44 protein-coding genes and 2 pseudogenes (1 of these 46 only partly in view) are annotated in these 57,671 nt (G+C 37.8%); 31 read left to right on the top strand and 15 right to left on the bottom strand.

All coding sequences use genetic code 11. The annotated features are described in order from the left end of the window. The 6 genes from C7J90_RS03600 to C7J90_RS03625 form a co-directional block, all read left to right on the top strand. Nucleotides 1-686, top strand: the 3' portion of a protein-coding gene (locus C7J90_RS03600; RefSeq protein WP_158701895.1) for an ABC transporter substrate-binding protein. Its footprint begins 241 nt before the window's first position; only the last 686 of its 927 coding nucleotides appear in the window; its start codon lies off the left edge, out of view; it ends in the stop codon at nucleotides 684-686. Nucleotides 687-883: 197 nt separating this feature from the next. Continuing rightward, nucleotides 884-2,248: a YjiH family protein gene (locus tag C7J90_RS03605; protein ID WP_103208698.1), complete on the top strand. Its 1,365-nt coding sequence runs from the start codon at nucleotides 884-886 to the stop codon at nucleotides 2,246-2,248. Nucleotides 2,249-2,499: 251 nt separating this feature from the next. Beyond that, nucleotides 2,500-3,405 carry an arginase gene (rocF, locus tag C7J90_RS03610; protein ID WP_103208696.1) on the top strand — a complete coding sequence of 302 codons (906 nt, stop codon included), beginning with the start codon at nucleotides 2,500-2,502 and terminating at the stop codon, nucleotides 3,403-3,405. A 259-nt stretch (nucleotides 3,406-3,664) separates the two neighbouring features. Next, nucleotides 3,665-5,485, top strand: coding sequence for a cation:proton antiporter (locus tag C7J90_RS03615; RefSeq protein WP_103208694.1), 1,821 nt, complete (start codon nucleotides 3,665-3,667; stop codon nucleotides 5,483-5,485). A 64-nt stretch (nucleotides 5,486-5,549) separates the two neighbouring features. After that, nucleotides 5,550-5,735, top strand: a complete 186-nt coding sequence (locus tag C7J90_RS03620; protein ID WP_103208693.1) for a hypothetical protein — start codon at nucleotides 5,550-5,552, stop codon at nucleotides 5,733-5,735. A 124-nt stretch (nucleotides 5,736-5,859) separates the two neighbouring features. Next, complete coding sequence (locus C7J90_RS03625; RefSeq protein ID WP_158701896.1) at nucleotides 5,860-7,011, top strand: NAD(P)/FAD-dependent oxidoreductase; 1,152 nt, start codon at nucleotides 5,860-5,862, stop codon at nucleotides 7,009-7,011. 368 nt (nucleotides 7,012-7,379) lie between these two features. On the opposite strand, the gene C7J90_RS03630 is transcribed toward C7J90_RS03625, so the two are convergent. Next, complete coding sequence (locus C7J90_RS03630; RefSeq protein WP_103208689.1) at nucleotides 7,380-8,555, bottom strand: cation:proton antiporter; 1,176 nt, start codon at nucleotides 8,553-8,555, stop codon at nucleotides 7,380-7,382. Between the two features lie 2 nt (nucleotides 8,556-8,557). Further along, nucleotides 8,558-9,046, bottom strand: coding sequence for a cation:proton antiporter regulatory subunit (locus tag C7J90_RS03635; protein ID WP_103208688.1), 489 nt, complete (start codon nucleotides 9,044-9,046; stop codon nucleotides 8,558-8,560). A gap of 283 nt (nucleotides 9,047-9,329) precedes the next feature. Here C7J90_RS03635 and C7J90_RS12110 point away from each other — a divergent pair, with 283 nt between their 5' ends. The 3 genes from C7J90_RS12110 to mbcS all read left to right on the top strand — a co-directional run bounded on the left by C7J90_RS12110 (nucleotide 9,330) and on the right by mbcS (nucleotide 21,111). Then, on the top strand, nucleotides 9,330-17,582 hold the full coding sequence (locus C7J90_RS12110; protein WP_158701897.1) for a YPDG domain-containing protein: 8,253 nt from the start codon (nucleotides 9,330-9,332) through the stop codon (nucleotides 17,580-17,582). A gap of 77 nt (nucleotides 17,583-17,659) precedes the next feature. Continuing rightward, nucleotides 17,660-19,279, top strand: coding sequence for a poly(glycerol-phosphate) alpha-glucosyltransferase (locus tag C7J90_RS03645; RefSeq protein WP_103208818.1), 1,620 nt, complete (start codon nucleotides 17,660-17,662; stop codon nucleotides 19,277-19,279). 251 nt (nucleotides 19,280-19,530) lie between these two features. Further along, a complete protein-coding gene (gene mbcS, locus C7J90_RS03650) occupies nucleotides 19,531-21,111 on the top strand; it encodes an acyl-CoA synthetase MbcS (RefSeq protein ID WP_103208817.1) in 1,581 nt (526 codons plus the stop codon). Nucleotides 21,112-21,381: 270 nt separating this feature from the next. On the opposite strand, the gene cstB is transcribed toward mbcS, so the two are convergent. Both cstB and C7J90_RS03660 read right to left on the bottom strand, forming a co-directional pair. Next, nucleotides 21,382-22,701, bottom strand: coding sequence for a persulfide dioxygenase-sulfurtransferase CstB (gene cstB / locus C7J90_RS03655; RefSeq protein ID WP_103208815.1), 1,320 nt, complete (start codon nucleotides 22,699-22,701; stop codon nucleotides 21,382-21,384). A 35-nt stretch (nucleotides 22,702-22,736) separates the two neighbouring features. Further along, a complete protein-coding gene (locus C7J90_RS03660) occupies nucleotides 22,737-23,807 on the bottom strand; it encodes a DsrE/DsrF/DrsH-like family protein (RefSeq protein WP_103208813.1) in 1,071 nt (356 codons plus the stop codon). A gap of 156 nt (nucleotides 23,808-23,963) precedes the next feature. Here C7J90_RS03660 and C7J90_RS03665 point away from each other — a divergent pair, with 156 nt between their 5' ends. The 4 genes and pseudogenes from C7J90_RS03665 (at nucleotide 23,964) to C7J90_RS03680 (ending at nucleotide 26,519) form a co-directional block, all read left to right on the top strand. Beyond that, the gene (locus tag C7J90_RS03665) at nucleotides 23,964-24,605 is read left to right on the top strand and encodes a class I SAM-dependent methyltransferase (protein WP_103208811.1); all 642 of its coding nucleotides are present in this window, start codon (nucleotides 23,964-23,966) and stop codon (nucleotides 24,603-24,605) included. Between the two features lie 63 nt (nucleotides 24,606-24,668). Then, the gene (gene ycaC, locus C7J90_RS03670) at nucleotides 24,669-25,307 is read left to right on the top strand and encodes an isochorismate family cysteine hydrolase YcaC (protein WP_103208810.1); all 639 of its coding nucleotides are present in this window, start codon (nucleotides 24,669-24,671) and stop codon (nucleotides 25,305-25,307) included. A gap of 94 nt (nucleotides 25,308-25,401) precedes the next feature. Continuing rightward, a pseudogene (locus tag C7J90_RS03675) lies at nucleotides 25,402-25,635 on the top strand (protein rep); the annotation flags it as partial. A 326-nt stretch (nucleotides 25,636-25,961) separates the two neighbouring features. Continuing rightward, nucleotides 25,962-26,519: a hypothetical protein gene (locus C7J90_RS03680; RefSeq protein WP_103208808.1), complete on the top strand. Its 558-nt coding sequence runs from the start codon at nucleotides 25,962-25,964 to the stop codon at nucleotides 26,517-26,519. 423 nt (nucleotides 26,520-26,942) lie between these two features. Here the strand turns inward: C7J90_RS03680 and C7J90_RS03685 are convergent. Then, nucleotides 26,943-27,051 (bottom strand): annotated as a pseudogene (locus tag C7J90_RS03685) (IS6 family transposase); the annotation flags it as partial. A gap of 124 nt (nucleotides 27,052-27,175) precedes the next feature. On the opposite strand from C7J90_RS03685, the gene C7J90_RS03690 reads away from it, so the two are divergent. Genes C7J90_RS03690 through arsC form a run of 3 tightly spaced genes read left to right on the top strand, consistent with a single transcriptional unit; the run spans nucleotide 27,176 to nucleotide 29,205 of the window. Next, entirely contained in the window at nucleotides 27,176-27,493 is a 318-nt protein-coding gene (locus C7J90_RS03690; protein ID WP_103208806.1) for an ArsR/SmtB family transcription factor, read from the top strand. Further along, nucleotides 27,493-28,782, top strand: a complete 1,290-nt coding sequence (gene arsB, locus C7J90_RS03695) for an arsenite efflux transporter membrane subunit ArsB (RefSeq protein ID WP_103208804.1) — start codon at nucleotides 27,493-27,495, stop codon at nucleotides 28,780-28,782. Before C7J90_RS03690 ends, arsB begins: the two co-directional genes overlap by 1 nt. 12 nt (nucleotides 28,783-28,794) lie before the next feature. Beyond that, nucleotides 28,795-29,205: an arsenate reductase (thioredoxin) gene (gene arsC / locus C7J90_RS03700; protein WP_103208802.1), complete on the top strand. Its 411-nt coding sequence runs from the start codon at nucleotides 28,795-28,797 to the stop codon at nucleotides 29,203-29,205. A gap of 535 nt (nucleotides 29,206-29,740) precedes the next feature. Here arsC and C7J90_RS03705 read toward each other — a convergent pair. Further along, nucleotides 29,741-30,433 (bottom strand): response regulator transcription factor, encoded by a 693-nt coding sequence (locus C7J90_RS03705; RefSeq protein WP_103207101.1) that lies wholly within the window; start codon nucleotides 30,431-30,433, stop codon nucleotides 29,741-29,743. Then, nucleotides 30,423-33,071, bottom strand: coding sequence for a sensor histidine kinase (locus C7J90_RS03710; protein WP_103207103.1), 2,649 nt, complete (start codon nucleotides 33,069-33,071; stop codon nucleotides 30,423-30,425). Before C7J90_RS03710 ends, C7J90_RS03705 begins: the two co-directional genes overlap by 11 nt. 170 nt (nucleotides 33,072-33,241) lie before the next feature. On the opposite strand from C7J90_RS03710, the gene C7J90_RS12305 reads away from it, so the two are divergent. Genes C7J90_RS12305 through kdpC form a run of 4 tightly spaced genes read left to right on the top strand, consistent with a single transcriptional unit; the run spans nucleotide 33,242 to nucleotide 37,628 of the window. Beyond that, nucleotides 33,242-33,322, top strand: a complete 81-nt coding sequence (locus C7J90_RS12305) for a potassium-transporting ATPase subunit F (RefSeq protein WP_103207104.1) — start codon at nucleotides 33,242-33,244, stop codon at nucleotides 33,320-33,322. Nucleotides 33,323-33,354: 32 nt separating this feature from the next. Further along, entirely contained in the window at nucleotides 33,355-35,031 is a 1,677-nt protein-coding gene (gene kdpA / locus C7J90_RS03720; RefSeq protein WP_103207106.1) for a potassium-transporting ATPase subunit KdpA, read from the top strand. A gap of 16 nt (nucleotides 35,032-35,047) precedes the next feature. After that, nucleotides 35,048-37,072 (top strand): potassium-transporting ATPase subunit KdpB, encoded by a 2,025-nt coding sequence (gene kdpB, locus C7J90_RS03725; RefSeq protein ID WP_103207108.1) that lies wholly within the window; start codon nucleotides 35,048-35,050, stop codon nucleotides 37,070-37,072. Nucleotides 37,073-37,082: 10 nt separating this feature from the next. Then, nucleotides 37,083-37,628 carry a K(+)-transporting ATPase subunit C gene (kdpC, locus tag C7J90_RS03730; RefSeq protein WP_103207110.1) on the top strand — a complete coding sequence of 182 codons (546 nt, stop codon included), beginning with the start codon at nucleotides 37,083-37,085 and terminating at the stop codon, nucleotides 37,626-37,628. 159 nt (nucleotides 37,629-37,787) lie between these two features. Here the strand turns inward: kdpC and C7J90_RS03735 are convergent, their stop codons facing one another. From C7J90_RS03735 to C7J90_RS03760, 6 genes are all read right to left on the bottom strand, one after another. Then, nucleotides 37,788-38,489, bottom strand: coding sequence for a Crp/Fnr family transcriptional regulator (locus C7J90_RS03735; protein ID WP_103207111.1), 702 nt, complete (start codon nucleotides 38,487-38,489; stop codon nucleotides 37,788-37,790). 18 nt (nucleotides 38,490-38,507) lie between these two features. Then, nucleotides 38,508-39,449 (bottom strand): carbamate kinase, encoded by a 942-nt coding sequence (gene arcC, locus C7J90_RS03740; protein ID WP_103207113.1) that lies wholly within the window; start codon nucleotides 39,447-39,449, stop codon nucleotides 38,508-38,510. Nucleotides 39,450-39,465: 16 nt separating this feature from the next. Next, nucleotides 39,466-40,890: an arginine-ornithine antiporter gene (gene arcD, locus C7J90_RS03745; RefSeq protein ID WP_103207115.1), complete on the bottom strand. Its 1,425-nt coding sequence runs from the start codon at nucleotides 40,888-40,890 to the stop codon at nucleotides 39,466-39,468. Between the two features lie 84 nt (nucleotides 40,891-40,974). Continuing rightward, nucleotides 40,975-41,982 (bottom strand): ornithine carbamoyltransferase, encoded by a 1,008-nt coding sequence (gene argF, locus C7J90_RS03750; RefSeq protein WP_103207116.1) that lies wholly within the window; start codon nucleotides 41,980-41,982, stop codon nucleotides 40,975-40,977. Nucleotides 41,983-42,002: 20 nt separating this feature from the next. Further along, on the bottom strand, nucleotides 42,003-43,235 hold the full coding sequence (gene arcA / locus C7J90_RS03755; RefSeq protein WP_103207118.1) for an arginine deiminase: 1,233 nt from the start codon (nucleotides 43,233-43,235) through the stop codon (nucleotides 42,003-42,005). A gap of 241 nt (nucleotides 43,236-43,476) precedes the next feature. Then, entirely contained in the window at nucleotides 43,477-43,941 is a 465-nt protein-coding gene (locus tag C7J90_RS03760) for an arginine repressor (RefSeq protein ID WP_103207119.1), read from the bottom strand. Between the two features lie 458 nt (nucleotides 43,942-44,399). On the opposite strand from C7J90_RS03760, the gene cntK reads away from it, so the two are divergent. Genes cntK through cntE form a run of 9 tightly spaced genes read left to right on the top strand, consistent with a single transcriptional unit; the run spans nucleotide 44,400 to nucleotide 53,516 of the window. After that, nucleotides 44,400-45,209 carry a histidine racemase CntK gene (cntK, locus tag C7J90_RS03765; RefSeq protein ID WP_103207121.1) on the top strand — a complete coding sequence of 270 codons (810 nt, stop codon included), beginning with the start codon at nucleotides 44,400-44,402 and terminating at the stop codon, nucleotides 45,207-45,209. Between the two features lie 9 nt (nucleotides 45,210-45,218). Further along, nucleotides 45,219-46,031 (top strand): staphylopine biosynthesis enzyme CntL, encoded by an 813-nt coding sequence (gene cntL, locus C7J90_RS03770; RefSeq protein ID WP_103207122.1) that lies wholly within the window; start codon nucleotides 45,219-45,221, stop codon nucleotides 46,029-46,031. After that, nucleotides 46,024-47,316, top strand: a complete 1,293-nt coding sequence (gene cntM, locus C7J90_RS03775) for a staphylopine biosynthesis dehydrogenase (RefSeq protein WP_103207124.1) — start codon at nucleotides 46,024-46,026, stop codon at nucleotides 47,314-47,316. Before cntL ends, cntM begins: the two co-directional genes overlap by 8 nt. 39 nt (nucleotides 47,317-47,355) lie before the next feature. Then, nucleotides 47,356-48,951: a staphylopine-dependent metal ABC transporter substrate-binding lipoprotein gene (gene cntA, locus C7J90_RS03780; RefSeq protein ID WP_103207125.1), complete on the top strand. Its 1,596-nt coding sequence runs from the start codon at nucleotides 47,356-47,358 to the stop codon at nucleotides 48,949-48,951. A 12-nt stretch (nucleotides 48,952-48,963) separates the two neighbouring features. After that, entirely contained in the window at nucleotides 48,964-49,896 is a 933-nt protein-coding gene (gene opp1B, locus C7J90_RS03785) for a nickel/cobalt ABC transporter permease (protein ID WP_103207127.1), read from the top strand. Further along, nucleotides 49,896-50,765 carry a staphylopine uptake ABC transporter permease subunit CntC gene (cntC, locus tag C7J90_RS03790; RefSeq protein WP_103207128.1) on the top strand — a complete coding sequence of 290 codons (870 nt, stop codon included), beginning with the start codon at nucleotides 49,896-49,898 and terminating at the stop codon, nucleotides 50,763-50,765. The genes opp1B and cntC overlap by 1 nt, the downstream gene beginning before the upstream one ends. Further along, nucleotides 50,762-51,577 carry a staphylopine uptake ABC transporter ATP-binding protein CntD gene (cntD, locus tag C7J90_RS03795; protein ID WP_103207130.1) on the top strand — a complete coding sequence of 272 codons (816 nt, stop codon included), beginning with the start codon at nucleotides 50,762-50,764 and terminating at the stop codon, nucleotides 51,575-51,577. The genes cntC and cntD overlap by 4 nt, the downstream gene beginning before the upstream one ends. After that, nucleotides 51,570-52,319: an ABC transporter ATP-binding protein gene (locus tag C7J90_RS03800; RefSeq protein ID WP_103207132.1), complete on the top strand. Its 750-nt coding sequence runs from the start codon at nucleotides 51,570-51,572 to the stop codon at nucleotides 52,317-52,319. The genes cntD and C7J90_RS03800 overlap by 8 nt, the downstream gene beginning before the upstream one ends. 12 nt (nucleotides 52,320-52,331) lie before the next feature. Continuing rightward, complete coding sequence (cntE, locus tag C7J90_RS03805) at nucleotides 52,332-53,516, top strand: staphylopine family metallophore export MFS transporter CntE (protein WP_103207134.1); 1,185 nt, start codon at nucleotides 52,332-52,334, stop codon at nucleotides 53,514-53,516. Between the two features lie 414 nt (nucleotides 53,517-53,930). Here the strand turns inward: cntE and C7J90_RS03810 are convergent, their stop codons facing one another. Continuing rightward, nucleotides 53,931-54,425 (bottom strand): isoprenylcysteine carboxyl methyltransferase family protein, encoded by a 495-nt coding sequence (locus C7J90_RS03810; RefSeq protein WP_103210156.1) that lies wholly within the window; start codon nucleotides 54,423-54,425, stop codon nucleotides 53,931-53,933. Between the two features lie 233 nt (nucleotides 54,426-54,658). Between C7J90_RS03810 and C7J90_RS03815 the strand changes: the two genes are divergently transcribed. Continuing rightward, nucleotides 54,659-55,177, top strand: coding sequence for a YfiT family bacillithiol transferase (locus C7J90_RS03815; RefSeq protein ID WP_103210154.1), 519 nt, complete (start codon nucleotides 54,659-54,661; stop codon nucleotides 55,175-55,177). A gap of 39 nt (nucleotides 55,178-55,216) precedes the next feature. Here the strand turns inward: C7J90_RS03815 and C7J90_RS03820 are convergent, their stop codons facing one another. After that, nucleotides 55,217-55,387: a hypothetical protein gene (locus C7J90_RS03820; protein ID WP_158701898.1), complete on the bottom strand. Its 171-nt coding sequence runs from the start codon at nucleotides 55,385-55,387 to the stop codon at nucleotides 55,217-55,219. Between the two features lie 492 nt (nucleotides 55,388-55,879). On the opposite strand from C7J90_RS03820, the gene tcaB reads away from it, so the two are divergent. Then, nucleotides 55,880-57,085, top strand: a complete 1,206-nt coding sequence (tcaB, locus tag C7J90_RS03825) for a putative multidrug effflux MFS transporter TcaB (RefSeq protein WP_103210151.1) — start codon at nucleotides 55,880-55,882, stop codon at nucleotides 57,083-57,085. Nucleotides 57,086-57,671 lie beyond the last annotated feature (586 nt).

Raw genomic sequence — 57,671 nt, forward strand, 5'->3', positions numbered from 1 at the left:
AAAGTGATGTTATTAAAAATGCAACACAAGGTATTGAAACAGTGGGTAATGATGATGTTGAGAAGGTGGCAAGTGCTAAGCCAGATTTAATTATTACGTATAGTTCTGACCCAAACTTCAAAAAGTATACAAAAATCGCACCCACTTTAGCACTTGATGTAGGCGGAGATATGGATTTTAAAGAAGCACTAAAAATTCAAGCGAAAATGGTCGGAAAAGAGGATAAAGCAAATCACATTATTCAAGAATGGGATAAGCAAATCGCCAAAGATAAAGCAGATTTAGGAGATAAGATTAAAGATAAAACAGCTACAATTTTAGAAGCGCAACCTAAATACAATGTCATATCAGGCAGAAATATGAGTCGGGGATCCGAAGTATTATACGATGCATATGGGCTAACCGTTCCGAAGAAAACACAAAGTATCATTGATGCACAAAAAGAGAATAGACAAGTACGCATTGGCAATGAGCGTATTCCAGAAATTGATGCAGATTATCTTGTGTTATTACCTGAAAACGCAGGACGATCAGTTGATGATACCTTTTCACAAAGCGTTTGGCGTAACCTAACTGCCTATCAAAATGGACATGTTTTAGAAATCAATGATGCCTCATTTAGTGACTGGCTCTCTATAGAAGCAGTACGTCAACAAATGAAATCTCAATTAATGCATATGTCATGATACTTAAATCATAGTTAATGATGACTTGCTTGATTAATGCAATCATATGTATTTTCAAAAGGAGTTTTTAAAATCTAGGTTTTGAGCAGACAAGATGATACAAGAGTGCCTCCTAAGCTATAAAAAATAATGTTTCTTTTTTTATAGATTATGGTACTATTTATGAAAGGGCTTACAAAAGAGGGGGAACTTTTTTCATGAAGGATGTTTCGCGTAAAGAGATGGTTATAGGTAGGACAAAGTTTATAGCGATGTCACTGTTAGGTGTTTTTTTATTTTTACTCCCTATACCCGTCAATGGTAAAACCACATTGCCTGTGGCTTGGCTTGCCAATCAAGCTAAGACATTATTAGGTGATGGTATACCTATCTTAATTATGCTGATTATTACAATATCAGGTGTTTTAACATTATTATGTAGTACGGTTTTTCGAAAGCAATTAAATCCAAAGCGTCAATTGTATCGAACGTTTGCTGTTACACCAATATGGATCGCTATTCGATTGCTTGCAGTCGTATTTGCATGGTGTATCTATCTTAAGATAGGTCCTGAGTTTATATATTCAGAAGACACAGGTGATTTAGTGTTTTATGGCTTGTTGACAACTCTAGTGACAGTATTTTTCTTTGCAGGTTTGTTTTTACCATTACTGATTTCATATGGATTGCTAGAGTTTTTCGGTCCTATATTCAGACCTATCATGCGGCCTTTATTCAAGTTGCCAGGGCGTTCGACAGTAATTAACCTTGCCTCATTTTTAGGAGATGGAACAATTGGTGTGATGATTGCGAGTGAGCAATACAATAGTGGTTATTATACGCGCAAAGAAGCAACGATTATTGCGACAATGTTCAGTGTTGTATCTATTACATTCGTCATCGTAATTGCAGAGACAATTGGATTATCGCATCACTTTTATTACTTTTATCTTACTGTGATTGTGTCTTGTTTAGTATGTGCGATTATAATGCCAAGAATATGGCCACTCAGTACGATTTCAGATGCTTTTAAAGATAATAAAATGAATGAGTCACTTAAAGAACAACAACTGGGTGACCGAAATGCGATTGTATATGGTTTTGAACAAGGGACTATTCAAGGGATTAAAGCGCCTGGTATATTCAAGTTTTTTAAAGAAGGGTTCAAAACTGTTGTCGACATGTGGTTTGTAGTATTGCCAGTTGTGATGACGATTGGGACATTAGCTACAATTATTGCAACTTACACACCGGTATTTAGAGTACTTGGTTTGCCATTTGTACCTATTTTTGAATTATTACAAATTCCTGATGCGAAAGCAGCTTCAGAAACGGTACTTATAGGTTTTGCGGATATGTTTTTACCGTCATTACTTATTGAAGGTGTATCAAGTGATTTAACACGTTTTGTTGTGGGTGCTTTAAGTGTGAGTCAGTTGATATATTTGTCTGAAGTAGGCGGTGTGATATTAGGTTCTAAAATACCTGTTAGCTTACCAAAGTTGTTTGCGATTTTCTTAATTCGTACCATTATTGCATTACCTATTATTGCGTTAATGGGTCATCTTTTATTTACATTTTAAAAGGAATAAAAAAATTTTTAGTGTATAAAACGACCCCATTTATTCAAGATTAATCAGATTGTATACTAATGCGCTTATAAATATTCAATTTTCATTATAAAATAAATTTCTAAAAATATTGCATAAGAAGTTGTTGCTTGATTTATTAATTTTATAAAATTATGCTAATAACAAAGAAAGTATGATCAGCATATCGACTGAATTTTTTATTTAAGAGATGATGCTTATTTAAAAGAAGGGGATGTGTTCATATGAGCAAAACAATCGAAATCATTGGCGCACCAACAACGTTTGGTCAAAAAAAATTAGGGGTTAATTTTGGACCAGACGCTATTCGCTATGCAGGTGCGGTTGAGCGTTTAAAACGCATCGGCCATGATGTCATTGATAGCGGTAATATACCAACACCAGAGGTCAACTTAGAGAAATTCTATGCACAACAAGAAGGTCTACAAAATTATGATGAAATCTTAACATTTTCAAATACACTTAAAGATAAGGTGTCTGAAAGTATTTCAAATAATCATTTTCCAGTGATTTTAGGTGGAGATCACTCGCTTGCGATTGGTTCAATATCTGGTGTGAGCGAGCATTACAAAGAGTTAGGTATCATTTGGTATGATGCCCATGGTGATCTGAATTTGCCTGAAGAATCACCATCGGGCAATGTTCATGGGATGCCTTTACGCATGTTAGCAGGTGAGGGTGATGAGCAACTCGTTAATTTAGGTGGATTTAGTCCAAAGGTTAAGCCTGAAAATATTGTGCTGATTGGGATGCGTGATTTAGATTATGGTGAAAGAGCGTATATTAAAAAACATAACCTTAAAACGTATACAATGGCAGATATTGATGAATTGGGCATTGGTCAAGTGATTAATGAAACTATTGCATACTTAAAGGATCGTACAGACGGCATTCATTTATCCTTTGACGTAGATGCATTAGATCCAGTTGAAATACCTGGAACGGGAACAAAAGTACCGGGCGGTTTGACGTATCGTGAAACCAATTATGCACTGGAGTTGCTTCAAAAATCAGGGTTAATTACGTCCTTAGACTTAGTTGAAGTAAACCCTCTATTAGATGAAGGTAATCGTACAGCAGAACAGGCTGTTACTATTTTAGGTTCTTTCTTTGGTGAGACATTATTATAATGTAAGTGAAGACACACTGGGACATCAATCCCAAAATAAATAGCGCTAAGATGCTTTTTAATAGAAATGCGTCTTAGTGCTTCTTTTTTATGGCTGTCTTTTAAATAAGTATGATGATTAAAATACTAATATGTTTCACGTTAAACAAAAGTTGACTCACTGTAAATGCAACCTTCAATGTGTAAGAAGTGTCAGCCTCTACATCTTTTGGTAATATTGCTATAATATATGACGAAATGAGTGAAAGTGAGGAGAAATCATGAATTTAGAATTACCATTAACCTTATCTTTGGTATTATTTCTCACGCTAGGTATTTTGAGTCAGTGGATTGCGAATTTACTGAAGTGGCCTGCAATCGTCGTGATGGCAATTGTTGGGTTACTCGTTGGTCCAATCTTTGGTTTAGTCAATCCTCAAGAGCACTTAGGTCATGATATATTCAGTACGATTGTCTCATTGGCTGTTGCCATTATTTTATTCGAAGGTAGTAGTAATCTAGACTTTAGAGAGCTAAAGGGCGTCTCTAAAGCATTGGTAAAAATATTGTCTATAGGGGCTGCTATTTCCTGGTTTTTGGGTATGCTTGGGTTGCACTATATTTTGTCTTTTCCGTTATCCATTTCAGCCGTACTAGCAGGCTTGTTTTTAATTTCCGGTCCAACTGTGATACAGCCTTTACTTAAGCAGACTAAAGTTAAAAATAATGTCGATACGATTTTAAGATGGGAGAGTATCATTCTTGATCCAATTGGTCCAATGGTCGCATTGGGGCTATATTTTATTATTTTTGTTATTAAGCAAGATTTTGGTTTTCAAGTGATTCTTGTGTTTTTAGTAGAATTGGTAGCTGCAGCACTGATTGGTATCTTAGTGGCATACGTATTCAAGTGGCTTGTTGAACAAAATCGCATCTCTCAAAATTTGATTGCACCGATTCAATTTGTATGCGTGCTACTTATTTTTAGTATTAGTGATTTTATCTTACCAGAATCAGGGTTATTAACTGTAACAGTATTTGGGTTATGTATAGCAATGTTTAAGCGTGGAGACTTTATATATAGTGAGCCGGATCATTTTATTGAGCATACATCAATGATTTTAGTGTCCACTGTCTTTATTTTGATTACGTCATCTTTAACGATGGATGTCTTAAAAGAAACATTCAATTGGTGGCTTATTTTATTTTGCTTTGTCATGATTGTATGTGTTAGACCTATTTCAATCTTTGTTGCAACACTTAACACAGAGATAGCGAGCAATGAGCGACGATTTTTAAGCGCTATTATGCCACGAGGGATTGTCGTGCTAACTGTGGCTGAGTTCTTTTCGACATTGTTAATTGATGCGAATGTCCCAAAAGCAGAGTATATTACATCGGTTACATTTGGCTTTGTCTTCATTACCGTTGTATTTTACGGCTTTAGTTTTAAAACGATCGCAAAACGCTTTAAGGTTTCGAGTAATGAGCCCTCTGGTGTTTTACTCGTCGGTGAAAGCGCCTTTTCGAATCATCTCGGGACAGTACTGAAACAACATCATATCCCGATTATGGTCTTTTTACAAAAACAGCGAGGTGTAACGCAAACAGAGGCATTAGGATTTGAAACATTTGAAGGTAATTTACTTGCACATCATGAACGTATTTATGCAGATTTGACACGATATGATTATAGTTTATTATTGACGTCGTCTTTGATGGTGAATGCTTATGCATTTACTGAGTTGACGAATGAATTCGGACTTAAAAATGTGTTTATGGTTGATAGCTCTAATCACCAAAAGAATATGAAGCACCGTGTCGGAAAGCAAATTTCAAATCATATCCTTTTTAAAGAAGGCGTTTCATACCAAGAATTGAATCAATATGTTAAAACAAAATGTATTACAGAAATAGATGCATCTGAACAATCCACCATTACAGATGATGATTTATTACTTTATTATATTGATGACAATAAAGAAATAGCGTTTCAAACGGTCAATCATGCATTATTGGGTAAGGAAACAGGTATTTATGGTGTCTTGAAACACTTTCATTCTACAATTTCATCATTAAAAAACGGGAATGAAGATCAATAAAGAATGTGCTAAAAGAATAGTTTAGGCACATATAAGGATATATCGAAAGGTGATAAGCGTTAATATGGAAAATCAAACAAATCATAATGAAGAATTAGAAAGAATTAACAAGGAAATTGAAGCGGAGTTACTGTCAGAAGATAAAAGCGAAACATTAAATGAAAAAAAGCAATTTCTCACAGCTAAATTTATAGTGACATTAATTATTGCGATTATGATGCTAGCAGGAGTAGTCAAGTTATTTTTCTAAATGAAGTTATGACTGTAGGGAGGTGTACACCACATCTCTTTAGAAATATAAAGCTAAAAAATTGTAATTGGAATCTATTCAGTTTAAGTTGATGATAAGAGAGATAGAGATGGAGGGATTTTGTATGACTCAAAAAGTTGTTATTATTGGTGCTTCTATTGCAGGTACCTTTGCCACTTCTGCATTAAGACGTAATGGTTTTGAGGGAGATATTACTTTAATCAGTGCTGAACAATCATTACCCTATGACAAACCACCACTCTCAAAAGAATGGATGCAAGAAAAAGAAAATGAAGCACCACCAAAGCTCAAAAAAGACCAATATTATGAAAACAAAAGAATTAATCTAGAGTTAGGAGTCACGATTAATCAAATTAATCCAAAAGAAAAAACAGTGACTTCAGAAGATGGACGTGTATACCCATATGATAAGCTCGTACTTGCAACAGGAATGTCTCCAAGAAAGCTACCACATTTGAATAGCGATTTAGACGGTGTCTTGTATTTAAGAACTTTTGAAGATGCATTAGCATTAAAGCGACAAGCACAAAAAGCAAAATCAGCAGTCATTGTTGGTGGAGGCTTTGTAGGTTTAGAAATTGCAGCTTCATTAAGAGAATATGGCGTTGATGTCACTGTAGTCCTCCGTGGAGATATACCACTCAAAAAAGTAGTAGGTCAAGAAGTCGGACGTTATATCAAAAAGCTTCATGAGTCCAAAGGTGTTACATTTATCACGCATGATGAGATTGAAGCAGTCAAAGGTGATCAGCAAATAGAACAAGTTGTGACAAAAGAGGGGCGTACGCTTGCGACAGATTTATTGCTAATAGGTATTGGTGCAACATTTAATGATGCGATACGTCATCAAGATCTCAAAACGAACAAAGGTTATATTGTGAATGAATATGGAGAGACGTCATTACCGGATGTTTATGCAGCGGGAGACGCAACGCTATGGCCATTCCGAGGTGAATTAATCCAAGTCGAACATTGGGAAAATGCATTTAATCAAGGAAAATCAATTGCACAGAACATTATGAACCCTAGATCAAATGCATATGATGTCATCCCTTATTTTTGGTCTGATCAATATGATGAAAACTTTGAATATCTAGGTCATGCTAAAACTTGGAAAGATGTGAAAGTTGAAGGTGAGATGGCAACAGGCCAGTTTGCAGCAACCTATTATGACGATCACAATCAACCTATTGCAGTGTTTTGGTCAAATGGTTATAAAAAGCGTGATGACGTCGAAGCTTTATTAAAATCATAAATTTTTCATGAAGCTTGGATACAGTAACGCTTTAAGAGAACGCTACAGCTGCACAAATGTTGGTGAATCATCTTGTGCAGCTATGAGGTTCTACTCGAAGTCAAAGCGCAAACCCAACAACCTTGATGAACGGTGTTTCGCATGCAGAGTTTTCGGCATAACTTCGCAATTCTTCAAAATTTGAGGAACAATTTTTTGAATTACTCGAGTTATGCTCAAACTCAAACCGCATGCTCAACAACCTTGTGATAGACGGTGTTTCGATTGCTGACTTCTCAACAGAACTACACATTTTCACAAAATTTGAGGAACAATTTTGTTCACTGCTAGGTTCTGCTCGAAGTCAAAGCGCAATCTCAACAACCTTGTTAAGGGAGTGGGGTTGTTTTGTTTTTGATTGTTTTTTGTTTAGTTAATTTTTTGGCTATTTGTGGTGCATATTGAAAGAGGGCGACGCCGATGATGGCGGAGATTAAAATGAAAATCCCACTAAATGTCTTGATTTGTGCACTTGCAAAGGCGGCTATAATGATAGAAAATTCCCCGCGCTGTGTGAATGAAAATCCTGCGCGTATGGCGGGCTGAGGCCTCAAACCATATTGCTTGCCCCCGACATAACCAACAATCAGTTTGGCGAAGATGGACCACACAATGAGTACACATAATGTTTCCCACATTGGAATCCCATTAGTCAGTTGAATAGTCATTCCAAAATTAATAAAGAATACAGGCATTAATAAATCTCTTAAGTTTCGAACCGTTTGTTGGAGCGCAGAAGGTTTTTGAGTTTCTGCCAACATGATGCCTGCCAAAAAAGCGCCAAATACTTCAGATAAACCGAGATACAAAGCAAGCCCCGCATAGCTCAGCCCAATACTCACAATAAACAGTATAAAAAAGTCCTCGCTAGTATACTTTTCAATAAATTGGTTCAATCTTTTGAATACAAAATGCCCCAAAAGAATAGCCCCTATTAATAAAGCGATAATTTTAAGTAGTACAATAGAAAGATTGCCTATTGATATTGCATTACTCAAATACATACTTGCAATAATTGCGACCAGAATAGGTGATACGATATCTTCAAAAATGAGTAAACCCAATAAAAAATTAGAATCTTTTGTTGTCATTCGCTTATTTTTTTCTAATAATTTCACGGTGATAGATGAGCTTGTAGCATAAACAATCCCGCCTAATAATAAAGCAGTAGGAAGCGGTTGATGCATAAGTAACAACAAGCCAACAGTCACAAAAAACGAAAGCCCTAAATCTAACAGTCCGGGCTTATAGATACGAATCGCCATTGTTTTAAGTTGACGAATCGGAAACTCCATTCCTAGCATAAAAAACATTAAAACAATGCCCACTTCAGCAGCGAATTCAATAAGAGGTGTTCCATGAATAAATAATCCGAGTGTAATCCCTATAAGTAAAAAAATAATCACATCGGGTACATTGAAATGATTAGCAATATACCCACCGATAAATAGCAAAAGGAGTAACAATCCACTTATTAATAGAATAGGAAAATCAAAGATAGCCATTTTTACATCCTACTTGGCTTGCACACTGCCTCAAATTCAGAAAGTGCATCATTATAACCAATAACGAGCAGCGTATCACCCTCTAGTATTTTTTCGGAACCATTTGGTTTAGGAATCACTTGAGATCCTCTACTTATTCCAACAATATGAACCCCATCAGGAACTCTTTTTTCTGCTTGAGCCACATCAACATCTCTTAAAGGAGATGCTTTCCCCACCTTAATCCAGTCAACTAACATTTCTTTACGTAATAATGAGAACCGTTCAAATTCTTGTTTTTCAATCGTGTCATGATTCATATCCATCAGTTTTAAAGCGACATCCATCGCTTCACTTGAGTTCAATTTGAGATTAGCGATAACATCTTCGTCTTGATCAGTGATATAAATTTCACGTTTTCCGTTGTAGTGCAAGATGATATGAATCATTTCGTCGTTTGAAGTCGTCATTGAATATTTAGTTCCCACTCCAGGTATCATTTGCGATTCCATTAATTAAAAACCTCCTTTAAATAACAAAATAAAACGGCTTTCCGCTATTGATAGTTTCATTATAGAGTCAACCCTATTTATGGTCAATTGAGTCGGATTACGCGAAATAAATGAAATTCACAATTGAATTGACAACACTTATAAAAATACATTTTTATGTTTTAAAATAAAATCGAAGTAAACTGCTTACTATTTTAATAAATTATATTGACTAATACGCAATGAATGGTAATATAAAATTGTCACAAAAATAATGTTTTGTGCTAGACAAAGGAGTGATTTAATGAGTAATAAGAAAAAGCCTAACTCCCGAAGATTAGACTTTTTACCTAATAGATTAAACAAATATTCTATTAGGAAGTTTACTGTCGGGACAGCTTCTATTTTAATTGGAGCTACGTTAATTTTTGGTGCGAATACTGATGACGCCAAAGCTTCAGAGGCTAATGTCGCATCAACGGCTTCAGATTCAGCAACTGGAGACGATGACGTGGAACCATCAGAAGGAGCAGCTAACGAAGTCAATGTTTCTGAACAAGAAGCACTGACTGACAATGTAGAAGCGAATGTTGCTAATGAAGCGTTAGCAACAAGTGAAGATGTAAAACCTAATGTGACAAATGGAGAAGAAAATAAGCAGACAGAAAAAGACGCTGCGAGTCCAGATACAACTGAAGGTCAAGATATCAATTTAGAAGATACTGATAATGTAGAGAAAGAGACAAGTGAAGAAACACAACCTTCTCAAAATATTGACAGAGAAACTGCTACAGAGAAATCAGAAGAAGTAAGTCAACAACAAGAGAAGCAATCAGCGACTAAAGATGTGAAGTCGAGTGAAACACAAACACGTGCAGTAGAAATACAACCTCAAACAACAGCGAAACAAGACAACTCAGCGCAAAATGAAAGTGTAAATCAAGTTAACACACAAGCTCATGCAAATACTAAACAGAAAGTTAAAAATACAGCCGAGACTTTAAGTATTACTGAAGAAGAATTACAACGTGTTATTCAAGAAAAGAAACTTGACGTTACAACATTAACAGAAGAAGAGTTAATGACTGAATATTTAATCTCGCTAGTGAATAATGAAAAGAAATTAGCACAACCAGCGACTTTACGTAGTTATTCTGATAAGAAGCAATCAAGTGTAGCTTTCTTGAATGCCGCAGATAGCACAGACTTAACAGAAATTGTCGGTTTAAATGACATTAATAGCTTTAATGTATATGGCCAAACACAAAATACACAATATGCGACAGCTTTCTTAAATGATAATGGTCGTGGATATAAAGAAGAGCCTGCTTTAAAGTTGACACCAAATCCGTCATTAAAAGGCGTATTAGAACTTAATAAGACAAAGTTTGACTTTACGAAAGACTTTTCATTGAATTTTAAAGTAGCAAACCCTCCGATGGGACGAACGGGAGGTTCAGATGGATTTGCGTTTATTTTTACGCAGAGCTCAGGACAAGAGGTCTATAATAGAGGATCAATATTAAATAATACAGGTGTGCCGAACTCTGGAGGATTTAAAATTGATACGAGCTTAACTCCAAATGGTCCAGATAGAACTGCACTGCCAGGTGGTAATAATAATGAAGGTTATGCATCATTTGTAAAAAGTAATAGTGCAGGTACTTCAGAATTAGTGGGAGCTGCACCTGTATTTTTAGATAGAAAGTTAAATAACTTACCAGATAAACGATTTTTGATACAAAATACAACAACTAGAAATACTGAAGTGTCTGGTCAACGTTTAATTCCTGTATCGATTAATTACGATGCAGCGACACAACAGTTTAGCGCAGAATATCAAAAGAAATTGTATACTGCATCTTTAAGTGATCTAGGCTTAATTAGAGGTCAAAAGTATAACTTTGATATAGCATCTACTGTACCAACTAATCCAGTTGGTGAACGTAATGTTGGAGAAGGTATTATTCAAATTAGTAGTATAGCAGTTGATGGAAATCAAGCAGATGATAATACACCAGGATATAACGGTGGAAGCACGAAGCCAGGAGTGGGCGTCAATATTCCGCAATCAGGAGATACACAGTTACCACCGAATACACGATTTGAAATTCCACAAGGAGGCGTACCAAGTGGATGGACCGTAACAGTTAATCCGAATAATGGAACGGTAACGGCAACGCCACCGGCGAATGCAGAGCCAGGAACAAGCGTAGATATTCCAGTGAAAGTGACATATCCAGATGGATCTGTGGATAATACAACGACAAATGTAAGAGTTGTGCCAAATGACGCGCAAGAAAACACACCAGGATATGAGGATGGAAGCACAAAACCAGGAGTGGGCGTCAATATTCCGCAAACCGGAGATACACAGTTACCACCGAATACACGATTTGAAATTCCACAAGGAGGCGTACCAAGTGGATGGACCGTGACGGTCAATCCGAATAACGGAACGGTAACGGCAACGCCACCGGCGAATGCGCAACCGGGCACAAGCGTAGATATCCCAGTGAAAGTAACGTACCCAGATGGATCTGTGGATAATACAACGACAAATGTAAGAGTTGTGCCAAATGACGCGCAAGAAAATACGCCAGGATATAACGGCGGAAGCACGAAGCCAGGAGTGGGCGTCAATATTCCGCAAACCGGAGATACGCAGTTACCACCGAATACGCGATTTGAAATTCCACAAGGAGGCGTACCAAGTGGATGGACAGTAACGGTTAATCCGAATAACGGAACGGTAACGGCAACGCCACCGGCGGATGCAGAACCGGGCACAAGCGTGGATATTCCAGTGAAAGTAACATATCCAGATGGATCAACAGAAGAGACACCAGTGAAGGTAACGGTAACGCCGAACCAAGCGCAAGAAAATACACCGGGATATGAAGATGGAAATACAACGCCAGGAAACCCAGTGACAGTGCCACAAACAGGTGATGAGGAGTTACCACCAGGTACGAAGTTTGAAGTACCACCAACAAGTGTTCCAGAAGATTGGACAGTAACAGTAGATCCAGATAATGGAGAAGTAACAGTAACGCCACCGGCGGATGCAGAACCAGGAACAAGCGTAGATATTCCAGTGAAAGTAACGTATCCAGATGGATCAACAGAAGAAACGCCAGTGAAGGTGACTGTAACACCAAACCAAGCACAAGAGAACACACCGGGATATGAGGATGGAAGTACAACACCAGGAAACCCAGTGACAGTGCCACAGACAGGTGATACAGAGTTACCACCAGGTACGAAGTTTGAAGTACCACCAGCAGGTATTCCAGAAGGTTGGACAGTAACAGTAGATCCAGATAATGGAGAAGTAACAGTAACGCCACCGGCGGATGCAGAACCAGGAACAAGCGTAGATATTCCAGTGAAAGTAACGTATCCAGATGGATCAACAGAAGAAACGCCAGTGAAGGTGACTGTAACACCGAACCAAGCGCAAGAGAACACACCGGGATATGAGGATGGAAGTACAACACCAGGAAACCCAGTGACAGTACCACAAACGGGAGATACAGAATTACCACCAGGCACGAAGTTTGAAGTACCGCCAACAAGTGTTCCAGAAGATTGGACAGTAACAGTAGATCCAGATAATGGAGAAGTAACAGTAACGCCACCGGCGGATGCAGAACCAGGCACAAGCGTTGATATTCCAATAAAAGTAACATATCCAGATGGATCAACAGAAGAAACGCCAGTGAAGGTGACTGTAACACCAAACCAAGCACAAGAGAACACACCGGGATATGAAGATGGAAATACAACACCGGGTAATCCTGTAACAGTGCCACAGATAGGTGATGAGGAGTTACCACCAGGTACAACATTCGAAGTACCACCAGCAGGCATTCCAGAAGATTGGACAGTGACGGTCGATCCAGATAATGGAACAGTAACAGTGACGCCACCGGCGGATGCAGAACCAGGCACAAGTGTGGATATTCCAATAAAAGTAACATATCCAGATGGATCAACAGAAGAAACGCCAGTGAAGGTGACTGTAACACCAAACCAAGCACAAGAGAACACACCAGGATATGAAGATGGAAATACAACACCAGGAAACCCAGTGACAGTGCCACAAACAGGTGATGAGGAGTTACCACCAGGCACGAAGTTTGAAGTACCATCAGCAGGCATTCCAGAAGACTGGACAGTGACGGTCGATCCAGATAACGGAACAGTGACAGTAACGCCACCTGCGGATGTGGAACCAGGAACAAGCGTAGATATTCCAGTGAAAGTGACATATCCGGATGGATCAACAGAAGAAACACCAGTGAAGGTAACAGTAACACCGAACCAAGCACAAGAGAACACACCGGGATATGAAGATGGAAGTACAACGCCAGGTAATCCTGTAACAGTGCCACAGACAGGTGATGAGGAGTTACCACCAGGTACAACATTCGAAGTACCACCAGCAGGCATTCCAGAAGATTGGACAGTGACGGTCGATCCAGATAACGGAACAGTGACAGTAACGCCACCGGCGGATGCAGAGCCAGGAACAAGCGTAGATATTCCAATAAAAGTAACATATCCAGATGGATCAACAGAAGAAACGCCAGTGAAGGTGACTGTAACACCAAACCAAGCACAAGAGAACACACCGGGATATGAAGATGGAAATACAACACCGGGTAATCCTGTAACAGTGCCACAGATAGGTGATGAGGAGTTACCACCAGGTACAACATTCGAAGTACCACCAGCAGGCATTCCAGAAGATTGGACAGTGACGGTCGATCCAGATAACGGAACAGTGACAGTAACGCCACCTGCGGATGTGGAACCAGGAACAAGCGTAGATATTCCAGTGAAAGTGACATATCCGGATGGATCAACAGAAGAAACACCGGTTAAGGTAACGGTAACGCCGAACCAAGCACAAGAGAACACACCAGGATATGAAGATGGAAATACAACACCAGGCAATCCAGTAACAGTACCACAAACGGGAGATACAGAATTACCACCGGGTACGAAGTTTGAAGTACCGACGGATAAAATTCCAGAAGGCTGGACAGTAACAGTCGATCCAGATAATGGAGAAGTAACAGTAACGCCACCGGCGGATGCAGAGCCAGGGACAAGTGTAGATATTCCAGTGAAAGTAACATATCCAGATGGATCAACAGAAGAAACGCCAGTGAAGGTGACTGTAACACCGAACCAAGCGCAAGAGAATACACCGGGATATGAAGATGGAAGTACAACACCAGGTAATCCTGTAACAGTGCCACAGACAGGTGATGAGGAGTTACCACCAGGTACAACATTCGAAGTACCACCAGCAGGCATTCCAGAAGATTGGACAGTGACGGTCGATCCAGATAACGGAACAGTGACAGTAACGCCACCGGCGGATGCAGAGCCAGGAACAAGCGTAGATATTCCAATAAAAGTAACATATCCAGATGGATCAACAGAAGAAACACCAGTGAAGGTGACTGTAACACCAAACCAAGCCCAAGAGAACACACCGGGATATGAAGATGGAAATACAACACCGGGTAATCCTGTAACAGTGCCACAGACAGGTGATGAGGAGTTACCACCAGGTACAACATTCGAAGTACCACCAGCAGGCATTCCAGAAGATTGGACAGTGACGGTCGATCCAGATAACGGAACAGTGACAGTAACGCCACCGGCGAATGCAGAGCCAGGAACAAGCGTAGATATTCCAATAAAAGTGACATATCCAGATGGATCAACAGAAGAGACACCGGTGAAGGTAACGGTAACACCAAACCAAGCGCAAGAGAACACACCAGGATATGAAGATGGAAGTACAACACCAGGTAATCCTGTAACGGTACCACAAACGGGAGATACAGAATTACCACCAGGTACGAAGTTTGAAGTACCGCCAACAAGTGTTCCAGAAGGCTGGGAAATCGAAGTTAATCCAGATAATGGAGAAGTAACAGTAACGCCACCGGCGGATGCAGAGCCAGGGACAAGTGTAGATATTCCAATCAAAGTAATATATCCAGATGGATCAACAGAAGAAACACCAGTGAAGGTAACGGTAACGCCGAACCAAGCACAAGAGAATACACCGGGATATGAAGATGGAAATACAACACCGGGCAATCCAGTAACAGTACCACAAACGGGAGATACAGAATTACCACCAGGTACGAAGTTTGAAGTGCCACCAACAAGTGTTCCAGAAGATTGGACAGTAACAGTGGATCCAGATAATGGAACAGTAACAGTGACGCCACCGGCGGATGCAGAGCCAGGGACAAGTGTAGATATTCCAGTGAAAGTAACATATCCAGATGGATCAACAGAAGAAACGCCAGTGAAGGTGACTGTAACACCGAACCAAGCACAAGAAAATACACCAGGATATGAAGATGGAAATACAACGCCGGGCAATCCAGTAACAGTACCACAAACGGGAGATACAGAATTACCACCGGGTACAAAGTTTGAAGTACCACCAGCAGGCATTCCAGAAGATTGGACAGTAACAGTCGATCCAGATAACGGAACAGTGACAGTAACGCCACCGGCGAATGCAGAGCCAGGCACAAGTGTGGATATTCCAGTGAAAGTAACATATCCAGATGGATCAACAGAAGAAACGCCAGTGAAGGTGACTGTAACACCGAACCAAGCACAAGAAAATACACCAGGATATGAAGAGGGAAATACAACGCCGGGTAATCCAGTAACAGTACCACAAACGGGAGATACAGAATTACCACCGGGTACGAAGTTTGAAGTACCACCAACAAGTGTTCCAGAAGATTGGACAGTAACAGTCGATCCAAATAACGGAACAGTGACAGTAACGCCACCTGCGGATGTGGAACCAGGAACAAGCGTAGATATTCCAGTGAAAGTGACATATCCGGATGGATCAACAGAAGAAACACCGGTTAAGGTAACGGTAACGCCGAACCAAGCACAAGAGAACACACCAGGATATGAAGATGGAAATACAACACCAGGCAATCCTGTAACAGTACCACAAACGGGAGATACAGAATTACCACCGGGTACGAAGTTTGAAGTACCACCAACAAGTGTTCCAGAAGGTTGGACAGTAACAGTAGATCCAGATAATGGAACAGTGACAGTAACGCCACCGGCGGATGCAGAACCGGGAACAAGCGTAGATATTCCAATCAAAGTGACGTATCCGGATGGGTCAACAGAAGAAACGCCGATAAAAATTACTATAGATATAGATGAAACTGATGCAGACGCCGATGCAGATGCAGATGCGGATGCCGACTCTGATGCGGATGCGGATGCGGACGCCGATGCAGATGCTGACGCCGATGCAGATGCGGACGCAGATGCAGATTCTGATGCAGATGCTGACGCCGATGCAGACGCCGATGCCGATGCCGATGCCGATGCAGATGCGGATGCCGATGCAGATGCGGATGCCGATGCAGATGCCGACGCCGACTCTGATGCGGATGCCGATGCAGATGCCGACGCTGATGCAGATGCGGATGCAGATGCCGACGCAGATGCGGATGCCGATGCGGATGCCGATGCAGATGCAGATGCAGATGCAGATGCCGATGCGGATGCGGACGCAGATGCTGATGCAGATGCCGATTCTGATGCGGATGCCGATTCTGATGCAGATGCCGATGCGGATGCGGATGCAGACGCCGATGCAGACGCAGATTCTGATGCGGATGCTGATGCGGATGCCGATGCGGATGCAGACGCTGATGCAGATGCAGATTCTGACGCCGATGCGGATGCGGACGCCGATGCGGATGCGGACGCCGATGCGGATGCGGATGCGGACGCTGACGCCGATGCAGATGCGGACGCCGATGCAGATTCTGATGCAGATGCGGACGCCGATGCAGACGCCGATGCCGATGCAGATGCCGATGCAGATGCCGATGCAGATGCGGACGCCGATGCAGATGCGGATGCTGACGCGGATGCGGATGCCGACGCCGACTCTGATGCGGATGCCGATGCAGATGCCGACGCAGATGCAGATTCTGATGCAGATGCCGACGCAGATGCGGATGCAGATGCGGATGCCGATGCGGATGCCGATGCAGATGCAGATGCTGATGCAGATGCCGATGCGGATGCGGACGCTGATGCGGATGCAGATGCAGACTCTGACGCCGATGCAGATTCTGATGCAGATGCGGATGCCGACGCAGATGCAGATGCAGATGCGGATGCCGACGCTGATGCGGATGCGGATGCCGACGCGGATGCGGATGCAGATGCGGATGCCGACGCTGATGCCGATGCAGACGCCGACGCGGATGCGGATGCAGACGCTGATGCCGACGCTGATGCGGATGCTGATGCGGACGCTGATGCGGATGCTGATGCAGATGCGGATTCAGACGCTAACGCGGATAAGGGATCTGATAAGGATACGAACGGAAATAAAACTAAAGCGTTACCTGATACAGGAGGAAACGCGGGAGCAAATACAACATTATTCGGAACGTTATTTGCAGGTTTAGGAGCATTAGTATTAGCTAATCGCAAAAAACGTAATAATAAAGAAGAATAATTGATGTAAATATACTACAATGTAAAGGGGAGCCTTTGAGCTCCCCTTTATGTATAATAATTAGTAGTTAAGAGGTGATCATATTGGAAACTACGCTAAATAATTTGGTACACAAAATAGATGAATTACATGATGGATATTCTAAAGTTTTTGTAAGTTTAGGCAATGAAAATAGTAAGGCATACGTAAGGTTAATCAAAAATACGAATCATTTAAAATCCCAACTCATGAAACAAACGCAAAAATATAAGAAGAAAAATGGATTATTTCCAAAATGGATTAAAGTTGATGTGGTGACTGGGGAAGAAACCATGACATTTGATAGGGTAGAAAAGATGCTCATAAATACAAGAAGAAATTATATTGACTTTGGTTTCGTGTTAGATCAACAATGGCAATTGGCTTTTTTACCTGAAGAAATAAACGCAAATGCATTTGTGCGTCCCTCGAAAAAAGATAAAAATAGTAAAGAAATAGCTGAAAATAACATCACACATTATTTAAAAAATTATAGAAAGTTGAATATTAACTTTAAAGTTGAAGATTTTAGAAATGAAGATGTAGTTGTATTTCAAACGAAAGGTTACTTTGTTGAAGGTGACACTATATTAGAATTGCATAGTACTGATGGTATGAAAGGGATTCGAAAGATTGAAGACCTTCATACAGAAATAGATCAACTCATAAGTACAAGCACAACCTTTTTGAAAAATGAAATACAACCTAATGGAGAATACATATATGGGTATTTTCCTCATTTTGATAGAAAAATTAACTACTATAATATATTAAGACATTCTTCGTCTACATATGCTTTGACAGAAGGGCTATCGTACCTAAATCAAGATGTAAGTATTGTCAGAAAACCACTCAATTATATTATTGAGAACTGCTTATTAGAAAAAGAAGATGAGGCTTATATCTTTGATAAAACAAACGGTATCAATGAAATTAAGCTAGGCCAAAATGCAGCCTTTATATTTGCTGTTTGTGAGTATATTAAAATGAATCCGGATGAGAACTATTACCTAAAATATGCACAAAAAGTTGCAAAAGGGATTCTATCCATGATTAATATGAATTCTATGGATTTTATTCATGTATTAAACTATCCTGATTTATCAATAAAAGAACGCTTTAGAGTTATTTATTATGAAGGAGAAACAGCATTAGCCTTATTAAGACTTTACCAAGTAGATGGACATTCTGAATGGTTAGAAACTGTCGAAAAAATATTTGAAAAATTTATTAATGAAGGCTACTGGAAATATCATGATCATTGGCTAGGATACTGTACTAATGAGTTGGTGAAAATTGTACCAAAAGAACAATACTATACATTTGGTATAAAGAATGTAGCGAACTATTTAGATTTCATCTACCAAAGAGAGACAACTTTCCCTACATTTTTAGAATTATTAATGGCTACGTATCATTTAATACAAGACGCCAAACGTAATGGATTTGAAGATTTAGTTCAATCACTTATTGATGAAGAGCAATTGTTAAGCACGATTCATCGGAGAGCTGACTATCAAAGAACGGGTTACTTTTATCCAGAGATTGCAATGTATTTTAAAAATCCCAAACGCATTTTAGGAAGCTTTTTTATTAAACATCACGGCTTTCGTGTACGAATTGATGATATTGAACATTATCTATCAGGTTATATTCAATACCAAAAAGTTTTTAAATAAATAGTATTGTGTAGGTGTGGTTTTATTGCAATATTAATTTGATATGGGAAATATGGACTATTTAACTTCTTTGCTTAATGCATTGATTGGATTTATAGGGGTAACGATTTTTGGAATTACAAATAAGATTAAGCATCAAAAATAATGATATAAGTTAATGGATAATAAAAATAAATCCATTCTATTTTCTTTCAACATAGTCTATGCTTTGATATCATTAGAACAATGTTAGGTGAAAGGAAGTTTAAGTCATGAAAAAGACAGAGCTGTTAGCACCAGAGACATACAATATTATTTCAGAAATCGAAAAGCATACTCAGTCCGCTACGAAAAAGGCTTTAATTTTTAGGAGCGAGTCTGGGGAGGTGACAACACTCACGTATCAATCATTGATTCAACGTGCGAATCAACTCGGCCATGTTTTAAGTCAAAATGGGCTTAAAATGGGGGATAGCGTTTTGGTGATGATGCCACGATCTATTGAGACTTATGAAGTATATATTGCTGCACTCAAACTTGGTATTACGATTATTCCAAGTTCTGAAATGTTACGAACGAAGGATTTACAGTACCGTATTACACATGGTGAAGTGAATGGTGTTATCACGTTACCTCAATATATCAAAGAATTTAAGCGTGTTAAAGAGTATGGTCAATTGACTAAGTTCTTAGTGAAGGGATCAGCCCCAGAATGGATAGCGATTGAAGAGGATAAAAAACAACAAAGTGATCAATTAGATATTGCTGAAACGCCACGTGATCATTTAGCTATTCTTTCCTATACTTCAGGAACGACGGGTAACCCTAAAGCAGTCATGCATTCACATGGGTGGGGTTATGCGCATATGCAAATGGCTCCAAAGCATTGGCTAGGTATTCGTGAAAACGATGTAGTATGGGCTACAGCTGCACCAGGTTGGCAAAAATGGGTGTGGAGTCCATTCTTATCGATTATGGGATCAGGCGCGACGGCTTTTGTATTTAATGGCCGTTTCAATCCTTCATTATATTTGGAACTGCTTCAAGATTTTAAAGTTAATGTATTATGTTGTACACCGACTGAATATCGAATGATGTCTAAATTGAAAAATCTTGACGAGTATGATCTGACACATTTACATAGTGCGGTGTCAGCAGGAGAGCCATTGAATCGTGATGTTGTGGAGAAATTCCAAAGTCATTTTGATTTAATTGTTCGTGACGGCTATGGTCAAACAGAGAGTACTTTACTCATTGGTTTCTTAAAAGAGACAGCGCCACGTATGGGCTCAATGGGAAAAGCGATTCCGGGGAGTGATGTTGCTATTGTAGATGATGATGGTCATGAAGTGCCAGCTCATACAAAAGGGAATATCGCAGTGCCAGTAGACTTACCTGCCTTATTTAAAGGGTATCTTAAAGATCAAGAACGTACAGAGTCAGCGCAAGTCAATGGTTATTTCTTAACAGGAGATTTAGCGCATCAAGATGAAGATGGCTATTTCTGGTTTGAAGGTCGTAATGATGACATTATCATTAGTTCAGGATATACGATTGGACCGTTTGAAGTAGAGGATTCATTGACAAACCATAAAGCGGTTAAAGAATGTGCCGTTGTCGCAAGTCCGCATCCTGACCGTGGTCATATTGTTAAAGCATTTGTCATTTTACAAGAAGGCTATGAAGGTAGTGATGCATTAGTCCGCGAATTACAACAATTCGTGAAGGAAGATGTGGCCCCTTATAAATATCCACGTGCGATTGAGTTTGTAGACGATTTACCCAAAACAAACTCAGGTAAGATTCGTCGTGTTGAATTGAGAGAAGCAGAACAAAAGAAATATCATGAATAATCAAAGCAAGCCACTCTTTATATGGGGTGGCTTGTTTTGATTGTCTACTTTCCAATGGCAACGTTCTAAGTGATAACGACATCTTCCAAAAATCCTTGCAGATTTTAATGAATCTGCCGTTATCATACGAACGTTAAGCGCCATTGTCCAGTTTTCGTTATTGTCTACTTTCCAATGGCAATGCACTAAGGTATAACGCACTTCGCGCAAAAATTCTTAGGGAATTTATTGCTTAAAGCTTGTTATACTACGTGCATTAAGCGCCATTGTTCAGTTTTGGTTGTATCCGTTTTTGATGTTGATGATGTTTGTGTATCCTTTGTGTTCTAGGATGCCGATTGCAATGGAGCTTCTTACGCCTGATTGACAATGAACGTATAGCGGCTCGTCTTTAGCGAATGGGATTTCAGCTTTTAATAGTTGACCATGTGGAATGTGTACGGCTTGCGCATAGTGTCCGGATTGCCATTCTGCATTGTTACGTACATCAAGTATATTTTTTTCTTGTCCAGTGATTTCACCGCTTTCTATTGATGTTGTCATGGTTTCAGTCTTGGGTAATTGGTAACTCGAGACACGATCATAGCCGATAAGTTGTAATGTATGTGTAGCCATTTGAACGGTTTCACGGTCGCCGATGAGTTGGATGTCTTTTTCATAATCAAGATACCAACCAATTTGATTAATAAAGTTTTGATGATACGGAATGTTAATCGTACCTGCTTTGTGTCCTCCGTGAAATGCTTCTTTATCACGTAAATCGAAGGCTAATGTTTCTTCAGTTGTGCTAGGATAAACGACATACGGTTTATATAAGTCAAATCCGTGTTGGTTGATATATTTCATTTGAGCAAAGTGATGTGGTGGTGCGGGCTGGTCTGTTGTGAGCTGTTTGATAAACGTTGCTTCATCAGGTTGATTGAAAGCCCAGTTTGTTTGTTTTTCATAGCCTAATGTACTCATTGGGATGGCACCTAATGATTTACCACAAGGACTTCCTGCACCGTGTCCTGGCCATATTTGAATGTGATCTGGTAGTGATTTTGCCATTTCAATGGATTGATACATTTGTTTTGCACCGATTTTTGTTGAACCGTGTACTTGGACTGCTTTTTCTAATAAGTCGGGACGTCCGATGTCACCTACAAATAAGAAGTCTCCTGAGAAAAGACCCATAGGAATGGTTGCGCCACCTCCTTCGTCAGTGAGTAAAAAACTAATGCTTTCTGGCGTGTGACCTGGTGTGTGTAGGACTTTGAGTTTGATATGTCCAATTGATATTACATCGTCTTGTTTGACGAATTGTGTCGTGTCTGGCATGTTACGATAGCCTAGTGATTCATCGCCTTCTCCTGATACATAGATGGTAGCGTTTAATTTTTGAGCAACGTCACGTATACCTGAAGCGTAATCAGCATGGATATGTGTTTCTGCTGCCGCTGTAATACGGAATCCTTCTTGGTCTGCAACTTCAATATATTGTGTTAAGTCGCGGATAGGATCCATGATGAGCGCTTCTCCTGTTTTCTGGCATCCGATGAGATATGAAGCTTGGGATAAATATTGATTATAAAATGACTTGAAATACATGTGAACTCGCCTTCTTTTTCTATATATTTGAGAGTTTAAATGAATAAATTATGACTTGAATTTTCAGTGTCACCAATGTACGTACCGACACCACCGTATTCGACTTCATCGCGAAGTTCTGCTTTGGTGATACCCATGACGTCCATGCTCATCGTACAAGCAATCAATTTGATGTCTTGCTTAATGGCTTGATTGATTAATGATGGCAATGAGTCTACATTTTTCTTTTTCATGACATAGCGCATCATTAGGTTACCGAGGCCAAACATGTTCATTTTAGAGATGGGCATTTTGACGGGAGTGCTTGGCAACATTAAATCAAACATTTTGGCGATGCCTTTTTTGTTAGTTTGAACTTTATCGTCTTTTTTGATGGCGTTAAGCCCCCAGAATGTAAAGAATATAGTGACATCACGTCCTGCTGCTTTGGCTCCATTTGCAATAATTAAAGCAGCAATGGCTTTATCAAGTTCACCACTAAATAGAACAATAGTTGTGTTGTTCTTTTGGTGTGTCACTGTCATGTCCTTTTTCTTTGAGATATCTTCCTTTTGGATAACGGCTTTAATTTGATGAGTTTCTTCTGTTAAATCTACTAATGTGTGTCCTGTTTGCTTGACCCAACTTTTAATATCACTACAAAAACCAAAATCAGTGACCGTTACTTCAACTTGTTCACCTATATCTAACTTTTGCATTTCTTGACTTAGATTGACAATGGGGCCGGGACATTGTAACCCGCTGTAGTTCAGTTGTTTGATGTTGTTTTTAATAGAGACTGAATGGTGACGTTCGGCTGTCTCATCATTTGAATATTTAGATGCGTATGCGTCGTAACCCCCGTCTAAATGAACAACATCAAAGCCTTGACGACTTAACATTTGACTTGCTTCTAAACTGCGTCTACCACTCTTACAATGAATATAGTAAATGATTGATTTGTCTCCCTCGAAGGAATTAATTTGATCTAAAGGATGTAATATTGCATGTTTGATATGTCCTTCTTCATACTCCTCTTTTGTTCGGACGTCAATGAGCTGTCCTTTCTGTCCTAGTGCTTCTAATGCTTCACGTTTCAGTGTATTGATATGTCGTGTGTGAATCATAATGGCCTCCTTGTTAAAATACCTTTAGGGGTATGTTAACGTATAGTAGAGTTCTTGTCAAATACATACTGGGGTATTTTGTGTTATGCTTTTTTTATCATTGGTCAATGTGTATTTGTAATAAAAATAGAGATAAAGGGTAAAGGAGTGATAGGAGTGAATCATTGGGATGAAAAGTTTGATGCTCATACAAATATGTATGGATTGGAAGCCAATGCGTACATTCAAAATGTATTTAAGCATCCAGTGACAGAGCGACATAAAGTAGTGATGTTAGCTGAAGGAGAAGGACGTAATGCAATTTACTTAGCCAAACTTGGATATGATGTAACGACGTATGATTTTTCGAAAGTGGGTATTCAAAGGCAAAATATGCGTGCCCAAAAAGAAAATGTATCTATTCATGCATACTTTGGAGACGTGACTGACCCTGATATTGTACCCAAAGCGCAATTTGACTACAGTATTAATATTTTCGGTCATGTGCCTTCTGCTGGTAAGCGTGCAATGTTTCAAAATTTAATCGAGTCGTTAGTAGTCGGTGGGCAGGCTTATTTTGAATTTTATGCTAAGGGACAACTTGATTATCAAACGGGTGGTCCTAAAGATGTATCGATGCTATATGATGTTGAAGAGATTGAAAGGATGCTCAAAAGTTTTTCTATTCGTATTCATCGTCTCGAACAAGTAGAGGTTGAGCGATATGAAGGAGATGCACATCATGGGAAGGCATTAGTCATTCAAGGTCATATTGAAAAATCTAAATCGTTTCAAAGCAAATGTTTGGACATTCTATGAAAAAATGTCATAATGTAGATGGTATATAAAATATACTACAATTTTCTTAATGGAGTGATTCATATGTCAACAAATAAAGATTTATACAACCGTCTCAATAAAGACGACGCGGTATTATTATTAGTGGATCATCAAACAGGTTTGATTTCTTCACTTGTACGTGACTATGGTGTAGATGAATTTAAAAACAATGTCATCGCGCTTGCGAAAACAGCGAAATATTTCGATCTACCAGTTATCTTAACGACAAGCTTTGAAGATGGTCCAAACGGTCCGCTTATGCAAGACATTGTCGATTTATTCCCAAATGCAACAAAAATTCCTCGTCCAGGTCAAATTAACGCTTGGGATAACGAAGAATTTGTTGAAGCAATTAAGAAAACAGGTAGAAAACAACTTATCATTGCTGGTGTGGTAACGGACGTATGTGTAGCACATCCTGCACTTTCAGCTGTAAATGAAGGTTATGACGTATTTGCCGTAGCTGATGCGTCAGGTACAGTAAGTAAGCAGGTAGCTGATGCAGCATTGATGCGCATGAATCAAGGTGGCGTTCAATTAACGAACTGGTTTAGTGTTGCCAGTGAATTACAACGTGATTGGCGTAATGATCCAGAAGGTTTTGGTGAGTTATTAACGAGCAACTTACCAGGTTACCAAAATGTGATGGGTAGCTATACTGCAGCACAAAAGAATCAATAATCTTTAAAAAGATGAAGCGGTAGAGCAGGCTGGGACATCAATCCCAAAATAAATAGCGCTAAGGTGATTTTCTATTCAAAATCGTCTTAGCGCTTCTTTTAAGTCATCAGATTATCTAACAGGAGATAAAGAAAAAGATACAGAAATTGTGAGTAATTTGGAGCAAGGTTTGTATCGCAAACGTATGTTAAGTTATGGTGGTTTGTTGAAAAAGAAACATAAAGAATGGAATTTCGATGATGATGAAAAAGGTAATTTAATTCATACAAATGAGGATGCAAAAGCAACTGATGAAGAAGTATAAGCATATTCGATTACGGCCATTTAGAATTTTGAAAAACAAAATTATTACTTGAAGAATTTGTAATGGGGCTGGGACATAGGGTTTCAGCCCCATTACGTTTATATTATAACAGGAGCACACATTTATGCCGAGAAAATTTATTGATAATGAGAAGAACCTTAACTAAACTTGGAGACGAATGTCGACATAGCGTGAGCTATTAAGCCGACCATTCGACAAGTTTTGGGTTTGTTAAGGGTTCAGAGGCTCGTTGTCAATAAAGCATTTGGAATAAAGCAAAAATATGATATGTTGTATATTGGAGTGTTTATTAAGGGATTGTTTAAATTCTGAAATAAGGAGTTTTTACAATGTATAATATTAATACTTCAAAAATTGTAAAAGGTTCTCTTGCATTTGTCATTGCTTCTGGTATTGTATTTAGCCCTATTGGCATTGATAATGATTCTGAAGCTGCTGAAGCTAATTCATCTATAGTTTCTAAAAAAAGTGCTGGAACAATTTCGAAAATTAATGATAGCGTGGCTAGAATTGATTTGAACAATTGGATTACATACAATGTTGATGAAAATGGTATAGCTACGATAAAAGATACTCGTTCTGGAAAAACTGAGCAATTACCTGTAACAGCAAAAGACAAAAATGGTGAAGACGCGACTTTAGTTTATTTTGAAGAGGATGGTAAGTTGGGTGTCCAAGTTGTTAAGCAGCAACAAGAAAGAAGAGCTGATAAATGTATAATCGGAACTGTAGGAGGAGCTATTGGTGGTGCGACAACTGGTGGCTTAGGAGGAGCTGCTGTTGGTACTGTTACACTTCCTGTTGTGGGAACTGTTAGTGGTGGTGTTGTAGGAACCATCGGTGGCGGTATTGGCGGTGCTTCTGGTGGATATGTAGCTGGCTGTTAAAAGGTGGGATAACTATGTATGATAGAAAGATCTTCAACTGGCCAATATTTTTTATTGTGATTTTGAGTTATGTATTTATGTTGTCGTTGTTTTTGTGGGTTTCTAATATAAGTCATTTAAAAGTCTTTTTATTGACTACTCCTTTTCTTTTAATGACTTGTGTTTATATAGTACTATTTATAAAAAATAGATAGTTAGTGCTTACACGTGTTTATGTATTTCATAAGCACGTGTATTTGTGTGTTTTTGAAATGAGTTTCTTCTTGTCTTGATACTATATAGAAATAACTCGATTTTGTTTTTGTCCTTATACTTTTGATATTAAAGAGTTTATAACCTAATTTAAGCGTGAAGGAAATTTTTGACATAAAAAACCTCAGTAGTAAGATTAAATTGTCTAGAAATAATCGAAAATACTGAAGTTTTTTTATGTTTTTCCTTCCAAATTTGATACAAAATAGGTGAATATTCTTGAACCCAATAGCTCAGTAATAATATTCTTATTGAATTGCTTATATCTGAAATAGTTCATAGGGAGTACCCCCATTTTTTAAAATTATACTATAAACTTAACTTGCAATAGACCTTCTTTTTTATCTAATATAGACAACTATCTATATAGATGATAATTTATATTAATAATAGGAGGCGTGAATATGGATTATCAAGTATTAGCAAATACACTCAAAATAGTGGCTGATTCAAATCGATTAGAAATTTTAGATATCCTATCATGTGGCGAGCGTTGTGGTTGTGATTTATTAGAACACTTCTCGTTTTCTCAACCTACACTGAGTCACCATATGAAAGTATTAAAGGCCCATCAATTGGTTACGTGTCAAAAAGTAGGTACAAAAATGATGTATCGGCTTAACGATAACAAAATGCAAGAATTAATTAATCAACTTCAAATGATACACCGTAACAGTCAACCGTGTATATGTGATGCTCTTCCTAAAGGAGTGTGTGAATAGTGGCTGTTTTAGCGATTGTTATTTTTTTAGTGACACTTTTATTTGTCATATGGCAGCCCAAAGGATTAGACATTGGGATTACGGCTTTCATAGGCGCGATTGTAGCATTAGTGGTGGGTGTTGTGAGCCTTTCGGATGTTGTTGAAGTGACAGGTATCGTTTGGAATGCGACTCTGACGTTTATTGCAGTGATACTGATTTCATTAATATTAGACGAGATTGGCTTTTTTGAATGGTCAGCGCGTTATATGGTAAAAGCTTCTAAAGGCAATGGCTTCAAAATGTTTATTTACATCATTTTGTTAGGCGCGATTGTAGCTGCATTTTTTGCAAATGATGGGGCAGCGCTGATATTGACACCGATTGTTTTAGCAATGGTACGTCAGTTATGTTTTAAAGAGCAAGTTATTTTTCCATTTGTGATTGCGAGTGGGTTTATAGCAGATACGACATCTTTACCACTTGTAGTAAGTAACCTTGTTAATATCGTATCGGCTGATTATTTTGATATTAGTTTTATTCAATATGCGAGTCGAATGTTACTACCTAATGTCTTTTCGTTAATAGCTAGTATGCTCGTACTTTGGTGGTACTTTAGAAAGGTGATTCCTCGTTCGTTTGACCAAACAGGTCTACCAAAACCGCAAGATGCAATCAAAGATAAACGTCTATTTAAAATGTCGTGGGTCGTTCTGGCGATATTACTAGTTGGATATTTGATTAGTGAATGGACGAAAATGCCAGTTTCATTTATTGCGGGTAGCGTTGCAATAGTATTTTTAATTTTTGCGAAACAATCATCGGCAGTTCATGTAAAAAAAGTCATTAAAGGCGCACCGTGGAATATTGTCGTGTTTTCAATTGGGATGTATCTCGTAGTATATGGGCTCAAAAATGCAGGCATTACGATGATATTAAGCCGAATTTTATCCGGTATAGCAGAGTATGGTTTGTTCATGAGTGTTATGGGGGGAGGATTTATTGCTGCTTTTTTATCGTCGGTTATGAATAATATGCCGACCGTTTTGATTGATGCCATTGCAATTCAACAGTCGGATGTATCAGGTATCGTGAAAGAGGGCATGATTTATGCCAATGTGATTGGTTCTGACTTAGGTCCAAAGATAACACCAATTGGATCATTAGCGACCCTTTTATGGCTACATGTTTTAACTCAAAAAGCTGTCAAGATTGGATGGGTCACTTATTTTAAGGTAGGTATCGTGATTACGATTCCAGTTCTATTTGTGACCCTTTTCGGTTTGTATTTAACATTAATATTATTTTAGGGGAAGATAGAGATGACTCAAAAAACAATTTATTTTATTTGTACAGGGAATGCATGTCGTAGTCAGATGGCTGAAGGATTTGGTAGAGCCATTCTTGGTGATCGATGGCAAGTTTATTCGGCGGGGATTGAAGCGCACGGTGTAAACCCCAAAGCAGTAGAAGCGATGGAAGAAGTAGGGCTTGATATCTCAAACCATACATCTGATTTAATTGACCCAAAAGTCATCGCACAGGCTGATTTGGTTGTAACACTATGTAGTGATGCTGATCAAAATTGTCCAGTATTACCGGCGCATATTCAAAAAGAACATTGGGGATTTGAGGACCCAGCTGGGAAAGATTGGGCTACATTTCAGCGTGTGAGAGATGAGATTAAGCAAACGATTGAGACGTTTAAGGAAGTGCGTGCGGACTCATTTTAAAGAGTAAACATCAAAGCGCATGCTCAACAACCTTGATGAACGGTGTTTTGCATGCAGAGTTTTCGGCATAACTTCGCAATTCTTCAAAATTTGAGGAACAATTTTTTGAATTGCTCGAGTTATGCTCAAACTCTAAGCGCATGCTCAACAACCTTGGTAAACGGTGTCCCAAAAGCAGGATTTTCGACAGAACGACATAGCTCGACAAAATTAAACCCCAATTTTGCTCGCTATGAGGTTCTGCTCAAATCCTAAACGCTTTTGTCCCAACCTCCGCGCTCAACAACCTTGATGAACGGTGTTTCGCAAGTAGGATTCTCGACAGAATATCATGACTCGGCAAAATTTGGGGAACAATTTTGCTCGTCATTCCATTCTGCTTGAATCCTGAGCACTTGCTCAACAACCTTGATAGACGGTGTTTCGCAAGTAGGATTCTCGACAGAATGTCATGACTCGACAAAATTTGGGAAACAATTTTGCTCGCCATTCCATTCTGCTTGAATCCTGAGCACTTGCTCAACAACCTTTTGATTTATTGCCAATATTGCATTTGATATCCGATACGTGGGTGTGTTTGGATTAATTGTGTGGACATATTATTGGCTGTATTTAATTTGTGTCGTAATGATGTCATATGTACACGTAGGCTTGGCATTTCTGTTTTGTTCACATACCCGTAAATTTCTTTCAAAATTTTATCATACGTTAAGACTTTGCCGACGTGCTGACATAATAATTCAAGTAATCGAAATTCATTAGGGGTTAAATGGATTACAGTGTCGCCCATTTTGACCTGCTTTGCTGCGAATTCAACGGTTAAGGGTCCGTTTTCAAATGTAATATCATTTTCTTGCTGTTGGGCATTTTTCAGGCGTTGTATCACTCGAATACGTGCGCGCAGTTCTCCAATATTAAACGGTTTTGTCATATAATCCTCAGCCCCATTATCAAGTGCCTTCACAATGGTTTGCTCTTCTAAACGTGCACTGATGACAATAATCGGAATTGCGAACTCCTGTTTGATTATCTTAATCAAATCTAATCCATCTACATCCGGTAATCCTAAATCGAGTAATATTATATCTGGTTGTTCCGTTCGTATTCTAAAATCTGCCTCTTTTCCTGATTTGGCTTGAATAATATGATAGTAATCTAAAGTTAATGCGACATCAATCAAGTGTGTAATGGCCTCGTCATCTTCTACTATTAAGATTTTAGTTTTCATAGGATTGCACCTCCTGATCATATTTAATAGGCAAGTAAAAATAAAAAATACTACCATGTGGAAGATTACTTTTATATTTCAATTTACTTCGATGTTTTTCAAGTATCGATTGGACTAAGTATAAGCCTAATCCTAAGCTGTCTTTTTTGTTATCTTTAAATAATTGACTGGTATAAAAAGGTTGAAACATCATATGCTGCTCGTGTTTAGGAACGCCGGGACCTTGGTCAATCACTTCAAATCGAACAAATTCATCGACGTGCGTTAATCTTAAAGTGATAGGTGTCTTTTTCGGCGTATATTTTAAAGCATTTTCAATGAGGTTGAATATAGCTTGTAAAATCAGCTTACTATCCATTTCGACAAAGCACATTTCTTCTAATGGTTCGACAGTGATGAGGGTATCTTGATGACGTCTTGTGATGACGTTTTCGAATTCTTCAACCAACTCATCGACCAAATAAGTTTGTAATTGTAATTCTACATTAGAACGTTCGAGTCGTGTTAATGATAAGATATTTGACACAAGCATATGCAAATATTGTGCTTCTTCATATGAATGTTTTACTAACTCTTTTTGTTCTTCGATGGGAATATTTGAATCATCGAGTTGTAACATTTCAAGATTTCCGATAATTGTTGTTAATGGTGTTCGAATGTCGTGAGAAATCGAATGCAAAAAGTTCGATCTCGTTGTTTCGCGTTCAGCTTGTAACATCGAGGCTCTCGATTTACGCATTAATGTTACATTTTCAACGGCAAGTGATATTTCGTTTAACATTGACTCTAAGATTGAAAAGTCATAGGATTCAATCACTTGATTATCTTTAAAACGAATAGCAACAATGCCTTTAACGGGGTCTGTGCCTATAGGTAAATATAAATGATCGATTCCTGGAAAAGTATTGGTTGTTACTCCTGCTCGGCGTTGGTTTTTAATGATCCAACTCAATACTTGATGATTTTCTTGCTTAGTATCTTGTGTATAATTAGGGACTCGTAATACTTCGGTCACCGCTTGATTTTCAACATTGTACACAATGATATCTTGATTCAACAATTGCTGCATCTGATGACCAGCTGTTTTCAATAAATCAGGGATGGTATACATATTTTTAATAGAGTGATTGAATTGTAATAAAATATCTGTTCGGTACAATTGTCGTTTTGTGACTTTGTATTGATGCTTGATTTGCTTTAATAATCCACTCGTCAACATACTTACTAAAATACTTACGGCAAATGTAACTGGGTAATCAAAGCGATACATCTCGAATGTGAATCGTGGTACCGTAAAGAAGTAATTAAAGACGAGTACATTTAAAATAGCTGCCAAAAATCCTATCATATATGACTGTGTCCAAATAGACAAAACGATAATACCTATTAAAAAAAGTAGCAGTATGACTGTGCTCGATTCGCCTTTATCCCATGTATAAATCCATAAACCAATTAATACAGATACCGTTTGAATGAATATCATTTTGAATATATCGATAGTGAACTGCGTATGCTTTTTAGGATTAAGCATTGCTTTAGGTTTGTGTGCCTCACGAATATGTTCAATCGGTACGATTTCAATTTTATAATGGTGATGGAATGTCATTAAACGATCAATTAAGGGGCGTTTTAATCGGTCATGCCACTTTTGACGAACGTGTTGGCCGATAATCAATCGCGTCACATGGTTAGTTTTACACCATTCATCCAAGCCTTTCGCAATTTGATTGTCATATACTACTTTAACATCTGCGCCTAATGATTGTGCGAGCATCAGATGGCGATGGACAGATTTTGATTGTTCAGTGGGTTGCTCTGATTTATCAAAACTATCTATATAAATAGCAGTAAAACGCGCATGTGTTTTATTGGCAATGCGTCTGGCTTCCCGAATGACGGCTTGATTATATACACTGCCACTAATAGCAACAGCAACATGCGGTGTGATATCAGTATGTTTATTTTTGTATAGCTGTTCTTTCTCACTCATAATATCCGCAGCTGTTCGCAGTGTCAGTTCACGAAGTTCTACAAGATTTTCATATTTAAAGAAATTTGAAAATGCTGTTTCAAGTCTTTCTTTTTTATAAACTTTACCTGCTTTTAACCGTTTTATTAATTGATTTGGAGATAAATCAACGACTTCCAAAGCATCTGCAGACATAATGAGTTGATCAGGTACACACTCTTTGACTTTGACACCTGTCATTAGTTTAATCTGTTCACTTAAACTCTCAATGTGTTGAATATTGAGTGTCGTGTGTACATCAATTCCATGTGCCAAGATTTCTTCTATATCCATATAGCGCTTTTCGTGACGTTCTTTCGTAATGTTTGTATGCGCAAGTTCATCAATCAGAACAATTGATGGCGATTCTTCAATGATACTATCGACATCTACGTATTGGAATACATGACTTCCAAAGTTTTGAGATTTCGTTTGTATCATGGGCAACTTTTGCGTTAAGGCTTGTGTCTCGGGCCGTTGATGGGGTTCGATATAGCCTATTTTTACATCTGCGCCTGATTCATATATATCTATCGCGTTTGATAACATTTCATAGGTTTTTCCCACGCCTGGACTATAGCCTAAATAAATAGTTAATTTGCCGCGTTGAGACTCATATGCCGTTTCCATTACATTTCACCTCTTCCAAACTATCATAATCCTACAAGACATGATTTTCTATCAAAAAATAAATCGCCTTTTCATCTTAATGCTTTCTTAATAGAATACAGCCGAATATTAATAACTTCCTCACACGCATACTGATAATATGTTTTTTGAATTGATAAGGAGGTTGAGCCATGATTGTACTTTTAGCAATACTTGTTTTGCTACTTATTGCCTATTTAGTATATGCCCTTATTTATAGTGAAAAATTTTAAAATTGTCTAATAGAGGTTAGGGAGGTTTTATGATGGAAGTTGCAATTTTTTTGATTATTTTTACAGTGCTCGCTTACTTTCTTAGTCGTTATCTATATCACGTAGCATTACTGATGCCTGCTGCGCCTGATAAAGTATTCGGTGGTATAGAGCGTTTGATTTATAAACTCATTGGTACAGAATTAATGCCGATGTCTGGAAAAACATACGTAAAGCATTTTTTACTATTTAATGCTTGTATGGGTGTTGTGAGTTTCATATTACTCACGGTACAACAGTGGTTATTTTTAAATCCGAACGGTAACTTAAATCAGTCTATGACATTAGCATTTAATACGGCTGCTTCATTTTTAACAAATACTAACTTGCAGCACTATGCAGGTGAATCGGGGCTAACCTATTTGACGCAGATGATTGTGATTACTTATCTGATGTTCACATCGAGCGCTTCGGGGTACGCAGTGTGTATTGCGATGCTTAGACGTTTAACAGGCGTTACAGATGTTATAGGTAATTTTTATCAAGATGTGGTCAGATTTATCGTGCGCGTTTTGATTCCTTTGTCTTTTATCGTCAGTATTTTCTTGATCAGTCAAGGGACGCCCCAAACATTCAAAGGCAATTTAACGATTGAAACACTGTCAGGATCTATACAACGCATTGCATACGGTCCTATTGCATCATTGGAATCTATTAAACATATTGGTACGAATGGTGGGGGCTTTTTAGGCGCAAACTCATCAACGCCATTTGAAAACCCGACCATTTGGACGAATTATATCGAAATGTTGAGTATGATGATGATTCCGGGTGCGCTTGTTTTTTTATTTGGCCGAATGTTAATGAAAAATGGACGTCACATTCATCGCCATGCTTATGTTATTTTTGGGACAATGGCGGCGTTTTTTTTAATGTTTTTTGCAATTGCAGTCGTATCTGAAATAAAAGGCAATCCAGTACTACATCAACTTGGCATTGCAGGCGCGAATATGGAAGGGAAAGAGGTGCGTTTTGGTCCTGTCTTTTCGGCGCTTTTTACAACAGTCACAACAGCATTTACTACAGGAACAGTTAACAATATGCATGACTCACTCACGTCTTTAGGTGGTTTAACACCACTTGTACTGATGATGCTAAACGCGATTTTTGGTGGCGAAGGTGTAGGATTAATGAATATGTTGATCTATGTCATGCTGACTGTTTTTTTATGTAGTCTTATGGTCGGCAAGACGCCTGATTATCTTGGTATGAAGATTGAAGCGCGTGAGATGAAACTCATTGCGCTGACATTTTTAATTCATCCGCTTTTAATTTTAATATTTAGTGCGCTTGCGTTTATTGTTCCTGGTGCAAGTGATGCGATTACGAACCCATCATTCCATGGGGTCTCACAAGTGCTATACGAAATGACATCTGCTTCAGCTAATAACGGTTCAGGATTTGAAGGATTAGCAGACGATACACCATTTTGGAATATAGCGACGGGTGTTGTCATGTTGCTTGCGAGATACGTGCCGATCGTACTTCAAATTATGATTGCATCGAGTCTTGTTAATAAAAAGACGTATCAAAAAGAGACAGAAACCATTCAGTTAAGTACACCTTTTTTCGGAGTGACTTTGTTTATTTTTATTGTATTGCTCAGTGGTTTAACATTCTTGCCGGTGCTTTTACTTGGACCAATTGGAGAGTTTTTATCGTTACGTTAAAAGGAGGATACGTGTTATGCAACAGCATTCAAAAACTTTAAACCATGCCATTTTAAAACAAGCTGTCATTGAAAGTTTTATTAAATTAAATCCTAAAGTTTTAATCAAAAATCCTATTATTTTTGTTGTTGAAGTCGGTATGGTTTTAGCACTTATATTAACGATTATACCGAATTTGTTTGCATCAGATGGTTTATCTCGAACATATTTATTTGTGATTTTTGTTATTTTGCTATTGACTATATTATTTGCGAACTTTTCTGAAGCGATTGCAGAAGGGCGTGGTAAAGCACAAGCCAGTGCACTACGTCAAACGCAATCAAAGATGACGGCACGTATCATCACGCATCAGGAGGCTTATCAGACGGTCGATGCTTCAACGTTGAAACGAGGCGATAGAATACGGGTTGAAGCAGGCGAACAAATTCCAGCAGACGGTATTGTGATAAATGGTTTAGCAACTGTAGACGAATCAGCAATTACAGGCGAATCAGCGCCTGTCATCAAAGAGTCAGGAGGGGATTTTTCGGGTGTCATAGGGGGGACAGTTGTGACATCAGACTGGCTTGAAATTGAGGTTGATAGTGAACCGGGTTCGTCTTTTTTAGATAAAATGATTGCACTAGTTGAAGGTGCTGAACGCCGTAAGACGCCAAACGAAATTGCACTTTTCACATTGTTAATTACGCTAACTATTATTTTTTTAGTTGTTATTTTGACGCTTTATCCGATTGCGCGTTATCTAAACTTAAATATTCAAATTGCGACATTAATCGCATTAACGGTTTGTTTAATACCAACGACAATTGGAGGGCTATTATCTGCAATTGGTATTGCAGGTATGGACCGTGTGACACAATTTAACATTTTAGCTAAAAGTGGCCGAGCAGTCGAAACTTGCGGGGATGTGGACGTGCTAATTTTAGATAAAACTGGCACAATCACATACGGAAATCGTATGGCTGACCGTTTTCTAGCTGTTGAAGATCATCTTTATACGCGTTTGATTGTAGCGGCATATGAAAGTTCGTTCTATGATGATACACCAGAAGGCAAAAGTATCGTTAAACTTGCCCAAAACAGTAAAGTCACATTACCTGAACAAGTTGAAGGAGAGTATCAACCTTTCTCAGCAGAAACGAGAATGAGTGGTATTAAGACTGTAGAACATCACGTTTATAAAGGGGCACCAAACAGTATGATTAAACGTATTAAACAGCAAGGGGGAGAGATACCAGACAACATAAATCACCTTGTCACTGAAGTTTCAAGCGAAGGCGGTACCCCTTTGATTGTAGCTGAAGATCATACCATTCTTGGGGTGATTTATTTGAAAGATGTCATTAAAGAAGGATTGGTTGAAAGATTTGCAGAACTTAGAGCAATGGGAATCGAGACGGTGATGTGTACAGGTGATAATGAACTGACCGCTGCTACAATTGCGAAAGAAGCGGGTGTTGATCGCTTTATTGCTGAGTGTCAGCCAGAAGATAAAATTAATGTCATTAAATCTGAACAAGAACAAGGCCACATCGTAGCTATGACAGGTGATGGGACAAATGACGCACCTGCACTAGCACAGGCGAATGTCGGTCTTGCTATGAATTCAGGAACAACAAGTGCAAAAGAAGCAGCAAACTTAATCGATTTAGACTCTAATCCAACTAAACTCATGGAAGTTGTTAAGATTGGCAAGCAACTCTTAATGACTAGAGGCGCATTAACAACATTTAGTATTGCGAATGATATTGCAAAATACTTTGCTATTTTACCTGCCATGATGATGTCGGCTATTCCAGGTATGTCTGTACTGAATATCATGCATCTACACTCGCCTGAATCAGCAATATTGTCAGCGCTTCTCTTTAACGCGCTCATCATTATATTGCTCGTTCCTATCGCAATGAAAGGGGTTCATATTAAAGGGGCGTCAACAGAAACGATATTAATGAAAAATATGCTAGTTTATGGTCTTGGAGGCTTAGTCGTCCCGTTTATAGGAATTAAGCTTATTGATTTAATCATTCAATTTTTTGTTTAGGAGGCTTATTATGAAACAATTGAATACAAGTTTAAGATTTGTTTTTGTGACAATGATTCTTTGTGGTTTAATCTTTCCACTTACTGTCACAGCAGTAGGCCAACTCTTTTTGAATTCGCAAGCTAACGGAAGTCTCGTCAAAGTGGATGGGCAAGTGGTTGGATCTAAGCTTATCGGTCAAAAGTGGACACAGCCAGAATATTTTCATGGTCGTCAAAGTAGTGTCGACTATAATATGAGTTCAACAGAGGAAGGTGTCGCTTCAGGTAGCCATAATTATGCGAATAGTCATCCTGATTTGAAAAAACGTGTCAATCAAACGATACGAGATGAAGGTGGGCACTTAACAAATGATGCGGTAACTGAATCGGGTTCGGGTTTAGATCCTCATATTACAGTACTGAATGCTAAGCGCCAAGTCGATCGTATCGCAAAAGAACGACATATCAATCCACAGCGTATTAACCAACTTATTCAAGATCACACGACGCATCACGGTCTTGTCGACGATTATGTGAACGTATTAGAACTCAATATCGCTTTAGATCAAATGTAGGAAATATTGTGGAGAACCAATAGAGAATTTAAATAGAACCGAGTAGCACATGAAATGATTTTTCAAAATTTTGATGAGCTGCTCGGTTCTGTTATGAATAAGGTTATTGACAATGTAGCCAAAGTTTCAGCAAAGTCTAACTGCATGATAATTTTGCTTTTATAAAGAGCTGTGTAGTAGTTGTTTACTGATAATCCAGTGCTCTGGATCTTTATAGACTAAGTTTTCAGTCGTTAAATCGTGAATAATATGACTGACAGTTTCTCTAGAGAGACCTGCCATATCACCTAAAGACTGAATGGTAATAGAAGCGGGAACTTCATAAAAAGCATCCGTCTCAATCCCAATATTTTCGCAAATATGGTTGATCAAATAAATAACTTTATCTTTCGCAGTTTTGCAAGTTAAAATCATATTATGATGTATATGTTGTTTCATATTCAGAGTTAAGAGTTCATAAATACGAATGAATAAATGATGGTCTTTCATACACAAAGATTCAAGCAAATATTTAGGAATACATAGGACGAGACAATCATGAAACGCTGTACACATTTCATGCGTTTGTGTTGCATTAAATAGTTGTTCTATAGGGAATAATTGGGGTTCTCGATTCATCCATAGATAACTTTCGCCTGTATCGCTATAGGACTCTCGTGTAATTAAGCCACGGACTAAAAATTTAAGATGTGTCGTGTCTAGCGTATCATAATAAATGACTTGTCCTCTTTTATATGCTCGCAGTGTCAGTTCTTCTTTAAAAGCGTTTAGTTTTGAGGTAGAGATGTTTAAATGATGTGCGAATGTTTGAACTGCAATATCAAATTCAGTTTGATTGAGTGTGGAATTATGATACGTCATGATTGAATACACCTCTTTTTATAAATGGATATGTGTTCCAGTATGTTTTTCAAATGCTGTATAAGCATTCGCAAGATTTGTAATGATGACTTCTCTATTTGGATTTTGACCGATAAATTGGATGGCTGCTTCCACTTTTGGGCGCATAGAGCCTTCTGCAAATTTGTCAGCTTCAACATAGCGCTGCAATTCATCAACGGTAATATCAGAGAGTTTCTCTTGGTTCGGTTCGTTGAAGTTAATATAAACATGTTCTACATTTGTCAAAATCATTAAAGTATCTGCATCGATTAATTCAGCAAGCTTTTCACTTGCAAAGTCTTTATCGATAACTGCTTCAATCCCTTCAAATGAATGAGATTGACGAACGACAGGTACACCCCCACCACCACAGGCAATCACGATATTACCACTGTCGACAAGGGTATTAATCATTTGATGCTCTAAAATCGAAATAGGTAATGGTGAAGGTACCACTTTACGAAAGCCCCTGCCGGCGTCCTCTTTATAGACCGATTCTGGGTTGGATTGTTTGAGTTGTGTCATCTCAGTCTCTGTATAAAAAGGGCCAATAGGTTTAGTAGGATGGTGGAGACGAGGGTCATTACGATCAACTTCGACACGAGTAATGATCGTGCCTACATGTTTGTCGCTTTGAATCTCACTTAGAATACGATTTACTTCTGTTTCTAGCCAATACCCAATCATACCTTGTGTCATCGCACCGCAAGTATCTAAAGGCATAGCAGGTGTTTGTGGACTATCAGATTTGGATTGTTGAATGAGTAAGTTCCCAATTTGTGGGCCGTTTCCGTGTGAGATGACAATAGGGTATTCCGCTTCGAATAATGGTTTGAGTCTATCCATTGTTTCGCGTATCGATGCTTGTTGATGTGCTGCTGTCGCATTTTGACTTTGAATAGCGTTACCGCCTAATGCGATTACAATTTTTTTAGTCATATCAAATCACTCCTCATTATATCACGCTGATTGAATGCGTTAAAATTTTCACAATACCTATAACAGCAAAGATGAGTATCAAAGTCATTAAAGCGTAATCTGACTTTTGAAGGGGGCGTTCATTATGCTTTTGAACCCAAATGAATACAATCAATCCAGGAATGTAAAGTATCATCGTTAGCAATAAATATTCGAGTCCTGCTGCATAGACGAGCCACACTGCATAAATCGAGGCTATGATACTGACAATCCAGCGACGGATGGTGTGCTCAGCCTGTATGATATTGTATTTAAATAAGTAAAAGGCACTTAACATATATGGAATGAGTACAGCACTTGATGCGAGTGAGTACGCAAATTGATACGCACTATCAGTAAAGATCATACTGATTAAAAAGAGCTGTACAAGTATATTCGTTATCAATAAAGCATTTACAGGTGCGCCGTTGATGTTGGCTTTTGCAAACCAATTTGGGAAAAGTTTATTTTGAGCTACGATGAATGGCAGTTCACCTGCAAGCAATGTCCAACCGAGCCAAGCGCCAAGTACAGAAATAATTAATCCGAGATTGACGAATACAGCTCCCCATGGTCCGACGATTTGGGCGAGTACATCTGCCATCGAAGGGTCTTGTAATTTCGAAATATCCGATTGATGTATGACACCTTGGGCAAGTACTGTCATTAAGAAATAAATAATGAGTACAGATGTTAAGCCGATTACAGTTGCGGTACCTACGTCTTTTTTAGATTTTGCGCGGCCAGAGAATACAACAGCACCTTCTATACCTGTAAAGACCCAAACAGTCACAAGCATGGTACTTTTCACTTGTTCTAATATACTGCCCCAATTGAATAGACCAGCATGTTGTTCTGTACCATAAAAGCCAGCCATAAACGTATCAAAGTGAAAGACCACAATCATACAAACAATCACCAAAAAGATCGGAATTAACTTAGCGACGGTCACAATACTATTGATAAATGCAGCTGTCTCAACACCTTTGAGTATCAAAAAGTGTACAGCCCACAATAAAATTGAGGCGACGATAATACTTGGAAGGGTATTCCCGCCTTGAAAGATAGGGAAAAAGTTTCCAACTGCAGACATGAGTAATGTCGCATACGCAACATTGCCTAAAAAGGCAGCAAACCAATACCCCCAAGCACTACAAAATCCTATAAAGTCACCGAATCCAGCTCGTGCATAGCTATAGATGCCGCCGTCTAGATCAGGTCGTGCATTTGTTAAAATTTGAAAGACAAAAGCGAGTGCAATCATACCAATAGCGGTAATCACCCAACCTATAATGAGTGCAAGACCTCCAGCTTCTTTACCCATATCAGAAATAATATTGAAGGCACCTCCACCAATCATAGAACCAATCACAAGACCGATGAGAGATGATTTGTTTAAGTATTTTTCATTTGCATTATTCATATCACTCATCCCTTAGATGTAAGGAGAAAAGGCTTTAGATGTGTAAGCGAGTGCTCTGTGCCTTTTTCTTCCTTATTTTATTTTTTAACTGAGTGTAGCAGCCATAACAGCTTTAATCGTATGCATACGATTTTCTGCTTGGTCAAATACTTTTGAACGAGCACTTCTAAAGACGTCGTCAGTCACTTCCATTTCACGAATGCCATGTTTATCATAAATTTCTTTACCGTATTTCGTTTTAATATCATGAAATGCAGGCAGGCAATGTAAGAAAATTGTATGAGGCTTACCTGTTTTATCGATTAAAGATGCGTTGACTTGATAATCTTTCAATAAATTGATGCGTGTTTCGAATTCACTTTCTTCTCCCATCGAAACCCAAACATCTGTATATATCACATCTGCCCCTTCGACAGCGATATCGATATCATCTGTCACCATCACCGAGCCGCCGTCTTGTTCGCCGCGTTGACGTGCAATCTCTACATAATCTCGAGATGGAAAGAGTGATTTCGGTGAACATATGCGTACGTTGACACCAAGCATTGCACCGGCAACCATCAATGAGTGAGCAACGTTGTTACGACCATCGCCAATATAAGTGAGCGTAATACCCTCTAACGTACCGAAGTTTTCTTTCACTGTCATATAATCTGCAAGCATTTGAGTAGGGTGCCAAGCATCTGTTAGACCATTCCAAACTGGAACGCCTGAATGTTCAGCGAGTTCTTCTACCATCTCTTGTGAAAAACCACGAAACTCTATCCCATCAAACATACGTCCGAGAACTTTGGCAGTATCCTCGACAGATTCTTTTTTACCGAGTTGGATATCATTTTGACCTAAAAATTCAGGATGTGCACCTAGGTCTATCGATGCGACTGTGAATGCTGCTCGCGTACGTGTAGACGTTTTTTCAAAGAGTAAGGCAATATTTTTACCTTCTAAATAATGGTGTTTAATATTCTGTTGTTTATAGGTTTTTAAAGTCATTGCTAAATCAATCAATTGACTGAACTCTTCTTTCGTAAAGTCGCATTCTTTAAGTAAAGATCTTCCTTTTAATTGAGTAGGTTGAACGAGTTGATTCATATTAAAAACCTCCTAATAAATTATATTTCTTCTCGCACAAGGGGTTGACTCATACAACGTGGCCCCCCGCGGCCTCGGACAAGCTCGCCACCCGGTATCTCGATGACTTTAATGCCTTTGTCGCGCAACAGTTGATTAGAGACATAGTTTCGATCATATGTGACTACGACACCAGGTCTAATACACAATGTGTTTGAGCCATCGTTCCATTGTTCTCTAGGACCGTCAATCGCATCACCATTACCAGTTGGGATAAATTCTATATGATCGATATGAAGTGCGTCTTCGAGTGTTTTTTTGAGTTGATGAGAGTGGGTGATTTTGATGTCATCACGCTCTGGGTCTTTTTCAATGATAAAAATATTCATATTATCTTCAGCTTTTAAAATAGCGGCGTGCATTGTGAACTTATCGTAATCAATCATTGTAAACACAGTGTCTAAATGCATAAATGTACGGCTTGTCGGAATTTCAATTGCGATAATCTTGTTAAATGTTGTAGATTCATTTTTGAAAATACTGCGTGCTAAACGCTCAATCGCTTGGGCTGATGTACGTTCAGAAATACCAATAGCGATGACTTCTTTGGATAATATCAATTCATCGCCGCCTTCAATATTGAAAGGACTGTCACGATCAAGCCAAACAGGTGTGTCGTTCCCTTTAAATCGCGGATGATATTTTAAAATATAGTGCATGAACATGGATTCTCTACGTCGAGCGCGCCAGAACATGCGATTAATGGTCATACCGTGACCTACTGATGCTTGAGGGTCTCTTGTAAAGTAAAGGTTCGGCATAGGGTCAAGATAAAATGGATATTTATCATCCATATGCTCAACTAAATGTGTAGACTTAAGTTTGATTTCTTCTTTTCGAACGCCGGCCATTATTTTGTCAACAAGTGCTTGATTATCTAAAGTTGAAAAAAGCGCTTTAATTTCACTTTCATGACCGAGTACTGTTTTTCTTGATTCTGAGAGAATATCGTCGATGAATTGATCTCGAACGTTTGGATTTTCGATACTCTCTGCAGTTAACTTTTCAAGATAGAGTACTTCAATACCTTCTTTTCTTAAAACTTCTGCGAAATAGTCATGCTCTTTTTGAGCGACTTTCAAATATGGAATGTCGTCGAATAGTAAACCGTCTAAATAATCTGGGACAAGGTTTTCGAGTTCCTTACCAGGTCGTTTTAAAAGTACGGTTTTTAAACGACCAATTTCACTATTCACTTGAATAGCATGTGCCATGTGATGACCTCCTTAATGAATTGATGATGGTTTAAGCATAAAACAAAAAAACGCTTTCAATGTGATTAATTTCACATTAGAAGCGTTAAAAATTTGGTTATATTATTTTTGTAGATACATAAAAGTGTTTTTTTATTCTTTATAGAAGCTATCATTCAAGAGAATAGTGAATAAAAAGTGAATATCATCAGTCGTATTAAGGCGAAAATTGTGACTCATGCAAAATAGTGCATAATCATACTTATAAGTTGTGATGAGGGCCGAATAATTTAAGCCGTAATTGTTGTGCGCATTGATTTGAAGATGTCATCAGTAATGTAAAATCATTACCACTGACTGATCCGAGTATCTCTGGTAATTCAAGAGCATCAATATGATAATTGAGTTTTTGTGCAAATCCTGGAGAAGTATGAATCATTAAGCAGTGATTCGAAATAACGATTTTTTGAATATCGTATTGGTAGAGTGTATGGATGATGGCGCTATGATCTGTAGTGGGGGTGTTTTCTGGAACTTGAAATACATAAGTAGATGAATCAAGTGGAACTTTAGTAATATGAAGTGCTTTCAAATCGTTAGTAATGGTTGATAAACTCATATATTCATTAAATTTGTCTCTGATAATTGATAAAATGTCACGCTTTGAAGTAATGTGGTTTTCTTGCACAATCATTTTAATGAGTATACGTCTTTCTTCTTTATTCATAAACAACACCTTCCGATATAGAAATGAATAGCTACAAAAGTCATTGTCAAATTTTAATGCGTGGTGAAAGTTTGGGTAGTAGCGACTTTGAGATGTATCTCATTATAAAATTTTATACTCAAATATGGAAGCTATGTCACAAATTTTATAAATATTATATTTTATTGATATAATATAAGAAATAAATTGGGATGACGTGTTTATACAGTTTTAAATTTTTGAGATTTATCAGGACAGTGATTGTATTATCATACATTGGAAGTGAGGCGGATTTTCACAAAGATAGAGCCTTTATTTATCGTTTTAATATAAATGATTTTGTGTAAGTTTCTTTCAAAAAAATAAATGAAAATTATTATCATTTGGATTGACATTTATAAAGGGAATCGCTACTATAATGAATAAATCGTAATTCTTACGATTTATTATGTGGATCATCTATGGAAAAGGAGGGTTATATGACACAAGGCAACGTTGTATTTTCAAAATATAATCCATCTGGCAACATGACAGTTCTAGTCCATTCAACGCATCCGAAGTCACATTATGTGAATATTGCCAACCAATTGATGGCTACAGAACATATTTGTTGTGAACAAGTCGGATTTATCGAAAAGGGGCATCACGATAAGTTGAAATTAGTCATGAGTGGACATGAGTTTTGTGGTAATGCCACGATTTCTTTTTTACATTACTTAAAAACTCAGCAGCTTTTGCCTTCTCATCAAGTTGATGTTGAAGTATCAGGACGTCAAGACCTTGTCTCTTGTAAAGTACATCATGACAACTCGTATGAGGTGACAATGCCAAGTCAAAAACAAATCACTTCAACAAAACTCAATATGAAGGATCAAGTACTCAGTGCGAAACGTATTGAATATGATAGTTATCTGCATTTTGTAGTGCCTGTCCAACATATTAATGAAGAGATAAAGCAAGCGGTAGAACAATTTATACAAAAAACAAAATGGGATGTGCGTTTTAAAACAGTTGGGGTGATGTTATATCAACATCATAATGATTATATGGAACCCTTTATTTATGTTCCATCAATAAGTAGTATGATTTGGGAGCAAAGTTGTGCATCTGGAACAGCATCAGTAGGTGCCTATATCCATCATCAGACGGGACAATCATGTCATTATCGACAGATATCACAACCTGGTGGTATTTTAAGCGTTTCTACAAAACAAAATCACAACGCATATCATACAACGATTAAGGGACATGTCACTACAGTAGCAACAGGAACAGCATATATAGAATAGGAGCATAATATGAAAGCAGTGACAACACCACAGTACATTCAAACGAAACTTCAAACATTTTTAACGCAATTTGAGCAACTATATGCCGAGTTCAATGTGTCGAATTCAAATGTCGATGCAATTGAAAGCCTCATTGATACATATAGTCATTTTGTCATGAATTCTCAGCACGAAAAAGCCTATCAAGCATGGGACGAAACTGAAGCAAAACAACAGTTAACAAGACAGCTTGCTGATATCTCAGCGCAATGTGTGAAAGCTGTTGAAACTATACGTGCACGCCGCTTATTAGAAGGCGTCTCTGGAACGTCAGCTTATTTTGATAACATTGAGCATTGCATATTAGAAGAGTTTGGACAATGTCATATCTCAGAAGAAGATACGTTACTTCTTGTAGGCTCAGGGGCATATCCTATGACCCTTATACAAGTTGCAGAAGAAACGGGTGCAACGGTGATTGGTATTGATATTGATGAAGAAGCAGTCCAACTTGGGAGACAAGTCATTCAACGTTTAGCACCTGGATATGATATTCAAATTTATCATCAAACGGTTGATGCAGTGCCGCATATTGAGGAAGTGACACATGTGATTTTTAGTTCAACTGTTCCAGTTAAGTATCAAATATTGGATCAGTTGTATGATTTGATTCCGAATCATGTCAGTGTGTCGATGCGTTATGGAGATGGATTCAAATCGATATTTAATTATCCGTCAAAAATGATTGACACAACCAAATGGAGATGTATTGAAAAGCAACATCGCCCGGATCATATATTTGATATTGCGATTTATGAAAAAGTAGGTGGCAACCATGACTAGCTATCTGATTTCAGGTACAGGCCCTGTAGCAGTACAACTAGCGTGTATCTTTGGAAGAAATGAAGATGCTGTGATTGATATGGTTGGGCGCTCGAAAGACTCAATCAAGTCTCAAACTTTTTATCAAGCTTATCAAAAGCATGGCCAGTTAAAAGTATCTGTACAAAATAAGGCACATGCTATTCTTGAAGGTGAGCACACTTTACGTCAACTTTATGCGGACTACCAAGAAGTTGTTGGGCGTTACGACACTTTAATATTAGCATGCACATGTGATGCCTATATTTCAGTATTGCAACAACTACCCAAAGACACATTGCGACACCTTAAACATATTATTTTAGTATCGCCTACACTAGGTTCGCACATCATCGTTCAACAGTGGATGGCACAATACCAAAAAGAGGTTGAAGTGATTGTATTTTCGACTTACTTAGGTGACACACGTATTGTTGACTCAAAACAACCTTATCACGTCTGTACAACGGGCGTAAAATCGCATTTATATGTAGGATCGACGCATAAGTCTCATTATTATGAGCAGATGATTAAGATGTTTAGAGCGATGCATATTCAGTTACGTGATACAGAAACACCATTTCAAGCAGAAGCAAGAAACAGTTCATTATATGTGCATCCACCACTCTTTATGAATGCATTTTCGTTAAATGCCATTTTTAATGGTACGGATGTGCCTGTATATGTGTATAAGTTATTTCCAGAAGGTCCTATCACGATGACATTGATTCGAGAAATGCGACAAATGTGGCAAGAAATGAATCAAATTTTATTAAAACTAAATGTGCCTTCGATGAATTTACTCAAATTCATGGTGAAAGAGAATTATCCCGTACGCCAAGAAACATTAGATGAGAGAGACATTGAACAGTTTGAAACTTTATCAACTATTCATCAAGAGTACTTACTCTACGTACGTTATACAGCGATATTAATCGATCCATTCTCAGAGCCGAATCAAGAGGGCCGTTATTTTGATTTTTCTGCAGTACCATTCAAAAGAATATTTAAAAATGAACAAGATCAGATTCAAATCCCACGCATGCCAAGCGAAGATTATTATCGCACTAAAATCATCCAACAAATGGGTCGTCTATTGGATGTAGATACACCTATGATAGACACTTTACTTAGACGTTATGAAACGCAGCTAGTTGATTACAAGCGCAATCATCCGAATGAACATTTTACAAAGCAATTTGACGTATGTGAATTCGAACAAGATACAGCAATGCTTCGTTTGAATATTGAAACAGCAAGAACATAATTGATGTGGGATGGAACTGTATCAAGAAAGAGGTCAACGATGAAAACATTATCAAAAATGAGCGCCGTACTTTTTGCATCAGGTATTATCTTAGCAGGGTGCGGAAGTGACAAGGCACTTGAGCAACAAAAAGAAGACAAACAACTGACATATACAACAGTTAAAGATATTGGAGACATGAACCCTCATTTATATGGTGGATCGATGTCTGCTGAAAGTATGATTTACGAACCATTAGTTAAAAATACAAAAGAGGGGATTAAGCCCCTGCTTGCCAAAAAATGGGATATTTCTGATGATGGACAAACATATACATTCCATTTAAGAGATGACGTGAAATTCCATGACGGAACACCATTTGATGCTAATGCTGTTAAAAAGAATATTGATGCTGTCCAAAGTAATAAAGATTTACATTCATGGTTGAAAATATCAACACTGATTGACCATGTAGATGTGATTGATAAAAATACAGTATCGATCCATTTAACAGAGCCTTATCAACCTGCATTGGCAGAATTAGCAATGCCACGTCCATACGTTTTTGTATCGCCGAAAGATTTCAAAGATGGCACAACGAAAGATGGCGTCAAAAACTTTGATGGAACAGGTCCATATAAAATGGGTGAGCATCAAAAGGATGAGTCTGCTGAATTTATTGCCAATGATGCATATTGGGGTGACCAACCTCAAATTGAAAAGGTGAAAGCAAAAGTAATGCCAGCTGGAGAAACATCATTCTTATCGATGAAAAAAGGTGAAACCAACTTTGCATTCACAGATGACCGCGGAACTGACAGCTTAGATCAAGATGCATTAAAGCAATTGGAAGATACAGGATCATATAAAGTGTCACAAAGTGTGCCAATGAATACGAAAATGATCGTTGTGAACTCAGGGCAAACGAAGAGTCCAGTTCATGAAAAAGAAGTACGTCAAGCGTTAGGTCACATGGTCAACCGTGACAAAATTGCCAAGGAGATCTTGGATGGTCAAGAAAAACCAGCTAAGCAACTCTTTGCTAAAAATGTAACAGACATTAACTTTGATGTCCCAACACGTCAATATGACTTGAAAGCTGCAGAGCAATTACTCGATCAAGCTGGATGGAAAAAAGACAGTAACGGTATGCGTCAAAAAGATGGCCAGCCATTAACATTGGCACTTACTTTTGACAAGGGATCATCAAGTCAAAAAGAAGAAGCAGAATACTTACAGTCAGAATTTAAAAAGGCAGGCATTCAGTTAAATATTAATGGTGAAACTGCAGACAAAGTGGCAGATCGACGTTCATCAGGTGACTATGATTTAATGTTTAATCAAACTTGGGGATTATTGTATGACCCTCAAAGTACGATGTCAGCATTTAAAACGAAAACAGGTTATGAAAGTGCAACATCTGGTATTAAGAACAAATCAGAACTCTACAATGCCATTGATGCTTCTTTCAAAATTCAAGATCAGAGTGAGCGTTCAAAAGCATATGAATCGATTCTTTCAACATTAGAAGATGAAGCTATCTTTATTCCAATCTCACATGGTCGTATGACAGTTGTAGCACCTAAGGACCTAGAAGGTGTATCTTTCACACAATCACAATATGAATTGCCATTTAACGAAATGCACTACAAATAAAGGGGCGCTTGGATGACGAAATTTATATTTAAGCGTATTGCGCTCATGTTTCCATTATTAATTGTCGTTAGCTTTTTGACATTTTTGATGGCTTATCTGACAGATCGAAACCCAGCAGTTACGATTTTACATGCGCAAGGTGCACCACATATTACACCGGAATTAATTGAAGCAACAAAAGAAAAGTACGGCTTAAATCAACCGCTTCTGATTCAATATAAAGATTGGCTGATTCAAGCAGTACAACTCAATTTTGGAACGAGCTATATTACAGGAGACCCTGTATCGGAGCGGATTGGTCCTGCATTTTGGAATACGTTAAAGCTTACGCTCATTTCAAGTTTAGCAGTCATCACGACGTCAATTATTTTAGGAGTAATGAGTGCATTGACAAGAGGACGCATTACTGACCGAATCATTCGGTCAGTTGCCTTCTTCTTGACAGCACTTCCGTCTTATTGGGTTGCATCATTACTCATCATGTACATTTCAGTGTCACTGAATTTATTACCAACTTCAGGATTAGCAGGCCCGGAAAGTTATGTTTTGCCTGTTTTGGTGATTACAATGACATATGCAGGCATCTATTTTAGGAATGTGCGCCGTTCAATGATAGAACAGCTTAATGAAGATTATGTGCTGTATTTAAAGGCATGCGGAGTTAAACCTTTTACCTTAACTTTACATATTTTGAGAAATGCATTACAAGTGGCAGTGTCGCTATTTTGTATGTCTATTCCTATCATTATGGGAGGAATCGTTGTTGTTGAATACATATTTGCGTGGCCAGGACTTGGACAGCTAAGTATTAAAGCAATACTTGAGCAAGATTTTCCAGTAATCCAAGCGTATGTCCTCATCGTCGCAGCTTTATTTGTTGTTTTTAATACGATTGCGGATATTATTAATGCATGTCTAAATCCAAGGTTGAGGGAGGGACATTAATGCGTATTGTAAACAGGTTGCTCCATGATAAAGGAGCCGTTATATTTCTTTGTATTATTCTCTTATACCTGTTATTAGGTATATTTGCACCACTTATTACGCCATACGACCCTACAGCAGTCAATATATCAAATGCGTACGCAGGCCTCAGCTTAGAGCATATACTTGGAACAGATCATTTAGGACGTGACATATTAACACGATTAATATTTGCGATACGACCTAGCTTGCTTTATGTCTTATTTGCGTTATTGATATCGGTCGCAATCGGCACAGTTTTAGGTTTAATAGCCGGTTATTTCCGAGGTTATATAGATGCGATTTTGATGCGACTATGCGATGTTATGCTCGCTTTTCCAAGTTATGTCGTAACACTTGCTTTAATCGCGCTATTTGGTATAGGCATGGAAAATATCATTATTGCGTTTATATTGACAAGATGGGCTTGGTTTTGTCGCGTCATACGTACGAGTGTGATGCAATATACAGCTTCCGATCATGTGAAGTTTGCTAAGACCATTGGTATGCCCAATTATCAAATCATGTTAAAACATATACTACCGTTAACGCTTGCTGATATTGCGGTGATATCGAGTAGTTCGATGTGTTCGATGATTCTTCAAATATCTGGATTTTCATTTTTAGGTCTTGGCGTTAAAGCACCGACACCCGAGTGGGGAATGATGCTTAATGAAGCACGTAAAGTCATGTTTACACACCCAGAAATGATGTTTGCACCGGGTATTGCTATTATTATTATTGTCATGGCCTTTAACTTTTTATCTGATGCATTGCAGGTGGCCATTGATCCTCGGATCGAAACGAAACGTTCGCGCAGACGCATCACGAAAGGTGTGAGACCACTATGAAATTTTTGAAGATTGATAACCTGACTATTACTGATGCGTGGACAGAAACGACACTTGTCAAAGACGTGTCTCTTGAATTGGAAAAAGGTGAAACGCTTGGAATTATCGGAGAGAGTGGAAGCGGCAAATCATTGACCTGCAAAGCAATAGCTGGTTTGAATCCAAAACACTTACGCACTTCTGGAGAAATCATATTTAATGGCATCAATATGAATCATCAAAGTGAAAAAGCGTTAAGACAATTGCGTGGACGTTCGATTGCAATGATTATGCAACAAGGGAGCCGTGCATTTGATCCATCTACAACAGTAGGTAAGCAAATGATAGAAGTTATGAGAACCCATACACAGTTGCCTCAATCAGAAGTGAAAGAAACATTAATCACGTATATGAGCTATATGGCTTTAAAACAGCCCGAAAAAATTTTGCACACCTATCCTCATGAGTTATCAGGAGGAATGTTGCAACGTTTGATGATTGTCCTTGCACTTGCCTTAAAGCCACAACTGATTATTGCAGATGAACCTACAACAGCGCTTGATACGATTACGCAATATGAGGTCCTTGAAGCTTTCGCTAAGATTAAACAACAATTTGATTGTAGTATTATCTTTATTTCTCATGATTTAACAGTCATTCAAAATATTGCTGATAAAGTCGCTGTAATGAAAAAAGGTGCTATTGTTGAAATGGGACCAAAAGAAGTGATTTTAAAGCAGCCGACACACCAATATACCAAATATTTATTAACAGCTAAAAAGAAAATTAATGATCATTTTAAACAGGTGTTAAGAGGTGCTTCTTATGATTAAAGTTGAAAACGTTGAGAAATCATATAAAGGTATACAATTGTTGAGAAAATCAATGAAATCCGTGATAAAAGGTGTTAGTTTTGAATGTCCTGTCGGGGCCTCTATTGCGATTATTGGCGAAAGTGGCAGTGGTAAATCGACATTAAGTCGACTGGTACTAGGCATTGAAAAACCAGATCGAGGGACCGTGACCATTGAGGGACAGCCGATTTATAAACGACAAGTGCGTTACCAACAAATGGGTGCAGTTTTCCAAGACTATACGTCCTCGTTGCATCCATTTCAAACAGTGCGAGAAATTTTATTTGAAGTTATGTGTCATTGTCGAACTGAAACGAAAGCGTCAATGGAACGAGAGGCCAAGGAATTACTTGAAGAAGTGGGCTTATCAGAAGGCTTTTTAGACAAATATCCGAATACATTATCAGGTGGAGAGGCACAAAGAGTAGCTATAGCTAGAGCATTATCCATTCATCCTAAATATATTTTATTTGACGAAGCGATTAGCGCGTTAGATATGTCTATCCAAACACAAATATTAGATCTATTAAAGCAGCTCAAATCAACAAGGCAATTAAGTTATATTTTTATTACGCATGATATACAAGCTGCAACATATTTGTGTGAAGATCTTATTATTTTTAAAGAAGGTCGTATTGAAGAGAAAATCAAAACAAAGGACTTACATCGTACGACCAATCGATATACACAAGAATTGATTCAAAAACAACTCACATTCTAAGGAGGACGTTCAATGAAAGGTGCAATGGCATGGCCTTTTCTGAGATTATATCTATTAACTTTAATGTTTTTTAGTGCGAATGCCATACTCAATGTTTTTATTCCATTACGTGGCCATGACCTAGGTGCGACCAATACAGCTATAGGTGTTGTCATGGGTGCATATATGTTAACAGCGATGGTCTTTAGACCGTGGGCTGGACAAATTATTGCCAAAATAGGGCCTATTCACATATTGCGTATTATTTTAGCAATCAATGCTGTAGCACTTATTTTATATGGTTTTACAGGTTTAGAAGGATACTTTGTTGCTCGGGTAATACAAGGTGTATGTACAGCCTTTTTCTCAATGTCAATCCAATTAGGTATTATTGACGCATTGCCTGAGAAGCACCGATCAGAAGGGGTATCTCTTTATTCATTATTTTCAACCATTCCTAATCTTGTAGGGCCTCTGATTGCCGTACAAGTGTGGTCATTAGGTCATATGAGTGTATTCGCATTAATTATGATTATGATTGCTTTATCAACTGCCTTTTTTGGATATGCGTGTACAATGGGAGAAAAAGAGCCAGACACATCCAAAAAGGTTGAGCCTATTCCATTTAATGCAATTACGGTATTTGGTCAACTCTTTAAAAATCGTGTGCTCTTCAAAAGTGGTTTAATTATGGTAATTGCGTCTATTGTTTTTGGTGCAGTCAGTACGTTTATACCACTCTATATTGTGAACGCGCAATTTGGGAATGCTGCAATATTTTTAACAACACAAGCTATTGCTGTTGTAGTTGCACGTTTTTATTTGAGAAAATATATTCCTTCTGATGGACTATGGCACCCAAAATTTATGGTAACTGTGCTTAGTTTGCTCTGTGTTGCAGCATGTCTCGTTGCACTTGGTCCATACATATATGTAATGCTATTTTATTTTAGTGCAGTCATGATAGGGATAACGCAGGCGCTAGTATATCCAACATTAACATCGTACCTGAGCTTTGTATTACCAAGTGCAGGGCGTAATATGTTGCTTGGACTATTTATCGCTTGTGCAGACTTAGGGATTTCATTAGGCGGTGCTTTAATGGGACCTATATCTGATTGGGTTGGTTTTATGTGGATGTATTTGATTTGTAGTGTACTTGTACTCTGCATTATCATATATAGCATCCTGCCTCAACCTTCACAACAATATCAATAATAGTTATAACGATTCTGGGACATCAATCCCAAAATAATAGCGTAGAGATGCTTCAATCATGAAACATCTCTACGCATTTCTTTTATCAATCATTCGTATTGTTTGGATCGCATTTCTTAGGGGATGGGGCGAGCTAACAATACGACGTGATATACATATAATTTTACATTAAAATACTTTAAAAAAAGACACTTTCGTATCATTGAATGAATCATCTCATTATAAGAAAATTTCAAGATATTTATATCCCAGCCTGGTTGCCTTGTCAAAGCGTAAACTTAATAAGCTTGATAGACGGTGTTTCGCATGCAGAGTTTTCGGCATAACTTCGCAATTCTTCAAAATTTGAGGAACAATTTTTTGAATTGCTCGAGTTATGCTCAAACTCAAACCGCATGCTCAACAACCTTTTTGTTACAAGTTCATTAGTTTTTCTTCTTGTTGTATGCGTGTATAAAGTAGGTATGCGTATGGTATGAGTAGTATGGAAGTGTATGTTGCGTGTGTGAGTAATAATACACCGATTAATTCAGGGATAATATTTAAGTAATAGTTTGGGTGTTTGGTCATTTTATATAATCCCGATTTGATGATAGGGTGTTTAGGCAATATAAACAGCTTTAATGTCCAAATAGGTCCTAACGTACGTATAACATGGAATAAGACGCTATAAGCAAATATTAAAATAATGAGCCCGATCAAACTAATAATGTCAAAGTGACGAGGGTTTATGATAGCTTCAACACCAGCTAAAACATATATTAAAGTATGTACAATAGCTAAGAACTTGGAATTTTTTTGTCCATATTCTTTTGCGCCTTGTTGAATGAGTCCTTTAGCGTGTTTAATTGATATGGCTAAACTTCCAAGTCTTATGATAAAAAATAGAAGTAGTATAGTAAATAACATGATATCCTCCTGTAGTTACAGTCTTTTTAATGCAATATATAGTTTATAGTCTTTTATAAAAGAATGCTATTAACTATTTATTAACTATTTCATACAATAGTTCATTGAAATTTTGAAAAGATATCAAAATGAGTGAATGTATACATAGTGAGTTGAAATGTGTAAGATACAGATATCATCAGATGATTAAATGATATGTTAAAAGGTTATTTGTAATATAAGGGGGATTAAATATGGATGTAAGATTTCCGATAGGTCAATTAGAAGTTCCAGAATCTATTTCATTAGATGATATTCAAACATGGTTAGAGGATATTGATGGGTTTACAGCACGTTTGAGTGAAACAGTAACAGCATTAGATGATACAGACCTTGAAAAAACATATCGTGAAGGGGCGTGGACAGTGCGTCAATTGGTGCATCATATTGCTGATTCACAGCTTAATATGTATCAACGGCTAAAGCTCGCATTAACAAATGACGGTGTATCTCTACCCGAATTTGATCAAAACCATTGGGCTCAGCTTCCAGACAATCAAGCCCCTATTCATGTCTCGTTGGATTTAATAAAAAGTTTAAACGCTCGCATCGTAGTTTTAGGTCGTGGACTGCAAAGCCACCAACTTCAAAATCAGTTTTTACTTGAAGGAAAAGAAGCGGTATCAGTTGGGGAAACAATTGCCAAGTTATCGTGGCACGCCAATCATCATCACGCACATATTAAAGTAGCATTAGGGGAAAAGATTCAGTAAATAACTATAATATGTAGAAATAAGAAGAGAGTATCAAGGCTAGGACGTCTCAATAGCCTTATACTCTTTTTTATATTTATCAATGTCGATGTTTGAATGTCTATTTCTTTGATTGCTCTGTTTTCGTAATGTCACATTCAACATGTCACTTATAATATGAAGCTTTAATTTTTCCTCATCAATATTACTAAATGAGAATAGTTGTTTCATATGGCTTTTTGGTGTTTTCTGTGAATCTATTGCCTTCTTCATGACGAGTATAATTCTCATGTTTAGCTTCAATTATTAATGTATTTTAAGCAAATTGAAGTGTAATATCCTCTTTTTTGATACTTGGTAAAGCGGCTTCTACTACATATGCATACCTCATTCTTTAATAACTGTGTGGATTCAAAAGTGCATGATTGAAAGCATGGAATAAATCTGTTGCGTTTATATTGAAAAATGAGTTGTTAAAAGGCTTCATTTGGAATGTCATAAAACACCGCTCCTTTAATCATTATGACTACAAATTAACGACACACTAATAGTTAAAGATTGGATAAATGACTTATATCGCACTGTGTGGTATATTTTTTATACAAAGTTGAGCAAGGCGCTCGTATTTTTGATTAATCGTACTAAAATGATGGATACGTTTAAAAGGTGAATGAATTCCGTATTTAATTTCATGCACCAATTAGAAAGGAGCTAATGTAAGGAATGAGCAAAGAAAAAACAAAATGGAGTTCTCCTTTATTCATTATTATTATGGGAGGATTAGCGGCTTTTGCGCCATTATCCATCGATATGTATTTACCGGCATTACCAGAAGTGATGCGTAGTTTAGATGCATCTACATCAAGTGTGCAGCTGAGTTTGACTTGGTTTATGCTTGGGATGGCTGTTGGTAATGTAGCACTCGGGACATTGTCTGATTCAACGGGACGTCGTAAACCTTTAATATATAGTTTAGTGATTTATTTTATAACATCAATACTGATCGCATTAACGACGAACATTTGGGTTTTAATCGTTTTACGTTTTATCCAAGGGTTCGGTGGTGGAGCAGGAATGGTTTTATCCAGAGCAATTGCGACTGATTTATTTGAAGGGGTAAAGTTAACTAAATTCTTATCTTTATTAATGTTAGTGAATGGTGTTGCACCCGTTATATCACCGATGCTAGGTGGATTTATACTTGGATTTTCATCATTTAGAATGATCTTCTGGGTGTTGGCGGCATTTAGTTTACTTATGTTAATAGGTGTATTATTCAAGGTGAATGAAACACTAGCGCATCATGAAAGAAGACCTTTACAGTTCAAAAATGTTTTATCTGATTTTAAAGTTTTATTAACGACACGTAGTTTTATTGTACCTACGCTCATTCAAGGTCTTACTTTTGGGATATTCTTTGGGTATATGGCTGCATCGCCATTTATATTACAAAATATTTATCCATTAAGTGCACAGCAATATAGCTATGTATTCGCGATGACAGGTTTAGGTTTGGTGATGACTGTTCAAGTGACAAGTAAACTTATAGATTATTTTGACCAACATACGTTATTTCGAGTATTCTCGGCGATACAAATTGTAGGTGGTATTTTAGTTATCGTTGCTTTAATGAATCATTGGTCACTTTGGGTGTTGCTTCCATCGTTTTTACTCATTGTTTCGCCTATAGCTGGCATTGCAACGTTAGGTTATGCGATTGCAATGGAAGGTCTTACAAGAGGTAAAGGGAGTGCCTCAAGTTTAATTGGTTTACTCCAGTTTGCAATAGGGGCTTTCGCAACGCCATTAGTAGGTATACAAGGAGAACATAGCGTGATTCCTTTTGTGATTGTACTCATTGTTATTATGGTATTAATAGCGGTATTACACGTATTCCAATATTTTAAAGTTGAAAAGCATATACAATAAGTGATTCTGTTGTAAAGTTGCTTTTATAGTATGGGGCTGGGACATAACAGCTCCATTTTTTTATGCCAAAAAATTAGTGATAGCTAGTCTGTTAATCTGAAGAAGACATGTTTTAGAACAACTTATAAATAATAACGAAATTTTAGTTGATGATAGTCTATTGCAGACAGATAAACATTAAATACTATATTAGAAAATCAAAAAGAAAGGGTATATATAAGACAAAAGTACTGTGTTGAGAAATGAGAATTAAAAATAGAGCTATCTTTTAAAGATTAATAGTTCTCTAGTGTAACCTTCTTAATTCATATGTTTATAAAATGACTGGAGAAGCTAATTTATTCAGCTGTAATACGCATATCTATAACTATATTTTTATTCTTAAGCGGGTTTATTTCCATATTTTACGTAAAAAATTAAAAGTAGTTATTATCAATTTAAATATTGATATGAGTCTGTTTGTTATTGACATTATACATTTGAAGTCTATACTATATTTGTAAATATACTTTGTATTGAAATGTATAATTGTAATATTATCGAATTTATTCTTTTAATACTTCTAATCAATTCAAATATATAGAGA

It is taken from the genome of Staphylococcus felis (genome assembly GCF_003012915.1).
Lineage (GTDB): Bacteria > Bacillota > Bacilli > Staphylococcales > Staphylococcaceae > Staphylococcus > Staphylococcus felis.

Coding starts and splice junctions, on each gene's coding strand:
- C7J90_RS03605 (WP_103208698.1), top strand. CDS start 884: ATGAAGGATGTTTCGCGTAAAGAGATGGTTATAGGTAGGACAAAGTTT.
- rocF (WP_103208696.1), top strand. CDS start 2,500: ATGAGCAAAACAATCGAAATCATTGGCGCACCAACAACGTTTGGTCAA.
- C7J90_RS03615 (WP_103208694.1), top strand. CDS start 3,665: ATGAATTTAGAATTACCATTAACCTTATCTTTGGTATTATTTCTCACG.
- C7J90_RS03620 (WP_103208693.1), top strand. CDS start 5,550: ATGGAAAATCAAACAAATCATAATGAAGAATTAGAAAGAATTAACAAG.
- C7J90_RS03625 (WP_158701896.1), top strand. CDS start 5,860: ATGACTCAAAAAGTTGTTATTATTGGTGCTTCTATTGCAGGTACCTTT.
- C7J90_RS03630 (WP_103208689.1), bottom strand. CDS start 8,555: ATGGCTATCTTTGATTTTCCTATTCTATTAATAAGTGGATTGTTACTC.
- C7J90_RS03635 (WP_103208688.1), bottom strand. CDS start 9,046: ATGGAATCGCAAATGATACCTGGAGTGGGAACTAAATATTCAATGACG.
- C7J90_RS12110 (WP_158701897.1), top strand. CDS start 9,330: ATGAGTAATAAGAAAAAGCCTAACTCCCGAAGATTAGACTTTTTACCT.
- mbcS (WP_103208817.1), top strand. CDS start 19,531: ATGAAAAAGACAGAGCTGTTAGCACCAGAGACATACAATATTATTTCA.
- cstB (WP_103208815.1), bottom strand. CDS start 22,701: ATGTATTTCAAGTCATTTTATAATCAATATTTATCCCAAGCTTCATAT.
- C7J90_RS03660 (WP_103208813.1), bottom strand. CDS start 23,807: ATGATTCACACACGACATATCAATACACTGAAACGTGAAGCATTAGAA.
- ycaC (WP_103208810.1), top strand. CDS start 24,669: ATGTCAACAAATAAAGATTTATACAACCGTCTCAATAAAGACGACGCG.
- C7J90_RS03680 (WP_103208808.1), top strand. CDS start 25,962: ATGTATAATATTAATACTTCAAAAATTGTAAAAGGTTCTCTTGCATTT.
- C7J90_RS03690 (WP_103208806.1), top strand. CDS start 27,176: ATGGATTATCAAGTATTAGCAAATACACTCAAAATAGTGGCTGATTCA.
- arsC (WP_103208802.1), top strand. CDS start 28,795: ATGACTCAAAAAACAATTTATTTTATTTGTACAGGGAATGCATGTCGT.
- C7J90_RS03705 (WP_103207101.1), bottom strand. CDS start 30,433: ATGAAAACTAAAATCTTAATAGTAGAAGATGACGAGGCCATTACACAC.
- C7J90_RS03710 (WP_103207103.1), bottom strand. CDS start 33,071: ATGGAAACGGCATATGAGTCTCAACGCGGCAAATTAACTATTTATTTA.
- C7J90_RS12305 (WP_103207104.1), top strand. CDS start 33,242: ATGATTGTACTTTTAGCAATACTTGTTTTGCTACTTATTGCCTATTTA.
- kdpA (WP_103207106.1), top strand. CDS start 33,355: ATGGAAGTTGCAATTTTTTTGATTATTTTTACAGTGCTCGCTTACTTT.
- kdpB (WP_103207108.1), top strand. CDS start 35,048: ATGCAACAGCATTCAAAAACTTTAAACCATGCCATTTTAAAACAAGCT.
- kdpC (WP_103207110.1), top strand. CDS start 37,083: ATGAAACAATTGAATACAAGTTTAAGATTTGTTTTTGTGACAATGATT.
- C7J90_RS03735 (WP_103207111.1), bottom strand. CDS start 38,489: ATGACGTATCATAATTCCACACTCAATCAAACTGAATTTGATATTGCA.
- arcC (WP_103207113.1), bottom strand. CDS start 39,449: ATGACTAAAAAAATTGTAATCGCATTAGGCGGTAACGCTATTCAAAGT.
- arcD (WP_103207115.1), bottom strand. CDS start 40,890: ATGAATAATGCAAATGAAAAATACTTAAACAAATCATCTCTCATCGGT.
- argF (WP_103207116.1), bottom strand. CDS start 41,982: ATGAATCAACTCGTTCAACCTACTCAATTAAAAGGAAGATCTTTACTT.
- arcA (WP_103207118.1), bottom strand. CDS start 43,235: ATGGCACATGCTATTCAAGTGAATAGTGAAATTGGTCGTTTAAAAACC.
- C7J90_RS03760 (WP_103207119.1), bottom strand. CDS start 43,941: ATGAATAAAGAAGAAAGACGTATACTCATTAAAATGATTGTGCAAGAA.
- cntK (WP_103207121.1), top strand. CDS start 44,400: ATGACACAAGGCAACGTTGTATTTTCAAAATATAATCCATCTGGCAAC.
- cntL (WP_103207122.1), top strand. CDS start 45,219: ATGAAAGCAGTGACAACACCACAGTACATTCAAACGAAACTTCAAACA.
- cntM (WP_103207124.1), top strand. CDS start 46,024: ATGACTAGCTATCTGATTTCAGGTACAGGCCCTGTAGCAGTACAACTA.
- cntA (WP_103207125.1), top strand. CDS start 47,356: ATGAAAACATTATCAAAAATGAGCGCCGTACTTTTTGCATCAGGTATT.
- opp1B (WP_103207127.1), top strand. CDS start 48,964: ATGACGAAATTTATATTTAAGCGTATTGCGCTCATGTTTCCATTATTA.
- cntC (WP_103207128.1), top strand. CDS start 49,896: ATGCGTATTGTAAACAGGTTGCTCCATGATAAAGGAGCCGTTATATTT.
- cntD (WP_103207130.1), top strand. CDS start 50,762: ATGAAATTTTTGAAGATTGATAACCTGACTATTACTGATGCGTGGACA.
- C7J90_RS03800 (WP_103207132.1), top strand. CDS start 51,570: ATGATTAAAGTTGAAAACGTTGAGAAATCATATAAAGGTATACAATTG.
- cntE (WP_103207134.1), top strand. CDS start 52,332: ATGAAAGGTGCAATGGCATGGCCTTTTCTGAGATTATATCTATTAACT.
- C7J90_RS03810 (WP_103210156.1), bottom strand. CDS start 54,425: ATGTTATTTACTATACTACTTCTATTTTTTATCATAAGACTTGGAAGT.
- C7J90_RS03815 (WP_103210154.1), top strand. CDS start 54,659: ATGGATGTAAGATTTCCGATAGGTCAATTAGAAGTTCCAGAATCTATT.
- C7J90_RS03820 (WP_158701898.1), bottom strand. CDS start 55,387: ATGAAACAACTATTCTCATTTAGTAATATTGATGAGGAAAAATTAAAG.
- tcaB (WP_103210151.1), top strand. CDS start 55,880: ATGAGCAAAGAAAAAACAAAATGGAGTTCTCCTTTATTCATTATTATT.